39 protein-coding genes (1 of these 39 running past the window's edge) are annotated in these 57,671 nt (G+C 64.0%); 24 read left to right on the top strand and 15 right to left on the bottom strand.

The genetic code is table 11. The annotated features are described in order from the left end of the window. From gyrA to KUW00_RS18890, 7 genes are all read left to right on the top strand, one after another. On the top strand, positions 1–413 hold the end of the coding sequence (gene gyrA / locus KUW00_RS18920) for a DNA gyrase subunit A (protein ID WP_222569874.1). It extends 2,341 nt beyond the left edge of the window; 413 of the gene's 2,754 nt are visible here — the last part of the coding sequence; the start codon falls outside the window, past its left edge; the stop codon is at positions 411–413. Between the two features lie 103 nt (positions 414–516). Further along, positions 517–1,620, top strand: coding sequence for a 3-phosphoserine/phosphohydroxythreonine transaminase (gene serC / locus KUW00_RS18915; protein ID WP_222569873.1), 1,104 nt, complete (start codon positions 517–519; stop codon positions 1,618–1,620). A gap of 102 nt (positions 1,621–1,722) precedes the next feature. After that, positions 1,723–2,817 carry a prephenate dehydratase gene (gene pheA / locus KUW00_RS18910; protein ID WP_045994814.1) on the top strand — a complete coding sequence of 365 codons (1,095 nt, stop codon included), beginning with the start codon at positions 1,723–1,725 and terminating at the stop codon, positions 2,815–2,817. 47 nt (positions 2,818–2,864) lie between these two features. Further along, positions 2,865–5,168, top strand: coding sequence for a bifunctional prephenate dehydrogenase/3-phosphoshikimate 1-carboxyvinyltransferase (locus KUW00_RS18905; protein ID WP_222569880.1), 2,304 nt, complete (start codon positions 2,865–2,867; stop codon positions 5,166–5,168). Continuing rightward, positions 5,165–5,866 (top strand): (d)CMP kinase, encoded by a 702-nt coding sequence (gene cmk, locus KUW00_RS18900; RefSeq protein ID WP_222569872.1) that lies wholly within the window; start codon positions 5,165–5,167, stop codon positions 5,864–5,866. The genes KUW00_RS18905 and cmk overlap by 4 nt, the downstream gene beginning before the upstream one ends. A gap of 176 nt (positions 5,867–6,042) precedes the next feature. After that, positions 6,043–7,719: a 30S ribosomal protein S1 gene (rpsA, locus tag KUW00_RS18895; protein ID WP_045994817.1), complete on the top strand. Its 1,677-nt coding sequence runs from the start codon at positions 6,043–6,045 to the stop codon at positions 7,717–7,719. 343 nt (positions 7,720–8,062) lie between these two features. Continuing rightward, positions 8,063–8,443: a histone-like nucleoid-structuring protein, MvaT/MvaU family gene (locus KUW00_RS18890; protein WP_108133796.1), complete on the top strand. Its 381-nt coding sequence runs from the start codon at positions 8,063–8,065 to the stop codon at positions 8,441–8,443. A gap of 435 nt (positions 8,444–8,878) precedes the next feature. Here the strand turns inward: KUW00_RS18890 and KUW00_RS18885 are convergent, their stop codons facing one another. After that, positions 8,879–9,685 (bottom strand): helix-turn-helix transcriptional regulator, encoded by an 807-nt coding sequence (locus KUW00_RS18885; protein ID WP_045992373.1) that lies wholly within the window; start codon positions 9,683–9,685, stop codon positions 8,879–8,881. Between the two features lie 361 nt (positions 9,686–10,046). On the opposite strand from KUW00_RS18885, the gene KUW00_RS18880 reads away from it, so the two are divergent. Further along, positions 10,047–10,343 (top strand): hypothetical protein, encoded by a 297-nt coding sequence (locus KUW00_RS18880; RefSeq protein WP_045992371.1) that lies wholly within the window; start codon positions 10,047–10,049, stop codon positions 10,341–10,343. A 291-nt stretch (positions 10,344–10,634) separates the two neighbouring features. Here the strand turns inward: KUW00_RS18880 and KUW00_RS18875 are convergent, their stop codons facing one another. From KUW00_RS18875 to KUW00_RS18860, 4 genes are all read right to left on the bottom strand, one after another. Continuing rightward, entirely contained in the window at positions 10,635–11,519 is an 885-nt protein-coding gene (locus KUW00_RS18875) for a DNA replication terminus site-binding protein (RefSeq protein ID WP_222569871.1), read from the bottom strand. Between the two features lie 3 nt (positions 11,520–11,522). Then, positions 11,523–11,759 carry a DNA gyrase inhibitor YacG gene (yacG, locus tag KUW00_RS18870; RefSeq protein WP_045992369.1) on the bottom strand — a complete coding sequence of 79 codons (237 nt, stop codon included), beginning with the start codon at positions 11,757–11,759 and terminating at the stop codon, positions 11,523–11,525. 49 nt (positions 11,760–11,808) lie between these two features. Next, entirely contained in the window at positions 11,809–12,414 is a 606-nt protein-coding gene (gene coaE / locus KUW00_RS18865; protein WP_108447986.1) for a dephospho-CoA kinase, read from the bottom strand. A 180-nt stretch (positions 12,415–12,594) separates the two neighbouring features. Next, positions 12,595–13,452 (bottom strand): prepilin peptidase, encoded by an 858-nt coding sequence (locus tag KUW00_RS18860; protein WP_261392268.1) that lies wholly within the window; start codon positions 13,450–13,452, stop codon positions 12,595–12,597. A 199-nt stretch (positions 13,453–13,651) separates the two neighbouring features. Here KUW00_RS18860 and nagZ point away from each other — a divergent pair, with 199 nt between their 5' ends. Next, positions 13,652–14,665, top strand: coding sequence for a beta-N-acetylhexosaminidase (nagZ, locus tag KUW00_RS18855; RefSeq protein WP_108133799.1), 1,014 nt, complete (start codon positions 13,652–13,654; stop codon positions 14,663–14,665). Between the two features lie 22 nt (positions 14,666–14,687). Then, the gene (locus tag KUW00_RS18850; protein WP_045992365.1) at positions 14,688–15,266 is read left to right on the top strand and encodes a hypoxanthine-guanine phosphoribosyltransferase; all 579 of its coding nucleotides are present in this window, start codon (positions 14,688–14,690) and stop codon (positions 15,264–15,266) included. A 274-nt stretch (positions 15,267–15,540) separates the two neighbouring features. On the opposite strand, the gene KUW00_RS18845 is transcribed toward KUW00_RS18850, so the two are convergent. Together KUW00_RS18845 and KUW00_RS18840 are read right to left on the bottom strand one after the other, a co-directional pair. Beyond that, positions 15,541–17,277, bottom strand: a complete 1,737-nt coding sequence (locus KUW00_RS18845; RefSeq protein ID WP_222569870.1) for an AMP-binding protein — start codon at positions 17,275–17,277, stop codon at positions 15,541–15,543. Positions 17,278–17,404: 127 nt separating this feature from the next. Next, the gene (locus KUW00_RS18840) at positions 17,405–17,860 is read right to left on the bottom strand and encodes a MerR family DNA-binding transcriptional regulator (protein WP_315901201.1); all 456 of its coding nucleotides are present in this window, start codon (positions 17,858–17,860) and stop codon (positions 17,405–17,407) included. Positions 17,861–18,165: 305 nt separating this feature from the next. Here KUW00_RS18840 and KUW00_RS18835 point away from each other — a divergent pair, with 305 nt between their 5' ends. The 5 genes from KUW00_RS18835 (at position 18,166) to KUW00_RS18815 (ending at position 24,097) form a co-directional block, all read left to right on the top strand. Then, positions 18,166–19,332 (top strand): acyl-CoA dehydrogenase family protein, encoded by a 1,167-nt coding sequence (locus KUW00_RS18835; protein ID WP_222569869.1) that lies wholly within the window; start codon positions 18,166–18,168, stop codon positions 19,330–19,332. A gap of 49 nt (positions 19,333–19,381) precedes the next feature. After that, a complete protein-coding gene (locus KUW00_RS18830) occupies positions 19,382–20,509 on the top strand; it encodes an enoyl-CoA hydratase/isomerase family protein (RefSeq protein ID WP_222569868.1) in 1,128 nt (375 codons plus the stop codon). A 59-nt stretch (positions 20,510–20,568) separates the two neighbouring features. After that, positions 20,569–21,477 carry a 3-hydroxyisobutyrate dehydrogenase gene (gene mmsB / locus KUW00_RS18825; protein WP_222517235.1) on the top strand — a complete coding sequence of 303 codons (909 nt, stop codon included), beginning with the start codon at positions 20,569–20,571 and terminating at the stop codon, positions 21,475–21,477. A 137-nt stretch (positions 21,478–21,614) separates the two neighbouring features. Beyond that, on the top strand, positions 21,615–22,796 hold the full coding sequence (locus KUW00_RS18820; protein ID WP_045994918.1) for an acyl-CoA dehydrogenase: 1,182 nt from the start codon (positions 21,615–21,617) through the stop codon (positions 22,794–22,796). Next, positions 22,793–24,097 (top strand): CaiB/BaiF CoA-transferase family protein, encoded by a 1,305-nt coding sequence (locus KUW00_RS18815; protein ID WP_315901200.1) that lies wholly within the window; start codon positions 22,793–22,795, stop codon positions 24,095–24,097. The genes KUW00_RS18820 and KUW00_RS18815 overlap by 4 nt, the downstream gene beginning before the upstream one ends. A gap of 129 nt (positions 24,098–24,226) precedes the next feature. Here KUW00_RS18815 and KUW00_RS18810 read toward each other — a convergent pair whose 3' ends face one another. From KUW00_RS18810 to KUW00_RS18790, 5 genes are all read right to left on the bottom strand, one after another. Beyond that, on the bottom strand, positions 24,227–25,336 hold the full coding sequence (locus tag KUW00_RS18810; RefSeq protein ID WP_315901199.1) for a DUF1513 domain-containing protein: 1,110 nt from the start codon (positions 25,334–25,336) through the stop codon (positions 24,227–24,229). A gap of 4 nt (positions 25,337–25,340) precedes the next feature. After that, a complete protein-coding gene (locus KUW00_RS18805) occupies positions 25,341–26,471 on the bottom strand; it encodes an imelysin family protein (RefSeq protein WP_222569866.1) in 1,131 nt (376 codons plus the stop codon). Continuing rightward, the gene (locus tag KUW00_RS18800; RefSeq protein ID WP_222569865.1) at positions 26,468–27,898 is read right to left on the bottom strand and encodes a di-heme oxidoredictase family protein; all 1,431 of its coding nucleotides are present in this window, start codon (positions 27,896–27,898) and stop codon (positions 26,468–26,470) included. The genes KUW00_RS18805 and KUW00_RS18800 overlap by 4 nt, the downstream gene beginning before the upstream one ends. A 127-nt stretch (positions 27,899–28,025) precedes the next feature. Next, positions 28,026–29,306 (bottom strand): imelysin family protein, encoded by a 1,281-nt coding sequence (locus KUW00_RS18795; protein WP_222569864.1) that lies wholly within the window; start codon positions 29,304–29,306, stop codon positions 28,026–28,028. 372 nt (positions 29,307–29,678) lie between these two features. Continuing rightward, positions 29,679–30,512 (bottom strand): pyruvate, water dikinase regulatory protein, encoded by an 834-nt coding sequence (locus KUW00_RS18790; protein ID WP_045994921.1) that lies wholly within the window; start codon positions 30,510–30,512, stop codon positions 29,679–29,681. Positions 30,513–30,929: 417 nt separating this feature from the next. Here KUW00_RS18790 and ppsA point away from each other — a divergent pair, with 417 nt between their 5' ends. From ppsA to ggt, 3 genes are all read left to right on the top strand, one after another. Further along, the gene (gene ppsA, locus KUW00_RS18785) at positions 30,930–33,302 is read left to right on the top strand and encodes a phosphoenolpyruvate synthase (RefSeq protein ID WP_222569863.1); all 2,373 of its coding nucleotides are present in this window, start codon (positions 30,930–30,932) and stop codon (positions 33,300–33,302) included. 172 nt (positions 33,303–33,474) lie between these two features. Beyond that, positions 33,475–34,026, top strand: a complete 552-nt coding sequence (locus tag KUW00_RS18780) for a hypothetical protein (protein WP_222569862.1) — start codon at positions 33,475–33,477, stop codon at positions 34,024–34,026. A gap of 142 nt (positions 34,027–34,168) precedes the next feature. Next, the gene (ggt, locus tag KUW00_RS18775; protein WP_222569861.1) at positions 34,169–36,007 is read left to right on the top strand and encodes a gamma-glutamyltransferase; all 1,839 of its coding nucleotides are present in this window, start codon (positions 34,169–34,171) and stop codon (positions 36,005–36,007) included. A 71-nt stretch (positions 36,008–36,078) separates the two neighbouring features. Here ggt and KUW00_RS18770 read toward each other — a convergent pair whose 3' ends face one another. Beyond that, positions 36,079–37,953, bottom strand: a complete 1,875-nt coding sequence (locus KUW00_RS18770; RefSeq protein ID WP_222569860.1) for a glycerophosphodiester phosphodiesterase family protein — start codon at positions 37,951–37,953, stop codon at positions 36,079–36,081. A gap of 141 nt (positions 37,954–38,094) precedes the next feature. After that, entirely contained in the window at positions 38,095–38,580 is a 486-nt protein-coding gene (rraA, locus tag KUW00_RS18765; RefSeq protein ID WP_222569859.1) for a ribonuclease E activity regulator RraA, read from the bottom strand. Between the two features lie 708 nt (positions 38,581–39,288). Here rraA and KUW00_RS18760 point away from each other — a divergent pair. Continuing rightward, a complete protein-coding gene (locus KUW00_RS18760) occupies positions 39,289–44,244 on the top strand; it encodes an Ig-like domain-containing protein (protein ID WP_222569858.1) in 4,956 nt (1,651 codons plus the stop codon). Positions 44,245–44,437: 193 nt separating this feature from the next. Here KUW00_RS18760 and acnB read toward each other — a convergent pair whose 3' ends face one another. Beyond that, the gene (gene acnB, locus KUW00_RS18755) at positions 44,438–47,041 is read right to left on the bottom strand and encodes a bifunctional aconitate hydratase 2/2-methylisocitrate dehydratase (RefSeq protein ID WP_108133813.1); all 2,604 of its coding nucleotides are present in this window, start codon (positions 47,039–47,041) and stop codon (positions 44,438–44,440) included. Between the two features lie 251 nt (positions 47,042–47,292). Here acnB and KUW00_RS18750 point away from each other — a divergent pair, with 251 nt between their 5' ends. The 5 genes from KUW00_RS18750 to KUW00_RS18730 all read left to right on the top strand — a co-directional run bounded on the left by KUW00_RS18750 (position 47,293) and on the right by KUW00_RS18730 (position 57,568). Next, on the top strand, positions 47,293–47,766 hold the full coding sequence (locus KUW00_RS18750; protein WP_222569857.1) for a DUF1289 domain-containing protein: 474 nt from the start codon (positions 47,293–47,295) through the stop codon (positions 47,764–47,766). Beyond that, positions 47,763–48,395 carry a tRNA-(ms[2]io[6]A)-hydroxylase gene (locus KUW00_RS18745; protein ID WP_222517223.1) on the top strand — a complete coding sequence of 211 codons (633 nt, stop codon included), beginning with the start codon at positions 47,763–47,765 and terminating at the stop codon, positions 48,393–48,395. The genes KUW00_RS18750 and KUW00_RS18745 overlap by 4 nt, the downstream gene beginning before the upstream one ends. 32 nt (positions 48,396–48,427) lie before the next feature. After that, entirely contained in the window at positions 48,428–52,339 is a 3,912-nt protein-coding gene (locus tag KUW00_RS18740) for an AAA family ATPase (RefSeq protein ID WP_222569856.1), read from the top strand. A gap of 548 nt (positions 52,340–52,887) precedes the next feature. Beyond that, positions 52,888–55,425 carry a retention module-containing protein gene (locus KUW00_RS22590; RefSeq protein ID WP_222569855.1) on the top strand — a complete coding sequence of 846 codons (2,538 nt, stop codon included), beginning with the start codon at positions 52,888–52,890 and terminating at the stop codon, positions 55,423–55,425. Next, the gene (locus KUW00_RS18730; RefSeq protein WP_222569854.1) at positions 55,382–57,568 is read left to right on the top strand and encodes a beta strand repeat-containing protein; all 2,187 of its coding nucleotides are present in this window, start codon (positions 55,382–55,384) and stop codon (positions 57,566–57,568) included. The genes KUW00_RS22590 and KUW00_RS18730 overlap by 44 nt, the downstream gene beginning before the upstream one ends. The last annotated feature ends 103 nt before the right edge of the window (positions 57,569–57,671 follow it).

Genomic DNA, 57,671 nt, shown 5'->3' with positions numbered 1-57,671 from the left:
AGCGTACCCGTCTCGAGGAGTTCCCGCTGCGCGGTCGTGGCGGCCAGGGCGTGATCGCGATGCAGACCAGCGCCCGCAATGGCGCCATGGTGGCGGCGATGCAGGTCTGTTCCAGCGACGAGATGATGCTGATTACCGATCGCGGCACCCTGGTGCGCACCCGAGTCGAGGAAGTCTCGATCAGTTCGCGCAACACCCAGGGCGTCACCCTGATCCGCCTCGGCGAGGCCGAGGCGCTGGTCAAGACCGTGCGTATCCAGGAGCTTGAAGGCGACGACGAGCTCGATGCCGAGGGCGAAGAAGGTAGTGAGGACGCCGTCGAGAACTCGGCAGATGACGCCGCCGAGGGTGGCAGCGCCGAACCGGGCGACGACAGCGCGGCCGACGACAGCAATACCGACAATAACGACTGATCCGGGGTGCCACGGTGTCCGCGATGGACGCCGTGGCCCACCTATATAGTGACTGGCGGGCGTCGCCGGACGCCTGCCCTTGACGATCAATCGCCAGGACACCATGACACGCCACTACAATTTCTGCGCGGGCCCCGCCGCGCTGCCTACCGCAGTACTCGAACGCGCCCAGCGCGAGATGCTGGACTATCAGGGCCGTGGGCTCTCGGTGATGGAGATGAGCCACCGCTCCAGCGAGTACGTGGCCATCGCCGAGCGCGCCGAGGCCGACCTGCGTGAACTGCTCGCCGTGCCCGACAACTATCGGGTGCTGTTCACCCAGGGTGGTGCCACCCAGCAGTTTGCCGCGGTGCCCATGAACCTGCTTGGCCGCGGCGGCCGGGCCAACTTCATCGAGACCGGTATCTGGGGCAACAAGGCGATCAAGGAGGCGCGGCATCTATTCGGCAGCGCCCACATTGCCGCCTCAAGCGCCGAGAATGGCCATGTCGAAGCACCGCAGCAGGCTGATATCGCCCTGTCCGACGACGCCACCTACCTCCACGTGACCCCCAACGAGACCATCGGTGGTCTGGCACTGGACTTTGTGCCCGTGGCGCGGCGGGGCGACGGGGTGGAGGTGCCGCTGGTGGCGGATCTTTCCTCGACCATCCTGTCAGAACCGCTGGACGTCTCGCGCTTCGGTGTGATCTACGCTGGCGCCCAGAAGAACATCGGGCCGGCCGGTCTGGTGCTGGTGATCGTGCGTGATGATCTGCTCGACCAGGCGGTGAGCGAGATGCCGTCCTTGTTCAGCTATCGTCAGTTGGCCGAGGCAGGGTCGATGATCAACACGCCGGCCACCTATAGCTGGTACCTGGCGGGTCTGGTGTTCGACTGGCTCAAGCGCGACGTCGGTGGTCTCGAGGCGATGGCCGAGATCAATGACCGCAAGGCGGCCAAGCTCTACGAAGCCATCGACCGCAGCGACTTCTATTCCAACCCCATCGCGGTGCGTAATCGCTCGAAGATGAACGTGCCCTTCGTGCTGGCCGACAGCGCCCTGGATAACGCCTTCCTCGAAGAGGCGGAAGCGGCGGGGCTTTTGAATCTCAAGGGCCATCGCAGCGTCGGCGGTATGCGCGCAAGCCTCTATAATGCGGTGCCTGAGGCCGCGGTGGACGCCCTGGTGGCGTTCATGGGCGATTTCGAGAAGCGGCGCGGCTGAGGTTCGTGCGAGAGCTGGCTCACCCAGTAAAGAGGTGGCGGGGCCAGGTTTCGCCAGCCATGCGTCAACGCCCGGTCACGGGGCGTTACAAGGAGACAACCCATGAGTGATTCGCAAGAGCCGAACCTCTCGTCGCTGCGTCAGCGCATCGACCATATCGACACCGAGATCCTGCGCCTGATCAGCGAGCGTGCCGAGTGTGCTCGCCAGGTGGCGGAGACCAAGACCGCAAGCGACCCCCAGGCGGTGTTCTATCGCCCCGAGCGCGAGGCCCAGGTGCTGCGCCGGGTGATGGAGCTCAACCAGGGGCCGCTGGACAGCGAAGAAATGGCACGGCTGTTTCGCGAGATCATGTCGGCCTGCCTGGCGCTGGAACAGCCGATCAAGGTGGCCTATCTCGGCCCCGAAGGCACCTTTACCCAGCAGGCTGCGCTCAAGCACTTCGGCGACAGCGCCATCAGCCTGCCCATGGCGGCCATCGACGAGGTCTTCCGTGAGGTCGAGGCCGGCGCAGTGAACTACGGCGTGGTGCCGGTGGAGAACTCCACCGAAGGCGTGATCAACCATACCCTGGATTCCTTCATCGATTCGGGGCTGCGCATCAGCGGTGAGGTGGTGCTGCGCATCCATCATCACCTGCTGGTGGCCGACACTACCCTCAAGGACAAGGTGTCGCGCATCTACTCGCATCCCCAGTCCTTCGCCCAGTGTCGCAAATGGCTCGATGCCCACTTCCCCCACGCCGAGCGGGTACCGGTGTCGTCCAACGCCGAGGCGGCCAGGCTGGTCAAGAGCGAGTGGCACAGTGCGGCCATCGCCGGCGACATGGCGGCCAAGCTCTACGGCCTCAGCCACGTGGCCGAGAAGATCGAGGATCGCCCGGACAATTCCACGCGCTTCCTGATCATCGGCAACCAGGACGTGCCCATGTCCGGGGTCGACAAGACGTCGCTGGTGGTGGCGACCCGCAACCAGCCGGGTGCCTTGCACGACCTGCTCGAGCCGTTCCACCGCCACCAGATCGACCTGACGCGTCTGGAGACGCGACCCTCCCGTACCGGTGCCTGGAACTATGTGTTCTTCATCGACTTCTGTGGCCACGTCGAGGAGCCGCGGGTGTCGGCGCTGCTCGAGGAGGTGCGCCTGCGTGTCTCCGAGGTCAAGGTGCTTGGCTCCTACCCCCAGGGGGTCCTGTAGTAATGCAGGAAGAAGGAATGCAGCAAGAAGGAATGCAGGACGTCGCAATGCAGGAAGTCGCAACGCGTGGCGCAGTACCCGCATCCTTGCCTCGGGCTTCACGCATCGTCATCGTTGGACTCGGTTTGATCGGAGGGTCGCTGGCCGCCGCCTTGCGCAAGGCGGGGGTGGGGCAGGGGGATGACAGTCTCATCCTGGCCTGTGACCCAGACCCGAAGGAGCTCGAGTGCGGGCGTCGCATGGGGTTGATCGACGCGGGGTCGACGCAACTCTCCGAGGTCATCGAGGGTGCTACCCTGGTGGTGCTGGCGGTACCGGTGCTGGCCATGGGCCAGGTCATGGGCGAGCTAGGCGAATTGCGTGGCCGCGCTTCCGGCGATCTGGTGATCACCGATGTCGGCAGTACCAAGGCAGCGATCGAGGCGGCCGCCATCGAGGCCTTCGGTGAGCTTCCCGCGCGCTTTGTGCTTGGGCATCCCATCGCCGGGTCGGAAAAGAGCGGCGTGGCGGCGGCCAATCCGGAGCTGTACCAGGCCCACAAGGTGATCCTGACGCCGACCTGCGCCACCGACCCCGATGCGCTTGAGCGTGTGCGGGCCCTGTGGCAGTTGACCGGTGCCGAGGTGCTGGAGATGGACGTGGCTCGCCACGATCAGGTGCTGGCGCGCACCAGCCATCTGCCGCATTTGCTGGCTTTCTCGCTGGTGGATACCCTGGCGCGCCAGGATGAGCGGCTCGAGATCTTCCGCTACGCCGCCGGCGGCTTTCGCGACTTCACCCGCATCGCCGGTAGTGATCCGGTGATGTGGCGAGACATCTTTCAGGCCAACCGGGGCGCCGTGCTCGAAGCCCTGGATGACTTCGAGTCAGGTCTGGCCCGACTCAGGGACGCGGTGAACCGTGGTGATGGCGATGGTCTGCTGGCCACCTTCGACCGCGCCAGTCATGCGCGCCACTATTTCGATACTCTGTTGAATCAGACCAGCTATCAGGCGGAATATCAGATGCAAGAATCAGCCATGCTGCGCTACCGGGTGGCCCCGGGCGGAAGCGTCACCGGTCGCATCCGGGTCCCCGGCGACAAGTCGATTTCCCATCGTTCGATCATGCTCGGCGCGCTGTCCGAGGGCGTTACCGAGGTGTCCGGATTCCTCGAGGGCGAGGACAGCCTCGCCACACTTCAGGCCTTCCGCGAGATGGGGGTGGCCATCGAGGGCCCGCACCAGGGCCGCGTGACCATCCACGGGGTCGGCATGCACGGCTTGAAGAAGCCGGCAGGTCCGCTCTACGTCGGCAATGCCGGCACCGCCATGCGGCTGTTTGCCGGGCTGCTGGCGGGGCAGGCCTTCGACACCGAATTGACCGGTGATACCTCGCTGACGCGTCGTCCCATGGGGCGGGTGGCCGATCCGCTGCGCCAGATGGGGGCGGTGATCGACACCGCCGAAGGCGGGCGTCCTCCGCTCAGGATCAAGGGCGGCCAGGCGCTGAAGGGCATCCACTACGACATGCCCATGGCCAGCGCCCAGGTGAAGTCCTGTCTGCTGCTGGCGGGGATGTTTGCCGAGGGTGAGACTCGTGTGCGTGAACCCGCACCGACCCGCGATCACACCGAGCGCATGCTCAATGGCTTTGGCTACGCCGTCGAGCGCGAGGGCGATACCTGCTGGCTGCAGGGCGGCGGCAAGCTGGCCGCTGGCCCGATCGATGTACCCTCGGATATCTCCTCGGCGACCTTCTTCCTGGTGGCGGCGGCCATCACCCCGGGGGCGGATCTGGTGCTGGAGCACGTCGGCATCAATCCGACCCGGATCGGGGTGATCAATATCCTGACCGCCATGGGGGCGGATCTGCGCCTCGAGAACGAGCGAGAGGTAGGGGGCGAGCCGGTCGCCGACCTGCATATCCGCTATCGGCCGCTAAAGGGCATCGACATTCCCGAGGACCAGGTGCCGCTGGCCATCGACGAGTTCCCGGCACTGTTCATTGCCGCGGCCAACGCCGAAGGCACCACGCGACTGCGCGGCGCCGAGGAGCTCCGGGTCAAGGAGTCCGATCGCCTGCAGTCCATGGCCGACGGCATGAGCGTGCTGGGTATCGACAACACCCTTTATGACGATGGCATCGACATCGTCGGCAATGGCGGCGATGGCGCCAACTATGACGGCGGGCGCGTGGACAGTCATGAGGACCATCGCATCGCCATGGCCTTCACCATCGCGGCCCTGCGCGCATCAAGCCCGATCGAGGTCAACGACTGCGCCAACGTGGCCACGTCCTTCCCCGGCTTTGTCGAGCTGGCACGAGGTGTCGGCCTTGAACTCGAAGAGGTACGCGAGGAGCAGGCATGAGCGATCATGACGAGCAGTCGGCCCCGGTGCTGACCATCGATGGCCCCGGCGGCGCCGGCAAGGGCACCATCAGCCGGCTGATTGCCGAGCGACTGGGCTGGCATCTGCTGGATAGCGGCAGCCTCTACCGGCTGACCGCGCTGTCGGCTATCGGCAAGGGCATCGCGCTGGACGATGAGCCGGCGCTGGCGGCACTGGCCTCGGCCCTCGATGTGGTGTTTCGCGCCGAGAATGGCGAGGCGGTGGTCGAGCTCGAAGGGCGTGACGTGACTCGCGAGATTCGCACCGAGCAGGTGGGCAACAGTGCCTCTCTGGTGGCGGCGTTGCCGGCGGTGCGCCAGGCGCTGCTCGAGCGCCAGCGGGACTTCCGCCAGGCGCCCGGCCTGGTCGCAGATGGCCGGGACATGGGTACCGTGGTGTTCGTCGATGCGCCCTTGAAGATATTTCTGACCGCCAGCGCCGAGGAAAGGGCGCGCCGGCGTCACCTGCAGTTGCGGGAGGCCGGGGTGGATGCTAGTCTATCGAGTCTTTTGAAGGAGATTCAGGCGCGCGACGACCGCGATACGCAGCGTAGCGTGGCGCCGTTGGTGCCGGCCGATGATGCCATCGAGCTCGACACGACCCGCCTGAGCATACCGGAAGTGGTTGATCGGCTGTCCGAACTGTTGTCCCGAAAGGGGCTCCTGTCCGGCACCTGAACTCCCTTGCGGCGTCCCCGGCCAGATGTCACGACGTGCCCGAGTACAGGAAACGGAAAACTCGGTCAGGTCCAACCAGTGCCAACATCCCCGGGGGTTTTTGAATATGGCCCGCACTTGCTGGTGGTGCGGAGAAGCGGCCCTGCCGCACTCAACGTTGATCACGTAGGAACATCATGAGCGAAAGCTTTGCTGAACTGTTTGAACAGTCTCTCCAGGACATCAACATGGAGCCGGGCGCGATCGTCGCGGCTACTGTCGTCGACATCGAAGGTGACTGGGTCACCGTCAATGCCGGCCTGAAGTCCGAAGGTCAGATCCCTGCCGCGCAATTCCGCGACGACAGCGGCGAACTGACCATTGCCGTCGGTGACGAGGTCCACGTGGCCCTCGAAGCTGTGGAAGACGGCTTCGGCGAAACCCGCCTGTCCCGCGAGAAGGCCAAGCGTGCCGAAGCGTGGAAGGTGCTGGAAGCTGCCTTCGAGAAGGAAGAGATCGTCAAGGGCGTGATCAACGGCAAGGTCAAGGGCGGCTTCACTGTCGACGTCGACTCCATCCGTGCCTTCCTGCCCGGCTCTCTGGTCGACGTTCGTCCGGTGCGCGACACCACGCACCTGGAGAACAAGGAACTCGACTTCAAGGTCATCAAGCTCGATCCGAAGCGCAACAACGTTGTCGTTTCCCGTCGTGCCGTTCTCGAAGCCGAGAACAGCGCCGAGCGTGAAGCGCTGCTCGCCACCCTGCAGGAAGGCCAGCAGATCATCGGTATCGTCAAGAACCTGACCGACTACGGTGCCTTCGTTGATCTGGGCGGCGTTGACGGCCTGCTCCACATCACCGACATGGCCTGGAAGCGCATCAAGCATCCGAGCGAGATCGTGGCCGTCGGCGACGAGATCACCGTCAAGGTGCTGAAGTTCGACCGCGAGCGCAACCGCGTCTCCCTGGGTCTGAAGCAGCTGGGCGAAGATCCGTGGGTCAACATCAAGGATCGTTACCCGGAAGGCACCAAGGTGCACGCCCGTGTCACCAACCTCACCGACTACGGCTGCTTCGCCGAGCTGGAAGAGGGTGTCGAGGGTCTGGTTCACGTCTCCGAAATGGACTGGACCAACAAGAACATCCATCCGTCCAAGGTGGTTCAGGTCGGTGACGATGTTGACGTCATGGTGCTGGATATCGACGAAGAGCGTCGTCGTATCTCCCTGGGTATCAAGCAGTGCACCGCCAACCCGTGGGAAACCTTCAACGCCCAGTTCAACAAGGGCGACCGCGTTGCCGGTACCATCAAGTCCATCACCGACTTCGGTATTTTCATCGGTCTGGACGGCGGCATCGACGGCCTGGTTCACCTGTCCGACATCTCCTGGACCGAGACTGGCGAAGAAGCCGTGCGTTCCTTCAAGAAGGGCGATGAGGCCGAAGCCGTCATCCTGTCCATCGATCCGGAGCGTGAGCGCATCTCCCTGGGTATCAAGCAGCTCGATACCGACCCGGTTGCCGAGTTCCTGTCCGTCAACGACAAGGGCACCATCGTCACCGGTCGTGTCGTCGAGGTTGACGCCAAGGAAGCTCACGTCGAGCTGGCGACTGACGTCGTTGCCGTGCTCAAGGCGTCCGAGATCAGCGCTGACCGTGTCGAAGACGCGCGCAACGTGCTGAACGAAGGCGACAGCGTCGAGGCCCGTATCGTCGGTGTCGATCGCAAGAACCGTCAGATCGCCCTGTCCGTCAAGGCCAAGGACCAGGACGACACCCGTCGCAACATGAGCAAGCTGCGCGACCAGGAAGTCGAGACCGGTGGCCCGACCACCATCGGCGACCTGATCAAGCAGCAGATGGGTCAGGACTAAGCCGGACCCCGACACTGTTCGGGACTGGTAATGGTCAAGAGCGCTTCCTTCGGGGAGCGCTCTTTTTTTATATGTAAGAAATTGTAGAGGGCTGGAATGCCCCTCGTGGCGGCGCTGCCTCAGTATTATTGGTGAGTGGGGCGAGTTTTTACCACATATGCTTGAGGGGACGTGTTTTCGGGTTGATGCCCTTGTTGTAAGCATCTACCGTTTGTTAGACAGGATTTTGACTTTGTTTTTTGGCCAATAACGTTTGAATAACGTCGTTTGGCTGGTTGTCATATACTCATGCAGGAGTGATAATGCCCCTGCATCCGAAAGCAACTACTATAGGCGTACCTTAATGTCTTCACTTTTGAATGACTATATGCAGATGGAGCAGCAGCTCCAGCAACTGCAGGAAAGACTTGGTCAGCTCCAGAACGATGACCGTCTCAAGTCCGAACTCGAGTTCAAGGGAAAGCTCGAAGAGCTGATGAAAGAGTTCGACAAGAGCGCATCTGACGTCATCGCCATCCTGGATCCGAAGGCCGCTGCTTCCCCGGCAAAGGCCGCTGCCCCGGCCGCTGGCGGTCGTCGCAAGCGCAAGCTCAAGATCTACAAGAACCCGAATACCGGCGAAGTCGTCGAAACTCGTGGTGGCAATCAGAAGACGTTGAAGGCCTGGAAGGAAGAGCACGGTAATGACACCGTCGAGTCCTGGCTGGTACGTGTAGAAGACTGATGATTGTTTGAGCCGCAGATGAGGCAGTGCCTTGGACGTTGCATCGGTCCGAGACTGTTTCGATCTTCAGGCTTGCGGTGCCAGAAGCCGTCTTGAACCATCGACATGACAGTGACGTCGTCGTATTGTTCGAGGCGGTTTCTTTTTGCACGGTACTCCTTGATCGGCTGCGTCTCGTTGGAGGCGAAGCCTGAAGCCCGTAGCTTCGACTGCCCCTTGCGATGTTTCTGATTGCGATGTTTCTGGTTTCCGGGGAAGGGACGAAGCGTAGCCTCCCGCTGCAACAGTGTGATGCAGGCGAGGCAGGGCTGTGGCCTTGTCGTTGCCGTTGTCGTTGCCGGTACTCTGCTTGAATTCTGGTATGATGGAACGCAAAAGGTGGCCACCGAAGTGACCACCAAGAGGGAGGCTTGCAGGCTCGGGGAGGCTAAGCGATCAGTCCTCTTCGAGTAGCGGCAGTCGCAGTTCCAGCCCATACTTGCCTTTGACCAGCTGAGGCGCTTCGCCGCTCAGGTAGACGCCGTGTTCAGACAGGCCGCGACAGGCCATGAACAGCATGGCGCTGGTCAGGTGTGAGCTGTCCTCGAGGGTGATGCAGGCGTGTCGCTGGGCCGGCAGCATGACCAGGCGGAACGGCAGTGGCAGCGCCAGGCGGTGTGCGTGTTCTTCGTCGACGTGGACACCCAGGTCGATACGGGGCGCCTCGCTGGCCAGCGGGTGATCGTGAAGAATGGCGATCGGTGCCGCGTTGGTGAGGCGTGCCGGAAGATCGTAGGCGCCTTCGGCGTTACGCTGCCAGTTGTCCAGGTTCTCGATGATTTCGGGCGGCTGATAGAGGCGGGTGACCGCGGCACGCCGCAGCGGCAGGTCGGCCATCTTCACCGAGAAGTGGGGCAGATTGTGGCGCTGGCGATAGAGTTCCAGGCGCTGGTTCTGGCGGTACTCCCGGGGAGCGACACGGTAGCGGCGCTGGAAGGCGCGGGTGAACGCCGAGTGATTGCGATAGCCGCAGCGTTTGGCGATATCATGTACGCCGTGGGGCGTATGGATCAGCAGCCTGGCGGCCTTCTCGAGCCGCAGCATGTCGCGGTAGGCACTTGGCGAAATGCCGAACGACTGGCGGAAGCGCCGACGCACCTGGGATGAGGAGTACCCCATACGCGTGGCAAGATCTTCGATACTCAGCTGACTGTCCAGGGTTTCCTGGAGCCAGATTTCGGCGCGCATCATCTCGTTGAACATGGTCTTGCCTCCCTGAACCATCGGCGCGGACTCGACCCTCCCTGGGTCCTCGGAGAGCGAATCCGAGCGTCCGTATCGCTGGTCGTTGTAGTCGGAACATCCGCCTGTCCCGAGGTATGATGGTGTAGGTTTGTAGCGTTAGGATACATCCTGTTACGTAGTTATGCAGTCTAGCGCGCCTGTCTGGCAAGTGCAATGTGCCGTTTTGATCGTTTGTGCACAAAACGTCAGTGATGGATTGCATATCTAACATGCTGTTGTGAAAGTAAAAAAGGCGTTATTTTCGAGCCTTTCTTGATAAGGTGGTGCCGCAGGATACTGAACCTGTCGCACCTCCATCGACGTTAACGACTGGTAACAAATGAAATCTCAGAGTTCCCAAAAGCCTATGGACGAACGCGAGAAGCTTCGCCGCTTTCGTGAATTGGATGACGCCTTCGCGGAAGCGCTGCGCAGCCTGGACAACCCGAACAAGGCCGCCGAGATCCCCACCGGCCCTCCGGTCCGCTCCATCGACAGCCTGGAAGAAGAAGAGCAGCGTCGTAAGGAAGAGGACTTCGAGCGGCGGCTGCTGGGCTTGATCCAGGAATATGCCCAGACCCCTGAATCGGTGCGGGAATTGGTCGCCACGCTGCAATCGATGGGGCGCATCGCCTGACCGCATGACCTCTGCCTTTGTCAGGGGTCATCGAGATGGAGCTTGCCGGACTTCAACCTGTGCGATTTTGACAGGGATTTTCCGACGGCTCTGTGGGTAAAGGCCGTGGCGTCTTTGCGCAAATACTGCAAAATGATGTCAGCAATTGCTGATGTCAGCGCTTGCCGACAGGCGCGCGCTGCTTATGGCGGTTGCCGGAACGCAGGCGCCTGAGGCGGGGTGCAGGTGCTTTGGCACGTCAGGGGCAAGCCTCGTTGAGCGGGCGCGCTGGCGTGCGCCGCACCGGGCCCTTCAGCGGTAGCGAAAGACTCTCAAGCTTGGCAGGAAGGGGGTGTCCTCGAGGCGTTCGTCGCTTCTCCGGGCGCGTTGGCGTTCGGCTGGCGGTTGTGCCGGCGGAAGGTTGTGATGGGGGAGTTGCGCCTGGGGCACAAGCAGGGGTAGAGCCGCATTCATGGCACGCCTGAGGCGACCGTCCGGCAGAGGGTCCCGGTAAAAGAGGTTGGCTCGCATCAGCGGTGCCTGTCGTTGCACCTGGGCCAGGGGCTCGCTGGAAGGAATGCCGGCGAGGCGCTCGAGTTGAATGCGAATGTGCGGTGACTCGGTGTCGAAGGCCATCAGCTTGCGCTCGACTTCGGCCACGCTCAAGCGGGTGATGGAGCGTCCGCTGGCGTACCAGGCCAGACGAACCCGCTCCACCGGCGCCTCGGCGATGGGCAGGGCGCGCCAGGTCTGTTTCAGATGGAGGCGGGCGAGGCCAGCGCCCCCCAGGTGATCATTGAGTTCCGGGTGGCGTATCGGCAGCCTGGCCTTGATCTCGGGTATCAGTTGGGGCGATTGCTGGCGAATGACACTCAGCCGTTCAGAAAACTCCGCCTTGGCCTGGTTCAGCGCCAGAGCCGCCTCGCAGGTGACAGGGTCTGCGGCCACCAGTCCGATATAGCTGCGGGTGACACGGCCGTCCTGGCCGTCGACATACCACAGATCCAGTAACGCCTGGCGCAGCCAGTCCGCATCGGCTGTCTCGCGATCGAAGGACCAGACAGGAAGGCGTGATGCCTGCCAGCCGTCGACGACCGCTCTGGCGCACGCGATGATCCGATCGAACCCTGCGTCGAGCTCTGCCAATAGCTGGTAGGCGGGCCGTGACGGGGCGCTGGCATTGCCTGGCCGGTCCATCGTTCAGTCCTGGTTGTGCAGGTCGCGTTCGGCTCTGGCGACCCACTCATCGATGCTGGTTTCGTCCATGGCGGGTTCGCCGGCAATGCGATGACTGCCATCGGCCCAGGCCCCCAGATCAATAAGACGACAGCGCTTGCTGCAGAAGGGGCGATAGCTGTTCTCGGGCGTCCAGAGTACTTCCTTGCGACATTGTGGGCAGGCAACCTTCAAGGTGCCCTGACGAGTGCTGTGTGACATGTGGGGCTCCTGATGCAAGACGTAAACGTCGATAGCGGAAGAGGCAGGCTCAGGCCTTGGCGGCGAGCCTGCGATAGGTGGCATCCAGTGCCTTGACGGCCTCGGAGAGCGCCGCTAGATCACCGTCATTGGTGATGACATCGTCGGCCAGTGACACCCGCTCGTCACGCCCCATCTGCGAGGCCACGATAGCCTTGGCCTGGGCCAGGTCGACATCATCGCGCTGGGTAGTGCGTTCGATCTGCAGCGCTTCTGGTACGTCCACCACCAGGGTGCGCTGGACCATGTCCACCTGCCCGGATTCAAACAGCAACGGGGAAACCAGCAGCACATAGGGGGCGTCTTGCTGCCGCAACAGCGACAGTCTCGTGACCAGCCGTTCGCGCACGCGTGGATGGGTGGTCGCTTCAAGCCAGCGGCGTTCCTTTTCGTCGGCGAAGACGAGGGCGCGCAAGGCAGCACGGTCGAGGCGACCTTCTCTGGTCAGTATGGCATCTCCATATCGGTCGACGATGGCCTTGAGGGCCGGCTCGCCCGGGGCGACGACCTCTCGCGCGATATCGTCGGCATCGACCCAGCGAGCGCCGAGATCGCCAAACAGACGGGCTACCGTCGATTTGCCTGAGGCGATGCCACCAGTCAGTCCAATTATCATGCCACCCATACTCCCTTCGTGTGTTCAGCGTAGTGCTTGTGTAGTGCAGTAGCCTGGGCCTTGAGTGCAACGTCGGCAAGCGACGATCAAAGGTTGCAGCGCTGAGAGAACGCAGTTTACGAGGTGCAACTTTCCATTTCGAGACGCCATTCACCCCGTGTCACCGAGCGCAGCGTGTCTTCATGTCAGTCCCGACAGCGCCTGATATCCGGTGAGCAGTTCATTGCCGGTGAGCAGGCCAAGACCGCCAGCCAATACCAGCGAAGGACCGAACGGCAAGGGCTGGCCCTTCAGGTGTCGGGACCTCCACTGTATCAGCAGACCCGAAATTGCACCTAGCAAGGCCGCGATCAATATCACCAGTGGCAACAGTTGCCAGCCGAGCCAGGCGCCGAGTGCGGCAATCAGCTTGACGTCACCAAGCCCCATGCCGTCGCGTCCGGTGAGGACGTGAAAGGCCTTGCCGATGGCCCACAGCACGGCGTAGCCGGCGGTGGCCCCGATCACCGCATCATCCAGACTGGCGGGGCTGAACAGCAGCTGGTAAAGCAGGCCACACCATAACAGGGGAAGGGTAAGGGCGTCGGGAAGCAGTTGGGTGCGCAGATCGATCACCGCCAGGGCCAGCAGCGTCAGGCTGGCGCCGTAAAGCCACAGGGCAGGCCAGGTGGGTCCGTGGAGGATGCAGAAGCAGACCGCGAGCAGGGCGCTGGCCAGTTCCACCAGCGGATACTGGATGCTGATGCGTCCCTGGCAACTGGCGCAGCGTCCGCGACGCTTGAGCCATCCCAGCAACGGCAGGTTGTCGTGCCAGGCGATGGGTGTGAGACAGCGCGGACAGCGAGAGCGGGGGCGGGCCAGTGACAGTGGCTCCTCGATATCGTCCGACAATTCGAGAGCCGCGCGGGCCTCGGTGCGCCACTGTTGCATCAACATGACCGGAAGGCGAGTGATGACGACATTGAGAAAGCTGCCGAGGCATAACCCCAGCAGAGCAACAAGAGCAAGAGAAGCGAAAGTGACATCCGAAAAAAGCAAAAGGAGCTCCGTGGTTCGGGGGCGGTCAAAGGAGGCTATTCTACCGTTGGCAAGAAGCAATTGTCTGGTGATACGACAAGGCAGCGGGTGATGTCAGGGGCCTGGACGTCCCTTGCCGGGCTTCCTGCGTCGCCCTTGGGGTGTCACCTGCTCAGCCATTAGTCTAAAATTGTTCCCTTTTTCCGATCAGGTAAGCGACATGACCCAGACGTTCGGACCCGTGATGCTGGATCTCGATGGCCATGAGCTATCGGCAGAGGAGCGATCGCTGCTCGAGCATCCCGCCACCGGTGGTGTCATCCTGTTTGGACGCAACACTCGAGATGCGCACCAGGTGCGCGAACTGTGCCGGTCGATTCGAGAGGTGCGTCCTGATCTTCTGCTGGGCATCGACCAGGAAGGAGGGCGTGTCCAGCGCCTGAAAGACGGAGTCACCCGGCTGCCGCCGATGTCCCGCCTGGGGCAGGAGTACCTGGACTCACCCGAGACGGCCGTACGGCTGTGCCAGGACGCCGGCTGGCTACTGGGTATGGAAATGGCCGCCTGTGGCCTCGATCTGAGCTTCGCGCCGGTGCTGGATGTCGACGTCGGGCTGTCATCGGTGATCGGTGATCGCAGCTTTGCCGGTGATCCCGAGACCGTGGCGCTGCTGGCGGGTGCCTTTGTCGAGGGGCTGCACGACGCGGGGATGGCGGCGGTCGGCAAGCACTTTCCGGGGCATGGCGGGGTGAAGGCCGATACCCACCATGAAGTCGCGCGTGACGAACGTAGCCTCGATGAACTCCGACAGCACGACCTGGTGCCGTTTCAGTCTCTGGCACCCAAGCTCGATGGCATGATGCCGGCTCATGTGGTGTATCCCGCCTTCGACCCAAGGCCTGCAGGATTCTCGCGCCCCTGGCTTGGCATGCTGCGTGAGAGCCTGGGTTTCAAGGGCCTGATCTTTTCCGATGACCTGACCATGGCCGGCGCTCAGGTCGCCGGTGGGCCGGTGGAGCGCGCCCAGGCGGCCCTCGACGCCGGCTGTGACATGGTGCTGGTGTGCAATGACCGAGCCGCTGCCAAGGCGGTGCTCGATGCCTGCGCCGAGCGTACCGTTCGCCGGGCTTCACGCTTGCGCTATGGCCGCGCTCGTCCTGACCTGGACGCCTTGCCGGCCCTGTCTCGCTGGCGCCGGGTACACGCTCGCCTCGAGGCGATGACTTCCGATTGATGTTTGAAACGAGTTGACTGTTATGCCGAAACTGGACCCTGCCCATAGCGCTTCACGTGACGATATGCGTGAGGTGATGGACACCGCGGATTGCCTGATCAGCCATGATGAAGTCGAGCGTGCGCTCGATCGCATGGCCGAGGAGATTACCCGGGATCTCGGCGATGAACTGCCGGTGTTCTACTGCGTAATGAACGGTGGCTTGATCACGACCGGTCACCTGCTGCCGCGTCTGGGCTTTCCGCTGGAGGTGGACTACCTGCACGCCACTCGCTATCGCGGCAAGACCCGAGGGGGCGAGCTGTTCTGGCGTGTCTCGCCGGAGATTCCCATGGCCGGACGTCATGTGGTGATCGTCGACGATATCCTCGACGAAGGTGCCACCCTGGCGGCCATCCTCGACTATTGCCGCGAGGCCGGCGCCAAGAGCATCTCCACCGCGGTACTGGTGGACAAGAATCACGACCGCAAGGCAGTGCCTGGCCTCAAGGCCGATTACTGCAGCCTGGAGGTCGCCGACCGCTATGTCTTTGGTTTCGGGATGGACATTAAAGGTTACTGGCGCAACGCCCCGGGGATCTTTGCCCCCAAGGGGATGTGAAAAGGTAAGGCCGACCACTACGTCTTTGGTTTCGGTATGCTGATATAAGGTCGGTAAAGGTTACTGGCGAAACGCCCCCGGCATCTTCGCGCCGAAGGGGATGTAAAAAGGTTAGGGCAAGACCGACCGCCAGTGTCCGGCGTCAGCAATACAAGAAGCGCCCCGGGGATAGCCTCCGGGGCGCTTCTGTTTTGGGGTGCCAGGTAAGCCAGGAGCTTGGCTTTCAGGTCCTTGGCTTTCAGGCCCTTGGCTTTCAGGTCCTGCTATTCAGGACTCAGGCCAGTCCAAGTTCGTGGGTGGCTTCCTCGCGCATCTTGAACTTCTGCACCTTGCCGGTGACGGTCATCGGGAACTCGTCGACGAACTTGACGTAGCGCGGCACCTTGTAGTGCGCGATCTTGCCCTTGCAGAAGGCCTTGAGTCCTTCCTCGTCGAGCTGTTCGCCTTCGCTGAGCTTGACCCAGGCCATGACCTCCTCGCCGTACTTCTGGTCGGGTACACCGATGACCTGGACGTCGGAGATGGCGGGATGGGTGTAGAGGAAGTCCTCGATCTCGCGGGGGTAGATGTTCTCGCCGCCGCGAATGATCATGTCCTTGATACGCCCGACGATGGCCACATAGCCTTCATCGTCCATGGTCGCTAGATCGCCGGTATGCATCCAGCCGGCGTTGTCGATGGCCTTGGCGGTGGCTTCCTCGTTGTTCCAGTAGCCGAGCATCACGCTGTAGCCACGGGTGCACAGCTCGCCGGTCTCGCCCTTCGGAACCACCGCGCCGCTTTCCGGATGCACCAGCTTGACCTCCAGATGCGGGTGGATGGTGCCCACCGTGGTGACGCGCTTGTCCAGCGGGGCATCGGTGGTGGTCTGGAAGCTGACCGGGCTGGTTTCGGTCATGCCGTAGCAGATGGTCACGTCCTGCATGTTCATCTGGTCGATGACCCGGCGCATCACCTCGATCGGGCAGATGGAGCCTGCCATGATCCCGGTACGCAGCGACGACAGATCGTAGCGTTCGAAGTCCGGATGCTCGAGCTCTGCGATGAACATGGTGGGGACACCGTACAGCGTGGTGGCCTTTTCTTCCGCCACCGCTGCCAGGGTGGTCTCGGGGTCGAAGCCGTCGGCGGGGTAGATCATGGTGGCGCCATGGGTCACACAGCCCAGGTTACCCATCACCATGCCGAAGCAATGGTAAAGCGGTACCGGAATCACCATGCGGTCCTGATCGGTCAGGTTCATCGCCCTGGCCACGAACATGCCGTTGTTGAGGATGTTGTGGTGGGACAGGGTGGCGCCCTTGGGCGCACCGGTGGTGCCGGAGGTGTACTGGATGTTGATCGGCTCGTCGAACTGCAGACCTGACTGCACCTCGGCCAGTTCCTCGGCGCTGACTTCGTCGCTGCGCTCGAAGATGCGCTCCCAGGCCAGCATGCCTGGCAGGGTCCTGGCCGAGTCGAGGCAGATGACACGCTTGAGCTCGGGCAGTCCGGCCAGTTTGAGCGGGCCAGCCCCCTGGACGTCGTTGAGCTCCGGGGCAAGCTCCGCCAGGGTGGCCACGTAGTCCGATGTCTTGAAGCTGCCCTGGAGGATCAGCGTCGAGGTGCCCGACTGCTTGAGCGCGTAGTCGAGCTCATGGGTGCGGTAACTCGGATTGATGTTGACCAGGATGGCGCCGATCTTGGCGGTGGCGAACTGGGTGATCGTCCATTCAGCGCAGTTGGGTGACCAGATGCCCACCCGGTCGCCTTTCTTGACGCCCATGGCCAGCAGCGCGCGGGCCGCCTGGTTCACCTCGTCCTGGAGCTCGCGCCAACGATAGCGTAGCCCCTGGTGGCGGCTGATCAAGGCGTCCTGGTCGGGGAAGCGGGATACCGTTTCGTCGAAGCAGTCACCGATGGTCTGGCCCTTCAGGGGCAGGTCACTGATGCCGCTGACGTAGCTCACGCTCGAGGGTGAGGGCGCGGTCGAGGGAGCGAGATCGGGAGAGGAAGCAGACTGGCGTGTCATCGTGGCTCTCGTCTTGTCGTCTGGTGATTGCCGTGGGGCAGGGTGTTGTCATTGTTCGGGGCAGAGCATTGGCAGTCAGGGTGTCGCAGCAGGCGAGGGACCAGCAGCCAGTCGTGGAGGACGGGAGCTAGCCCTTCTCGCCGAGCTGACCCAGGGCGTCCCGGGCTCGCCGGTCGACATCGTCCATCTCGAGGCGCATCAGGCGGATATCCTCGAGCTGACGGTCGAGCTCGGCACGCTTCTCGGCGATGATCTCGAGTAGACGCTTGAGCTGGCGGGCGTTTCCGTCCGGCATGGCGTCGTACATCATCACCACCTCGCGTATCTCGGCCAGCGAGAACCCGAGCCGCTTGCCTCTGAGCGTCAGTTTCAGGCGCACCCGATCCTTCTCGCGATAGATGCGCTTCTGACCCTGGCGTAGGGGCGCCAACAGCCCTTCCTGCTCATAGAAGCGGATAGTCCGAGGCGTCACCTCGAACATCTTGGCCAGCTCTCCGATACTGTAGGTGCGGGAGATCGCGGTGGGCTGGCGAGCTTCGCTGGAGGAGCCTGAGGCGCGGTTGGCGCTGGCGGTTTTGCTCATGATGCTCTGTCCTGTTGGGAGGACCCGACGCGGCGGGGTCCTTGGAAAAGACACTAGTCAAAGTTTACGTTAACGTAAAGTGGATGTAGTGAAATTGACCCTCGCCCGGGCAAGGCGCCCCGGTATTCAGGGCCGCAGCGACGTGTACGACTATGGGTTGATAGGTCGAAAACCGAGCAAGTGCTAGGTTGGGTCCCATTGCATGGCGGGGAAGCCGCCCGGCCGGCTGAATGGCCAGCCGAACGGTTCGCTGTCCGACTCGCTGTCTGGCTCGCCATCGACGTCTTGAACATGAGGATGCCACCATGGACTTTTCCCTTACCGACGATCAGAAGGCCCTGGTCGACGCCGCCGCCGACTTTGCCCGAGTCGAACTCAAGGATCACGCCGCCGAGTGGGACGCCACGTCGCACTTTCCGCTGGACGTCATCCGGCGTGCCGGCGAAGCGGGCTTTCTGGGGATCTATACCCCGGAAGAACACGGCGGTCTGGGGCTCTCGCGCCTGGATGCGTCGCTGATCTTCGAGCAGCTGTCGCAGGGCTGTATCGCCACCACCGCCTACCTGACCATCCACAACATGGTCACCTGGATGATTGCCAACTGGGCCACCTACGGCGTCCGTGATCGCTACGTCGAGTCCATGGTCAGTGGTGAGTGGCTCGGTTCCTATTGCCTGACCGAACCCGGTGCCGGTTCCGATGCCGCCAATCTGCGTACCAAGGCCGTGCGAGACGGTGATGATTATGTCATCGATGGGGCCAAGATGTTCATCTCCGGTGCCGGTTCCACCGAGGTGCTGGTGGTGATGGCGCGCACCGGTGAGCCGGACAGCGGCGCTCGTGGCGTCTCGGCCTTTGTGGTACCGGCGGACGCCGAGGGTGTCAGCTATGGCAAGAACGAGGACAAGATGGGCTGGAAGAGCCAGCCGACTCGACTGGTCAGCTTCGATGGTGTGCGGGTGGCCGCCGACCATCGTCTGGGTGAAGAGGGCGAGGGTTTCCGGTTTGCCATGAAGGGGCTGGACGGTGGCCGTCTCAATATTGCCAGCTGTTCGCTGGGGGCGGCCCAGCATGCGCTGACCCTGGCGCGCGACTACCTCGGCGAGCGCAAGCAGTTCGGTCGCGAGCTGTCGTCCTTTCAGGCGCTGCAGTTCCGTCTCGCCGACATGGCCACGGAATTGATGGCGGCCCGTCTGATGGTACGCCAGGCCGCCTGGCGACTGGATCAGGGCGATCCCGAGGCGACCGCCCACTGCGCCATGGCCAAGCGCTTTGCCACGGACATCGGCTTCAAGGTCTGCAACGAGGCACTGCAACTCCACGGGGGCTACGGTTACATTCGTGAGTACCCGCTGGAGCGCCTGGTCCGCGATACCCGGGTGCACCAGATTCTCGAGGGGACCAACGAGATCATGCGCCTGATCGTCGGTCGTCGCCTGCTCGCCGACGGCGTGGTCGAATCGCTGCAGTGACGTTGGGTTGAACAGACAGCGCATGGAAAAGAGTGCAAGGAGCCAAACAATGAGTCACGACCTGGTCAGATTCGAACGCCGCCCGGCGGCTGGCGGCGGTTGCATCGGTATCGCCACCCTGAATGCGCCCAAGGCCTTGAACGCCTTGTCGCTCGAGATGATCGAGCTGCTCGACGAAAAACTCGAGGAGTGGGCCCAGGACCCCGATGTTCACGCGGTATGGCTTGACGGTGAGGGGGAAAAGGCCTTCTGCGCCGGTGGCGATGTGGTGGCGCTGGTGCGAGAGCTCAAGCGCGAGCAGGAGGCCGGGCGCGGTGTCGGCAGCTATGCCAGCCACTACTTTTCTGCCGAGTATCGCCTCGACTATCGGCTGCATACCTATCCCAAGCCGTTGCTGGTGTGGGCGGACGGCATCGTCATGGGCGGTGGGCTCGGTCTGACCGCTGGTGGCCGGCATCGTCTGGTGACCGAGACCACTCGGATCGCCATGCCGGAGATCACCATCGGTCTGTATCCGGATATCGGGGCCAGCTGGTTTCTCAACAAGATGCCGCCGGGGGTCGGGCTCTACCTGGGCCTGACCGGTGCCAGCATCAATGCCAGGGACGCCCTCGACCTGGGCATGGCGGATCGTTTCGTTCCGCGCGAGCGGCGCGACGAGCTGCTCGCGCGGCTCTGCGACTGCCACTTCGCCCCCGGCCACGTGGATGACGCCGAGGCGCTGGTGTGCGACGTACTCGGTGAATTCGAGGCGCCGGAGAAGGCCCCCGAGGCGCAGGTCTGGCCGCATCTGGATCACATCACCTCGCTGACCCTCAAGGGCCGCGTGGAGGACGCCGTGGCTGCCATCCTGGGCGATGATCGCGACGATGACTGGCTTTCGGCTAATCGCGCACGACTCGAGAAAGGCTGTCCACTGACCGCGCACCTGGCCTGGCGGATGCTCGAGCGACATCGCCACTCCTCGCTGGCCGACGCCTTCCGCGACGAGCTGGTGGTGTCGATCCAGTGCAACGTGCTGGGCGACTTCGCCGAGGGAGTGCGCGCGCTGTTGATCGACAAGGACAAGTCACCGCAGTGGCGTCATCGAGACGTCGCAAGCGTAGGCAGCGCCGATCTGGCGGCGATGTACGGTGCCCCCTGGGGCAACGGTCCCGGACCACTGGACGACCTTTGATCGCCGCGAAACGCGCCAGTACAACAATCACAATTCGTTAGATAGCCAGGAGACATCTTATGCAAATCGCCTTTATCGGCCTTGGCAACATGGGCGCGCCGATGGCCGCCAATCTGGTCGGCGCGGGCCACCAGGTGCGGGTCTTCGACCTGGTCGAATCGGCCATGGCGACGCTTGAAGAGCAGGGCGCGAGTCGGGCGAGTTCCGCCCTGGAGGCCGCCGAAGGCGCCGAGGTGGTGGTCTCGATGCTGCCGGCGGGGGCGCACGTCAAGGCGCTGTACCTCGGCCGTGACGGTGCCGAGGGACTGCTTGACCAGCTCTCGTCGCGGCCCTTGCTGCTCGATGCCTCCACCATTTCGCCGGACGATGCCCGGCTGGTGGCGGGCGAGGCCGCCAATCGCGGCCTGGCCTATCTCGATGCGCCGGTGTCTGGCGGCATCGGGGGCGCCAAGGCCGGCACCCTGACCTTCATCGTCGGTGGCGACGCCGACGCCTACGAGCAGGCCCGTCCGGTACTCGAGGCCATGGGCAAGAACCTGTTCCACGCAGGCCCCAGTGGCAGCGGCCAGGTGGCCAAGATCTGCAACAACATGCTACTTGGCATCCTGATGAGCGGTACCGCCGAGGCGCTGTCTCTCGGGGTCAAGAACGGCATGGATCCGGCTGTGCTGTCGGAGATCATGAAGCAGAGCAGCGGCGGCAACTGGGCATTGAACGTCTACAACCCCTGGCCCGGGGTGATGGAGGGTTCCGCCGCCTCACGTGACTATCAGGGTGGCTTCTTGACCGACCTGATGGCCAAGGACCTGGGGCTTGCCTGGGAGCTGGCGCTTGAGTCCCGCGCCAGCGTGCCGATGGGTTCCCAGGCGCGCAACCTGTTCGCGCTGCACAGCGCCCAGGGCAACGGCGGTCTGGATTTTTCCAGCATCCAGTCGCTGTACCGGGCCGGCGAGTCGTCCGGTCAATAGCCGGGCTGACGACGTTCGGGCCTCGTCGTTCGACGTCGAGGCCCGTGATTCGTCATCGCTCGACCAAGGTGGGGGTTGGCAAGACCGACCATTAGGTCTACATTTGGTGAAAATGTAGAAATTCTGGAGCCCCCGCCATGACCAGCATCACCCCCGTTACCTGGGAAGATCCCTTCCGCCTCGTCGATCAACTCGACGAGGAAGAGCGTATGGTCCAGCAGACCGCCCACGACTACTGCCAGGAAAAGCTGCTTCCCCGGGTGCTTGAGGCCAACCGTCACGAGCGCTTCGATCGCGAGATCATGAACGAGATGGGGGAGCTTGGGCTGCTCGGCGCCACCATCGATGGCTACGGCTGTGCCGGCATGAACTACGTCAGCTACGGTCTGATCGCCCGTGAGGTCGAGCGGGTCGATTCCGGCTATCGCAGCGCCATGAGCGTGCAGTCGAGCCTGGTCATGTACCCGATCCATGCCTTCGGCAGCGACGCCCAGCGCGATCGCTACCTGCCGAAGCTTGCCAGCGGTGAGTGGGTGGGCTGCTTCGGCCTGACCGAGCCGGACCATGGCTCCGATCCCGGCAGCATGTCGACCCGGGCCTATCGCACCGACTCCGGCTGGCGCCTGAACGGCACCAAGACCTGGATCACCAACTCACCGATCGCCGACGTCTTCGTGGTCTGGGCGCGGGACGAGGAGGGGGTGGTCCGCGGCTTCGTGCTCGAGAAGGGCATGCCTGGTCTCAGCGCGCCCAAGATCGAGGGCAAGTTCAGCCTGCGCGCCTCCATCACCGGCCAGATCGCGATCCAGGACGTCGAGGTTTCCGACGACCAGCGCCTGCCTGGCGTGCAGGGCCTGAAGGGGCCTTTCTCCTGTCTCAACCGCGCCCGCTATGGCATCAGCTGGGGTGCCATGGGCGCCGCCGAGGCCTGCTGGCACGCCGCACGTGACTACACCATGGAGCGCAAGCAGTTCGGCCGTCCGCTGGCCGCCAATCAGCTGATCCAGAAGAAGCTCGCCGACATGCAGACCGAGATCGCCCTGGGCCTGCAGGCGTCGCTGCGGGTGGGGCGGATGATCGACGACGGCCAACTGGTGCCCGAGGCGATTTCGCTGATCAAGCGCAATAACTGTGGCAAGGCGCTGGATATCGCCCGGGTCGCCCGGGACATGCACGGCGGCAACGGCATCAGCGACGAGTACCACGTCATCCGTCACGTCATGAACCTCGAGGCGGTCAACACCTACGAAGGCACCCACGATGTCCATGCCCTGATCCTCGGGCGTGCCCAGACCGGCCTGCAGGCCTTCACCGGGTGAGTGACACCGCCATGCACCAGGCAGACAGCTCAGCGGAGGCCGGCGCCGGCAATACGGCAGGCGGTAGCGGTCCAGGCAAGAGCGCGCAAGCTGCCAGCGCCGCCAGGCCGCTCGAGGGGGTTACCGTGCTGGACATGTCGCGGGTGCTGGCCGGCCCCTGGTGCGGCCAGCTGCTCGGCGACCTCGGCGCTCGGGTGATCAAGATCGAGCACCCCGGTCGTGGCGATGACACCCGCGGCTGGGGGCCGCCCTGGCATCAGGGCGAGCCGATCGACGGTGATGCGGTCGAACGCCAGGCCGCCTATTACCTCTGCGCCAATCGTGCCAAGCAGTCGCTGGCGGTGGACATCGCAAGCGCGGATGGCCAGCGCCTGATCAAGGCGTTGGCCAAGGGCGCCGACATCGTGCTCGAGAATTTCAAGGTCGGTGGGCTCGCTCGCTATGGCCTCGACGCTGCCTCGCTGCGAGAGATCAATCCGTCGCTGGTGGTGTGTTCCATCACCGGTTTTGGCCAGACCGGACCCTACGCCCACCGGGCAGGCTACGACTTCATGATTCAGGCCATGGGCGGCTTGATGAGTCTGACCGGCGACGCCGACGGCATGCCGATGAAGACCGGAGTGGCGATCACCGACGTGATGACCGGGCTTTACGCCACCGTGGGGGTGCTGGCGGCATTGCATCGCCGGCGCGAGACCGGTGAGGGCAGCCACGTGGACCTGGCGCTGCTCGACGTTCAGGTGGCGACCCTGGCCAACCAGGCGCTCAACACCCTGGTCAGCGGTGTGGCACCGCAGCGCTTCGGCAATGCTCATCCGAATATCGTGCCCTACCAGGCGTTCGCCTGCCGCGATGGTCATCTGGTGCTGACCGTGGGCAATGACGCCCAGTTCGCTCGCCTGGCTGAGTTGCTCGGGCACCCCGAATGGGCCGAAGGCGACTACGCCACCAACGAAGGACGGGTCGCCCATCGCCAGGATCTGGTGGCCTTGATCCAGGGCATTCTGAGTGGCGGCGAGCGCGATCACTGGCTCGCCGAATGCGAGGCCCGGGGGATACCGGCAGGGCCCATCCATACCTTGCCGGAAGTGTTCGCCGATCCTCAGGTGCGTCACCGTGGCATGGCCCGGGAGATCGACGGCGTACCCCAGGTCGCCAACCCGCTGCGCTTCGATGGGGCCAGTGCCACCGCCGATTCCGCGCCACCACGCCTTGGAGAGCACAGCGACAGGGTGCTGACCGAGATGGGGCTGTCTTCAGCGGACATCGAGCGGCTGCGCAGGGAAGGCATCATCCGCTAAGCCCCCCAGCAGTACTTGAGTTCACACGGCCAGGCCCGAAGGGGCCTGGCCGTGTTGTTGGCGCGGTCGTCGATGCCAGGGTCGATGCCCTGGTCGACGGCCCGATGGCCGATAACCCGCCGGTGGTGATCAGGTCAGATGGTTGTCCCAGCGTAGCGGCAAGGCGGCCAGTTGGTGATGGCGGCCGCCATCGTCGATGCGGTGGACCTCGCCACCGCCGGTGGTGACCAGATAGCCTCCGGCGCCGTCGCAGCGAACGCCTGCCGCGTCCTCGATATCGAACTGTGCCAGCAGCTCGTCGCTGGTCCTGCCCAGCACCAGCACCTTGTTGCCTCGTGGGGCGGAAATCGCCGCACTCGGGCGCACCTGGCTGGCCGCCACGCTGGCGGTGTACTGGGCCAGACGCCCTTGCAGGGGCGAAGGCAGCACCTGCTCGCTGAAGCTGCCGTCCGGTGCGCGCCTGGCGATCAGCGGGTGTTCGGTTTCCCACTCTGGGCCCTGGAACTGGTAGCCGGCGACGACGGTGCCGTCGGGGGCGATGTCCAGATGGCGACAGCTCAGCTGGTGGTGGGATGGCCGATGGCGTTCGAGGATCTCGCCGCTATGGCGATCGAGCAGCAACAGGGCGGGGTCCATGTCCGAGAGGTTGAGCTTGGCCCGCCCGCTGTCGGGATGGGTGCGGATACCGCCCAGCGCCACCACCAGGGTCTCGCCATCGGGCATCAGGCCGACCTCGTGGGGACCGATGCCGTCGAGAAGGTGGTCGCCCACATGCCGGTAGCCTTGCTCGGCGTCGTGCACCTGAATCAGCCCCATGGCGTCGTCGATGCGATTGGCGGTGACGTAGAGCCAGCGACCGCTCGGGTCGAACACGCCGTGGCCGTAGAAGTGCCGGCCCTGGCTTGCGCTGATCTCGAGTGTCGATGCCTGGCGCCTGGCGTCGAGCACATGGAAGCGTTGGCCTGGCCGTCGAGCGAACAGTACCACCTCGTCGCGGCCTGGTCTGAGGCAGCCGCCGTGGCAGCGCTCCGGGCTCGGCAGCAGAAAGTGACCCGCGCCGTCGCGGCGCAGCCCTGCCAGGTGGTGTCCACCGTCGCTGTCGTCCACCGCGCTGAAGTACCACTGCCGGCGGCCATCATCGTCCAGCGCCCACAGACTGGCCGGCAGGCCGGTGGCGGCCAGTCCCAGCAGCGACGCCTTGAGCAGGCGCCGCCGGGACAGAGAAGGAAGTGACGCCACCGGGTCAGTCTCCGTCGCTGGAATTGAAGCCCTTGACCACCCCCAGGGCGGGGGCGATCTGATCATCGAGCAGCGCCCGCAACTGGGCCACCTCCAGGTAGAGGGTCGCCAGTTCTTGTTGTGCAGCCGGGGAGCTGACATCGCCTTCGGAATGTTCGTCCAGCACGTCGACGATACCGGTATCGATCGCCTCGGCCTGATCGAGCGTGTCCTCCAGCTGGCGAGCAAAGGCGTCGCCCAGCTCGGCATGGCCGGCCTGATCCAGCCAGGTCGCAAGGCCCGGCTGGAAGTACTGCTGCAGGCCCGCCAGGCTGGCGGCCGCCAGGGCCACCGACTGGCCACTGCGCCAGGCTTCTGCGCGATAGGCGTTGGGTGCGGCGCCCATCAAGCCGAGCGGCTCGCCGAGGCGCTTGTCCTCCAGAATCTCGAGAGACTGCATCGCACCGTGCAGGGTCGCCTCGTTGTAGCTGTCGGTGGCCAGGTAGTGCGGCGCAAAGGCCTGCCAGTCGGCAACCACGGCGTCGCTGACGGCGACCAGGTGGCTGCCGATGGCCCCAGCCAGGGCGCAGGGCAGGGGGTCGCCCAGCGAGCGGCTGGCCATGACGTCGTCGTAGAGCAGCACTTCCAGCGCCGGGAAGCCCTGCTCGGCAACACCGGCCTCGGCGATGTCATCGGCGCTGACGGGGGCGTCCTGGCGTAGCCTGGCGCCGACGCGGGTGCCCACAAGATTCTTGGCGTCGGGCCAGAACTGGAGTTGCCAGGCACGGCTGTCCACCTCGATCGGCCCGAAGTCGACAAAGCGTACCGCTTGCCAGGCCTGGTAGGCCGCAAGCCACTCACTGCGCAGCGCCGGGTGGTCGACCCCGGCCTCGCCGCAGCTGGCCTTCAGGCGTTCGGCCAGTGCCTGAGTTCGGCTCGCCAGTTGCCGATAGCCAAGCCCGATATCGTGATGCCAGACGCTGCGCGGGGTGCTTTCGTTCTCTGCATCGTGCGCAGTGTCAGCGCTGGTGTCAGCGTTGGCGTCAGAGGCCCCCTGGGCCAGGGCCGTCCCGGGCCCGCCCAGCGTCAAGCCGGCGGTCGCCAGCAGCAGTGCGGCTGCCAGGGCGCTGCTCGATTGTCGTGGAGAAGTCGTCATAGGGAGTTCAGGAAGTCCAGTAGTCGTTGGCGCTCGCGGGCCTCGAGCGCCTTGTAGGCATCTTGTGAAGCTTCGGCTTCACCGGCGTGCCACAGGATCGCCTCTTCCAGGGTGCGAGCCCGTCCGTCGTGCAGGAAGCCAGCCTGGGGATTGACGCTCTGGGCCAGGCCAAGCCCCCACAGCGGCGGGGTGCGCCACTCATTGCCGTCGGCCTGGTACTCGGGGCGACCGTCGGCGAGGCCCTCGCCCATGTCATGCAGCAGCATGTCGGTGTAGGCCCACAGGGTCTGTCCGGCCAATTCGGCGCGCTCGGTGTCTTCCGGCGTGGTCAGCGACGGGCGATGACAGCTGGCGCAACCCAGGGTGTTGAAGTGACGGGCGCCGGCCTGGACGTCTGGCGAATCCATGTCGCGCCGCTCGGGTACGGCCAGGCTCGAGGCGTAGAAGGTGATGAAGTCGGCGACCTCATCACTGACTTCGGGATCGCCGCCATCGGGGAAGTCATCGCAGCCCTGGCCCGGCATGCAGTCTGTGCTCGCGGCCAGGCGCGAGGTCAGGCCCATGTCGCCGGCAAAGGCGTGCAGGCTCTGCTGCTCCACCGTGGGCTCACCGGCCTTCCAGCCGAAACGCCCCAGCACGGTGGCCTGCTGGCGCACGTCCCACACCCGGTTGGGCCGGCCCGAGATGCCATCGCCGTCGGCGTCCTGCTCATCCGCCCAGGCCAGGATCTGCGCCTCATCGACCACCTCGAGCAGGCCCAGGCCGATCATCGGCGGGGCGACCCGGGGGGACGTCAGCAGATTCTCGGGCAGCTCCCCGTAGGCGGGGTTCTCGATGGAATAGACGGGCGCCGTGAGCACCACGCGGTGTCCGTCGTCGAAGCTGATCTCGCGATCCTCGAGGGTGCGTACCATGTCGGCTTCCGGCGTGGCGCCGGGAATCGCTGCGGTCTGAAGCTGGCGCCCGTAGTGGGGCACCGGAACGGCGCCGGTGCGCCTTACGATGTCATGATCCTCGTCGCTTTCGGCGGGCAGCGACAGGCGCAGGAACAGGGACACCGGCGCCTCGTCAGGGGCCGGAGGGTGACCGCGGCCGTCCTTGATATGGCAGCCCTGGCAGCTGTTGGTGTTGATCAGCGGTCCGAGGCCGTCACGGGCATCGGTGCTGGCCGGTGCCACCACCCAGGGGTTGCGGAAAAAGCTGTTGCCGACGCTGAAGTCAAGGTGCTTGGTCATGCTCATGTTGCCAAGGGGCAGCGAGTAGGCGTTGTGGTCGAACTGGCTGACCGAGCCTTCGCCACCCGAGCGTGGGTCGTTCTGGATGGGCGGCTCGCCGGCTGGCTCGTCGTTTGCGCTGACCGGCGCGCCGATGACGAGGGCCGCCAGCAACGCTGACAGAGCAGGGGGGAGCGACGGAAATTGACGCATCAGGCGTTTCCTTGAAACAGGTGAGCCGCACGCGGGCCGTGCGGCTTCTTGGGGCGAATGACTCTCATTGCATCATCCGCCAAGGCGTTATCACCTGATCTGGATCAAGCGGGGGCCAGTGACGGGGTCAGAAAGTATGACCGGCGTCGTCGGGCTGCAGCGAGGTGACACCCAGTTCGCCTGCGGCCTGCTCGATGGAGCCGGTCTGGGTGACCAGCGCCAGGATGGCATCGTTGACGATGGCGGCGCCTTGATCATTGCTCGGTGCGATCATCATGTCGAAGGTCATCGGCGAGTCGCTGCGCTCGGCGGTCTCCTTGAGGGTGCCGAGCGCGTCCATGGAGGCCTCGATCTGCTGCTCCAGGGTCTGGGCCAGCTCGCTGTCGCGCTGGGCCAGCAGGGCTTCCACGCCCGGGCCTTCCAGGGTGGTGCCGTCGATGCGCTGGTAACTGCCGGTGTAGACGTTCTGGATGCCCTGACCGTTGTAGTAGTGCGAGTTATGAGTGTTGTCGCTGAAGCAGTCGTGCTCGTCCTCGTAGGAGTTGGCCTCCAGCGCGACCTTCATGCGCTCACCGGCGAGCTCCCCCAGTGACAGAGAGCCCATGCCGAAGAGGATGCGGCGCAGGCCCTCTTCAGCCGGTTGCGAGGTCAGTTCGCTGCGGTAGTTGTCGCCATCCACCGGCGCCCACTGCGCGACCATCCATTCCAGGTCGTTGATCAACAGCTGACTGGCTGCCTTCAGATAGGCCCGACGGCGGTCGCAGTGGCCGTTGCTGCAGTCTTCGCCCTGGGCGAAGTCGCTGGCGGGGCGCTCGCCGGCGCCGGCCTCGTAGCCGTGCTGATCCTGGCCCCACAGCAGAAACTCGATGGCGTGGTAGCCGGTGGCCACGTTGGCCTCGGAGCCGCCGATCTCGTTGAGCTCGGCCAGCAGCTCCGGGCTCAGTGTACTGACGTCGATCTCTTCGCCGCCGACGTTGATGCGCTCGGAGGCAATGATATTGGCGGTAGCGCCGGCGTTGCCCAGCTCGTGCTGGTAGCCGTCCTGAGCGACGTAGTCGATCATGCCTTCGTCCAGCGGCCAGGCGTTGAGCTGGCCTTCCCAGTCGTCGACGATGGCATTGCCGAAGCGGAAGACTTCACTCTGCTGATAGGGCACCCGCGCCTCTCGCCAGGCCTTCTTGGCCGCTGCCAGGGTCTCGGGGGTCGGCGCGGCCAGCAGGCTGTCGATGGCCTCGTCCAGCGCCTTGGCCGTCTTCAGCGCGTCGCTGTAGGTGGTGTGGGCGAGATCGGTGTAGTGGCTCACCACCGCCTCGGCGGTAACGTCTTCGGCGGCGACGTGGCTAGACACGACAAGGGCACTGGCGGCAATGGCAAGCGCCAGGGGACGGCGGACGAGACGGGAGATCATGGGGCGTTACCTTTTCTCAGGGCGGTTATTCTTGCGCGGCGACGACAGGTAAGGGATGGCTGCGCCGGGGAGTCCACTACGGACAGAAATAGTAACGAGATTGACTATCATTGCAAGTCGCTGGGTGCGCTGGAACAGACGTGAGCCCGGTGACGAGTCCAGCGGCAAGCGGGGTATCGTCTGAAGGAAACCTCGACGGGAACGAAGCCTCGGCCCTGTTTCAAGGCCCTGTTCGCAAGCCCTGTGACTCAGCCCTATGCCCAAGCCCACGGACACTGCGCCGTGGTGCAGCCGAGCAGGGGCAGCGGCCCGACAGGGAGATGGCGGAAAGGAGGCACCTTCCCGCCATGGACCGGCGGACGCAGGCGGGCGTCAGCGCGGTGAGAAGCGGCGGTTGATGCCGGTCTCGGCGATCATGCGGGTGGAGATTTCCTCCACCGAGAAGCGGGTGGCATCGATAAAGGGGATATGCAGCTGGCGGAACATGGATTCGGCCTGGGCGACCTCCTGCATGCACTGGTCCATGCTGCTGTAGCGGCTGTTGGGGCGACGTTCGTGGCGGATGGCGGCAAGCCGGCGCGGGTCGATGGTCAGGCCGAACAGCTTGTGGCGCTGCTTGGCCAGTACCGGCGGCAGCTTCAGGGTGCCGCTGTCGTCCTGGTCGTCTTCGGTCAGCGGATAGTTGGCCGCGCGCACCCCGAACTGCAGCGCCAGGTACAGCGAGGTCGGCGTCTTGCCGCAGCGTGACACCCCGACCAGGATGACATCCGCCTGGTCGTACTGGTGGGTACGGGCGCCGTCGTCGTTGTCGAGGGCGAAGTGTACCGAGTGGATGCGGTCCATATAGACATCGTCGCTGGAGATGGCGTGGGTACGCCCGACGCTGTAGGAGGAGTGGGTGTCCAGCTCGCGCTCCAGCGGCTCGAGGAAGGTCGAGAAGATGTCGACCTTGAAGCCCGGTGCCTGGCGAATCACCGCGCGGATCTTCTCGTCGACGATGGTGTCGATGATGATCGGCTGCACGCCGTCGCGCACGGCGGTGGCCTCGATGATGCTGACCAGCGAGCGCGCCTTCTCGATGGTGTCGATGTAGGGCTTGGTCAGCTTGCGGATGTCGACGTTCTCGAACTGGGCCAGCAGGCTGCGGCCCAGGCTCTCGGCGGTGATGCCGGTGCCGTCGGAAATGAAGAAGGCGGTTCGGGTCATGACGATTCCCTTGAAGACAGTGATGGCATTGTCCGTTTACCGCTGCGGTGAGACAAGTTGTCGCTGTTCCAAAGTAAACCTAAGGCGGCACAGGCGTCCCCGACTACAAGATAGGCTGGCTTTCGATCAGCCTCTGAAACGGGGCCTGGCGGTGGGGCCGAACCAAGCATTCGCGCGCCTTTCAGGTACTTTGACGCCAGCATCCGACGTCATGATTTGCACGCCCTGGCGGAGACCTCGATAGCGGCGTCAGGGCGCTGACTACAGGAATCGTCGATTTCCCCCGGGTGTTGTAAAAATCCTCCAGTGACTTCGCTCTTAGACCAATGGCGAATATGGCGAGGCGCTGATAGAGTCGCCAGCATCCAGTCATGACGGCGCGTCACGGACGAGGTCGTCGACATCCAAGGGGGTCACGTGGACAAGTACATTCTGTGGTTTGATCAGCTGGGCATGAACGACGTCGAGCGAGTCGGGGGCAAGAATGCTTCCCTGGGCGAGATGATTTCCAACCTGTCCGGCGCCGGCGTCACGGTGCCTGGCGGTTTCGCCACCACCGCCGAGGCCTATCGCGAGTTCCTCTCCCACGAGGGGCTCAACGATCGAATCAACCAGGAGCTTGCGCGTCTCGACGTCGATGACGTCAATGCCCTTGCCGAGGCCGGCAGCAAGATTCGCCAGTGGGTCATCGATACCCCGCTGCCGCCGGCCTTCGAGGCCGCCCTGCGTGAAGCCTACGAGCTGATGCTCGGCAAGCATCCCAACCTCAAGGTGGCGGTGCGCAGCTCCGCTACCGCCGAGGATCTTCCCGACGCGTCCTTCGCCGGCCAGCAGGAAACCTTCCTCAATATCGAAGGCTACGACAACATCAAGCGGGCGGTGCACGAGGTGTTCGCCTCCTTGTTCAACGACCGCGCGATTTCCTACCGGGTGCACCGTGGCTATGCCCACGAGAACGTGGCGCTGTCCGCCGGCGTGCAGAAGATGGTGCGCTCCGAGACCGGGGCCAGCGGCGTGATGTTCACCCTGGACACCGAGTCCGGCTTCCGTGATGCGGTATTCGTGACCTCGTCATGGGGGCTCGGCGAGACCGTGGTGCAGGGCGCGGTGAACCCTGACGAGTTCTACGTCCACAAGACCACCCTGGCGGCAGACCGCCCGGCGGTGCTGCGGCGTAACCTCGGCTCCAAGCTGATCAAGATGGTCTACACCGGTGATGCCAGCGCCGGCAAGTCGGTGGAGACCGTGGATGTGCCGCTGGCCGATCGTGGTCGCTTCAGCATCAACGACGAACAGGTGATGGCGCTGGCGCGTCAGGCGATGACCATCGAAGAGCACTACGGCCGTCCCATGGACATCGAGTGGGCGCTGGACGGTGACGATCAACAGCTCTACATCGTTCAGGCGCGTCCCGAGACCGTGGTGTCCCAGCAGGAGGGCGGCTCGCTGGAGCGCTTCCAGCTCAAGGAGAAGGGGCGCACCCTGGTCACCGGTCGCGCCATCGGTCAGCGCATCGGTCGCGGTGCGGTCAAGGTCATCCTCAGCCCGGACGAGATGGACAAGGTCAACGCCGGGGACGTGCTGGTCACCGACATGACCGACCCGGACTGGGAACCGATCATGAAGCGCGCTTCTGCCATCGTCACCAACCGTGGCGGGCGCACCTGTCACGCGGCGATCATCGCCCGCGAACTGGGTATCCCGGCGGTGGTGGGCTGTGGTGACGCCACCGACGTGCTGCGCGATGGCCGTGAAGTCACCGTGTCCTGCGCCGAGGGCGATGCCGGCCACGTCTACGATGGTCTGCTGGAGTTCGACCGCAACGTCACCAGCGTCGATGCCATGCCGGACATCCCGTTCAAGATCATGATGAACGTGGGCAACCCGGATCGCGCCTTCAGCTTCTCCACCCTGCCCAACGCCGGTGTCGGCCTGGCGCGTCTGGAGTTCATCATCAACCGCATGATCGGCGTTCACCCCAAGGCGCTGCTGGAATACGACACCCTGCCCAGCGAACTGCAGCAGACCATCGATCTGCGTATCGCCGGCTACGATGATCCGGTCAGCTTCTACGTCGACAAGCTGGTGGAGGGTATCTCGACCCTGGCGGCGGCCTTCTATCCGGAGCGGGTCATCGTGCGAATGTCGGACTTCAAGTCCAACGAGTACGAGAACCTGATCGGCGGCAAGCTCTACGAGCCCGGTGAAGAGAACCCGATGCTCGGTTTCCGCGGCGCCTCGCGCTACATCTCCGAGAACTTCCGGCCGTGCTTCGAGCTTGAGTGTCGGGCGATGAAGCGGGTGCGCGACGAGATGGGCCTCGACAACGTCGAGCTGATGATTCCCTTCGTGCGTACCACCGAAGAAGCCAGTGAAGTGGTCGACCTGCTGGCGGCCAATGGCCTCAAGCGCGGCGATAACGGGCTCAAGGTCATCATGATGTGCGAGCTGCCGGCCAACGCCCTGCTGGCCGATGAGTTCCTCGAGTACTTCGACGGCTTCTCCATTGGCTCCAACGATCTGACCCAGTTGACCCTCGGTCTCGATCGCGATTCCGGTATCGTCGCGCACCTGTTCGATGAGCGGAACCCGGCGGTCAAGAAGCTGCTGGCCATGGCGATCCAGGCCTGCAAGGCTAAGGGCAAGTACGTCGGGATCTGCGGCCAGGGGCCGTCTGATCATCCGGAACTGGCCAAGTGGCTGATGGAGCAGGGCATCGATTCGGTGTCACTGAACCCTGACGCGGTGCTGGAGACCTGGTTCATGCTGGCCGGCGAGACCATCGGCTGAGCATCACCATGCTGTGAGACGGCGACGCGATCGCCCGCCTGTCGACGCCGCGGACCTTCCGCGGCGTCGTTGCGTTCAGCGGGTGTGCGAAACTCGCTCAATCGCCTCGAGGGGCTCCCCAAGTGCCCGCTAACTTGGCACCATGGGAAGCTTTTCTTTTCAGGATCTTGTGATGGCGTATCTGTTGGTCATGGGCAGCGTGCTGCTGTCCATCGGGGTGTGCCTGGGCTGGGCCTGCTGGTCGCTGGGGCGCTGGACTCTCGGGCGGCTGCTGCCAGGGGGGCGTCAGTCATCGGGCACGGCAACACCAAAGGCGAAGCCAGGACCCAGGGCCCGCAGTCGCAGCGATTCCCCGACCAAGGCCTCGAGCAAGGCCGCGAACAAGGCCCAGGCCAAGTCAGAACCCAGGCAGGAACCCAGGGCCTCACGGGGCAAGGCTGCTTCGTCAAAGGCGGTCAAGAACAAGGAGCCTACGCCTCCCTGGGCATTGACTCGGGGCCTGTCACGCTTTGGCTCGGCGCTGCCGCTGGGCCTGCTGATGGCGTTGATATACGGTGTGGTACGCCTGGCCGAGAAGGGCATGGCGGCCAGAGCCGAAAGCACCCCTGAGGGCTATCACCAGTTGGTGTCGGTGCTCGGTGTGACCGCCGTGGCGCTGCTGGCGCTGGCACTGGTCTCGCGGTTCTGCCGCTGGCGGCTGGATCGCTACGAGCGCCGGCAATGAGTCAGCGCTGCTCGTCGGCGGTAAAGGATGCCGGTGAAACGCGCACATCACAGCGAGCCTGCGTGCCGTCTCGACGCTCAAGACCTATGCTGAATCAAGCAATCAAGACTCTCCCGTATTACTCATCACAAAAGGAGCGGTGATGACATCGCGTACTTCGCCACGGTTGGCGCGTCTGGCGTCTTCCATCGTTTGCGGCAATCTGCTGCTGGCCGGCCTGCTGACGACACCGGCCTTTGCCCAGGAGGGGTTTGAATACGCTCGTCCGGACATCTCGCCGGAATCGAGTTCCGGCTACCAGGAGAAGCCCGGCTGGTCGACCTCGTCCTTTGCGGTGGCGGCGGCGAACCCTCTGGCCACCGACGCCGGCTATCAGGTGATCAAGGCCGGAGGCTCGGCCATCGATGCCGCCATCGCGGTGCAGATGGTGCTGACGCTGGTGGAACCCCAGTCCAGCGGCATCGGCGGTGGTTCCTTTCTGATGCTGTTCGACGGGGAAGAGGTTCACGCCTTCGATGGCCGTGAAAAGGCCCCATTGGGCGCCGACGAGTCCCTGTTTCTGAATGCCGACGGCGATCCGATCGACTTCATGACCGCGGTCGAGAGCGGGCGTTCGGTGGGGGTGCCCGGTACCTTGAGGATGCTGGAGCTGGCGCACGACGAATACGGCGAGCTGCCGTGGAAGTCACTGTTTGCGCCGGCCATCACCCTGGCCACGGAAGGTTTCGAGATCAGCCCGCGTCTGCATCAGAGCCTGGTGTCGACGCCAAGCCTTGCCGAGGACGAGATCGCCGGGGCCTACTTCTTCGATGACCAGGGCGAGCCGCTTGAGGTGGGAGCGACCCTGCGCAATCCCGCCCTGGCGGCGATTCTGACCAAGGTGGCCGAGGAGGGCAGCTCTGCATTGCACACCGGCGAGTTCGCCGAGGATCTGGTGTCCCGGGTGCGGAATCACCCGGAGCTGCCCGGTACCCTGAGTCTCGAGGACATGGCGGGTTACGCAGCACTCGAGCGTGAGCCGCTGTGCACCCCCTGGCGTGACTGGGAGGTCTGCGGTTTCCCGCCACCCTCATCGGGACACCTGACCGTGATGCAGATACTCGGCATGATGGAGGCCTTGCCGGAGATCGAGACCGCCATCCACGAGGGCGTGCCCACGGTGGATTGGCTGCATCCGTTTCTCGAGGCCTCGCGCCTGGCCTTTGCTGATCGCGGCCGCTACATCGGTGACAGCGATTTCGTCGACCCCCCCGGCGGTGACTGGAACACGCTGCTGGCACCGGACTATCTGGCCAAGCGCGCCGAGCTGATCAAGCAGCAGAGCATGGGTAGCGGCGAGGCGCGCCCCGGCAACCCCGGTTCGCTGGAGACCGCCTACGCCTCTCAGCCCCAGCAGCCCGAGCACGGCACCAGCCATATCAGCATCGTCGACCCCCGGGGTCAGGCGGTCGCCATGACCTCGAGCATCGAGCAGGCGTTTGGTTCGCGCATCATGGCCAACGGTGGCGGCGAGCTTGATGGCGGCTATCTGCTCAACAATGAGCTGACCGACTTTTCCTTTACCCCGACAGATGAGCAGGGCACACCGATCGCCAACCGGGTGCAGCCCGGCAAGCGGCCGCGTTCGAGCATGAGTCCGACGCTGGTGTTCGAGCGTGAGAGCGGCGAGCTGGTGGCGAGCCTCGGGTCTCCCGGAGGCGCCGCGATCATTCATTACACCGCCCAGACGCTGGATGCCATGCTTACGCGTGGTGTGGACGCCCAGCAGGCGCTCGATCTGCCCCATGCGATCACCACCGGTGGCACTGTCTATCTGGAGCAGGACCGCTTCCCCGAGGCCACGCTGAGCGATCTGCGGGGGCTTGGCCACGAGGTCGAGACCCGCGAGTTGACCAGCGGTCTGCAGGCGCTGAAGGTCACCGAAGATGGCTTCTATGGGGGGGCCGACCCCCGCCGTGAAGGCGTCGTGATGGGCGACTGAGGCGCGCCATTTCCTCCACGTACTGATGTTTGCCCCCGCTTCCGGCTATCGCCGGGGCGGGGGTTCTTCGTTCAGTCGTCGGCCAGCCAGTGGCGCAGCTTGGTCAGCAGTAGCTCGGCGTCGCTCATCCTGCGTCGTTCGCGCAGCAGCGCTGTGAGTCTTTCGGGGCGGTCGGTGATGATGCCGTCCACGCCCATGTCGATAAGTCTGGCCATGCGGCCAGGATCGTTGACCGTCCAGGCGTAGAGCGGCGTCTGGTTGAGGTGGGCGCGTCGCAGTTGATCATCGTCGATCTGGCTGTTGCGCAGGCCGAGCCCGTCGAAGCGACGCTGCGGCAGACTGCCGGGCAGGGCCCACTCTGCCAGCAGCAGTGTCCTGGCGCGAGGCTCCTGGGCGACGATCAGGTGGATCTGACGGTACGACAAGGACGCAAGCCAAGTGGTCTCGAATAGCCTGGGATCGCCACAGATCATGCGTGCCAGGCGGTCTTCTGCCTGGTCTCGGCAGTGCAGGCGCCAGCGGCGTTCGGCGTCGAGCTCTGCCACGACCGCCTCGATCAGCGCCTGTTCCTGGCCGCGGCTCGGCTTGAGCTCGATGATCAGGTCGGCGCGGCCACGCACTGCAGCCAGGGCCTGGTCGAGCCTGGCCAGGCGTTCGCCGGCGAAGGCATGGCTGAAGCCTGATCCCACATCCAGCGTTGCCAACTCCTGCCAGTTCAGGTCGGTGACCCGCCGCGGATCTCCCGCAAGACGCTGCAGCGTGGCATCGTGGCTCAGCACCACGCTGCCGTCGGCACTCAGGCGCACATCGATCTCGATCTGATCGGCGCCGTCTTCCAGGGCCTGGCGGATGGCCGACAGGCTGTTTTCCGGCGCTACCTCCGAACTACCCCGGTGGGCGATCACCTCGACCTCGTCATTGAGCTCCTGTCGCTCCACCATCAGCCACGCCTGGGAGACGGCGAATACCAGGATGCCGACCTCCACCGCCCAGGCCAGCCGCCCCGGATGGGCGTCTGCCGGTGGGGGATCGGGGCGCGGCAGTCGATGGGCGCGGCGCAGGTACAGGCAGGTCGCCAGCAGGGCGTTGAGCACGATCACCGCGAAGGCGACACTGAGCGTCAGCAGGGTCGCGGCGGTGACCACCAGCAACATGGTCGTGATGACCACCGCGCCGATCTCGGGCAGTGTCGACAAGAGGGGGGCGACCCAGGCGCTGAAGGCGATCGACACCGCCGACGGCAGCACCAGCAGTACCGCCAGCATCGAAAAGATGACCCGCGCAAGTCCCCCCTGGCGGTGCCGGGTCAACTGGTAGCTGCGGCGCATCGCTGCGACAGGCGAGAGACCCTCCAGTACCACGCAGGGCAGCGCCAGCCACCATCGGATGTAGAGTCGCGCCGCCAGCGCGGCCCAGAGTCCGACCAGCGGAAGCAGGGTCGAGGTGTAGAGCCAGAAGGCCGGTGGGCGCACCCGCCGCACATAGTAGGGATCCAGGTGACCGAGCAGGGAATCGTGGACCAGGCTGGCACAGGCGGCGACGAGGGTCAGGGCCAGCAGGTGAATCGACACCTGCAGGCTGGCGAGGCCCAACAGCCTGGGAAGACGATGCAGGCTCTGCCACAGGGCGATCAAGGCCTGGCGCGCGTGGGAGCCCTGGCGCTCCACCGCCACCAGCATCATCCCGGCCTGCTGCAGGTAAAGCAGCGTCAGCAGGATGACGGCAAAGGCGAGGATCCAGCTGAAGCCGAGCGGCGACAGCAGCAGTTCGACCGCATCCACCGTGGTGACCAGGGGGCGGCCAACCCGCGATAGCCAGCCGGCCAGCAGCCAGCCCATGGCCGGCAGCAGTGCAGCCGAGGCGAACAGCGTGAACAGTAGATGGTAGGCCAGCAGAGGACGCAGGTGGTCATGCAGGCTGGTGTAGACATCCCTGGCAAGCGTCATGAGTCTAAAGTGTGCCGTTGGACGTGGGTAGCAGGGGCAGGGGGCGCTGCGCGCCGAGGACCCACCGAGTGGGCGATGGCGTCAGTGGTGGGGGTCACAGGACCCCCGACGGTCGGTGGACCAAGGAAGAGCGATGGCCCGTCAATCGAGTTCGAGGCGGGACTCGGCGACCAGAATGCCGTTGTTGTCGGCGTAGACCCATTGGCCCGGTGCGAAGTCGACACCGGCGAAGGCGACGGGGACATCACGCTGGCCTTCGCCGCGCTTCTCGCTCTTGCGTGGGTGGGCGCCGAGGGCCTGGATGCCCAGATCGGTCTCCGCCAGGATGTCCACGTCGCGCACGCAGCCATACATGATCACCCCGGCCCAGCCATTGCCGGCCGCCTGTTCCGCGAGCATGTCGCCGAGCATGGCGCAGCGGGTTGACCCGCCTGCGTCCACCACCAGCACTGCGCCGTCTCCTGGTTCGGCGACCGCCTGCTTGACCAGCGAGTTGTCTTCGAAGCACTTGACCGTTTTCACCGGGCCGAAGAAGGCCTCCTTGCCCCCGTAGTTGACGAAGATCGGGTCGCACACCGCCACCTCTGGGTAGGCGTCGCAGATATCGGGCGTGACAATCTGGGTCATTGGAGCGTCTCCGTGGCTAGTCCTGGCATGATGCCACAGGTGTCGATGTTATCCAGCCCCCGGGGGATGACGGGCTGAGGAGGTCGAGCGTGGGAATGGATTTCGGTGATCTCTGATAAATTGTGCGCGAGTCGTCAAATCGGTCGTTGAAAAGTGGCGTCGTTTCACCGGCTTGTCCACGTTCAGCCCAGAGATGTGATCGATGCCTTGGCGAAACGCCCTGGCAATCCGCCTGATCTTTTTCCACTGAAGGTACGATGATTTGCCTGGCACCCGAGTGCGAGTGCATGTCGTTGGCCTCCGTTCGCTGTTGGTGAGTTCCTCTCATGATTCCGGCATCAGACCGGCGCTGATCTTTCGTGGTGCTGGCGAATCGATAGCGGGCCGGGCCGAGGGTCGGTCGTGCAAGGCCGGTACTATGCAGCGCTGCAAGCCACGGGGGAAGCCGGAGACGCCAGCGCGATAGCGGTGTCGCCAGGCTCGCCCCTCGAATCCAAAGATCCGTTGCGGATAAGGGGATCTTGAGGTCATTGCCGATTTCCGCATAAGCCATCGGCGATGACCAAGTTCGGCCGTCGCAATGCCAGCCGTCCGCATATCTTTGGCCAGGTGAAAGGCGTCACTCGGCCAAGCTCCAGTCGTGCGTTGATCGTGCACGCCGCGGACCCGGCGTCTTTCCTTCTTGGCATCGACACAGGGGATGGCGTCATGGCGAACCAGAGCAGTGATTTCAGGGTGGATGAGGCGGGGCTGGATGACGGCACCCGGGCGGGATCCGTTGCGACCTCGGTAGGGGGCGTCTATGAGCGGCCGCCCGGAGGACAGATCGAGGGCTTTGTCGTCAACGGTGTCGACCTGACCGGTGGCGGCAGCCTCAGCGGTGACTTTGGCACCCTGACGGTGGCGGTGGACGCCCAGGGCAACTATCGCTGGGACTACCAGTTGACCGACAACTCTGACGATCACCGTTCCCAGGGGCGCGGCGACGAGGGCATCAACGATCCGTTCAAGGTGGAAGTGAACGGCGGAAGCCAAGGGACGCAGACCGACAATCTGCGGATTTTCGTCAAGGATGACGTGCCCGATGCCACCGCCACGGCACCGAGCTCGGTGGCCGAAGGGGAGGTGGCGCGCGGTACCTGGTCGGTCAATGCTGGCGCCGATGGTCTGCGTGAAATGCGCGTCTACGTGTCGGAGGAGATCGGCTTCTACCGTCTGGACACACCCATCGAGTTGTCGGTGGGCACCCTGATCGTGAACTCCGACGGTAGCTGGGAGTTCGAGGCCAGGGACGGGCTCGACCAGACCACCCATCCGGAGCTCGAGTTCACCCTCAGGCCCATCGATAACGATGGGGACCGCGGACGGGCGAAGGTCACAGTAGAGATCACCGACGCCAATGTCCCCACGACGCCAACGAGCGATGATGACCCCTACACCCGGTCTCCCTCGGTGGTGGTCGACGAGGACGGCCTGGCTGGGGGCAACCCCGGAGGCCCTGAGGACGTGGCCGGTGAGGCCACCAGCGCCAGCGCGCGGCTTGGCTATGACTTTGGTGCCGATGGACCTGCCGCCAGCGGGGCCTTCTACTGGACCACGGACGGCCTGCCGACCAATCTGCAGAGCCAGGGCAGCGCCGTCGTCTACGAGGTGTCGGCCGACGGCCTCAGCCTGACCGGCCGTGACGAGGTGAGCGGCGAAGCCGTGTTCACGGTGGTGCGCGCAGATGACTCGGATCTGGTAACGGTGTCCCTGCTGCGCCCGCTGGATCACTTCGCCACCGGCACCGAGGACGACATCGATCTGTCTTTCGGCTACGTGGTGAAGGATGCCGATGGCAGCGAGGCCAAGGGCTATCTGGCGGTCACCGTCGACGACGACACCCCCGTGGTCGTCGACGACTACTCCAGCGCCGGGTCCGGCGAGTCGGTGAACGCGGATGTGCTGGCCAATGACAGCCCGGGCGCCGACCTGGGGCACCTGGTCAGTGCCGAAGTGGTATCGGGCCAGGGGCAGGTGGTGATCAATGACGACCAGACGCTGACCTTCACCCCCGCTGATGATTTCAGCGGCACCGCCCGCATCAAGTACAAGGTGCTGGACTGCGACGGAGACCCGATGGTCGGCCACTGGACCGTCAAGGTCGAGGACACCGATGGCAAGCCGGTGACCAGTGATGTGCATCGCATCGTGCTCGATGAGGATGGATTGCCAGGGGGTAATGCCGGCGGCAATGGCGACGTGGTCGGTGAGCCGATCAGCGCCGTGAGGGACCTCCAGATTGACTTTGGTGCCGATGGACCGGCGGCGGGAGGCGGCTTCGCCTGGAGTGCGGAAATCGCGCTGACCGCAGGCCCCCAGAGCCCTACCGACGACAATCCTCGCAGTGATCTCGATGGCCTCACCTCCCAGGGTAGCGAGGTGAGCTTTGAGGTGGTCGATGGGGGGCGCGGCCTGATCGGCCGCAACGAGGCAGGCGAGAGTGTCATTACGGTGAGTCTGGAAGACGGCTCGGACGTGGCTCGCGCCATTCTGCATCGACCCATCGATCATCTGCGGCCGTTCAGCGAGGACAATATCTTCCTTGGTCTGTCCTACACGGTCACCGACGCCGACGGTGACACCGCTCAGGGGCAGCTCGAGCTGCTCATCGATGACGACACCGCAGAGACAGAGGATGACAGCTCGGTATCCGACAATGGTGCTGCGGTGACCCTGGACGTGCTGGCCAATGATGCCGTCGGCGCCGATGGTGGCCGCGTGACAGCCGCCAATGTGGTGGGAGACAGCGAGGTTACCGGCTCGGTAGTGCTCAACCAGGACGGCACCCTGACCTTTACCCCCGACCCCGGCCAGAGTGGTGTGGCCACCGTGCGTTACACCCTGACCGACGGCGATGGCGACCCTCGCTTTGCCGAGTGGACAATCATCGTGGACGCCGACGGTACCCCGACGACGCCGAGTGGTGATGACGTGCCCGTGGCAGTGGTCGATGAGGATGGCCTGGCGGGAGGTATCGCGGGGGGTATCGACGATGTCGCGGGTGAAGCGACTCAGGTGGCCGGAGTGCTTGGCTACGATGCCGGCACGGATGGCGCCGGCGACTTCCGCTGGTTGGCCCCGAGTCCGAGTGGGCTGACCTCCGGGGGCATGCCGGTCATGTTCTCGCTCAGTGGCGATGGTCGCCAGTTGGTGGGCAGCGCAGGCGGCAGCGTCGTCTTGACGGCGGTACTGACCAATCTGCTCACGGGTGCCTATCAGGTCACCCTGGCCGGTCCGCTGGACCACAGCGACCCTGGCTCCGAGGATGACATTGATCTGACCCTGAACTACGTCGTCAGCGATAGTGACGGCGACGAAGCCCAGGGCAGCTTGAATGTCGTGGTCGACGACGATTCGCCGCTGGCGGCGGACGACGCGGCAAGCGCGAGCGGCGGCGCGCCGGTGGTCATCGAGGTGCTCGACAACGATCAAGTGGGTGCCGATGGGGCAAGCGTGACGGCGGCTGCGGTGCGTGGAGGAGACAGCGTCGGTACGGTAAGTGTGAACACCGACGGATCGCTGACCTTCGTCCCCAACCCGACCTTTGGCGGGCAGGCGGTGATCGATTACACCCTGACCGACAACGATGGGGATAGCGCCGAGGCCGAAGCGACGGTCAGCGTCGAAGGTCCTGCGGACGAACTGGTGGTGGGGGACAACGACGACGATAACGAAGCGACAGGGGCCGGCGGCGACGTGCTGATCGGTGATCGAGGTGGCCTGGAGGCGGTGCTGACGCCGGCCACCAACTACAATATTTCGCTGATTGTCGATACCACCGGCAGCATGGTGGTGCCGTCGGGGACGCCAGGCCTGAGTCGACTCGAGCTGGTTCAGGCGGCGCTCAAGAACCTGTTGACCGACCTGGTGGCCCATGACGGCCAGATCAATCTGCAGATCGTCGATTTCGGCACCAATGCCGTCGATCATATCGTCATCGACCTCAGCAGCGCTGACGATATCGCCAATGTGGTGAGCTTCATCGACGGTTTCAGGGCGGAGGGCGGCACCAATCTGGAAGCCGGCATTCGCACTGCATCTGGGTGGCTGGCGGCGCAGGACGCCGATCCCCAATTCGCCGATTTCGAGGACCTGAGCTTCATCCTGACCGATGGTGGGCCCACACACTACACGGATGATGCCGGACGCACGGTGAGCGCCACAGCGATCGACGCCACCGCCATCAAGGAGGCCGCCGACGCCTATACCGAGCTGGCCGCGCTCAGTAGCGTACGAGCGGTCGGCATCGGTGATGCGACCAGGGAAGATGTTCTCGAGTTTTTCGACAATACGGATGTGTCTGGCACCGGGGCGCTGTCTTACCAGGGCACCGTGGTCGATGGTGTCAGGCTTGCCAATTTCACGCGCGGTTCGACGGACGCGCTGAGGGTGGAGACCTGGACCAAGGTCTCCGACGCCAACACGGTGGCGGCCCAGTTCGGGGGCAAGTTGCGGATCAGGGACAACGCCAATGACGACCAGGCGGCGGAAGTGGTCAGTACCTCTTTCTTCGTCGATGACGATCCCGATGACCAGCTGTACACCTCGCTGCTGTTTCGCTACAGCACCAGTGTGTTCAGTCAGTCGAACGATTCGATGGGTTATGTGGTCGAGGTGCGGGAAGGTGGCCAATGGCAGGAGTACGCCAGCAGTTCACTGACCTACGCCCCGAACTGGACGACGGTCGATACCGGCTTTCTCGAGACGGGGGAGTATCGTCTCCGGTTCCTGGTCGACAGCGGCAACCGCACCAACGACAGTCTCGATATCGATCAGATCCGACTGGAGCAGCGCCTGCTCGACGATGGAGACATTCTCGAGACCGGGCAGGTGGAGGTGGTCAATACCGCCGAAGAACTGGAAGCGGCCCTGTTTGGCGGAGGCAGCCAGGCCGAGTTGGCCGCGCTGGGCGATGATGTCCTGGCAGGCAACGAGGGAGACGATGTCCTGTTCGGCGATACCGTCAACAGCGATGGACTGTCCTGGGTGGATGGCGACAGTGGCGAGAGTTTCCAGGCGGGAGAACACGATGGCTTGGGTTATCTCGGCCTTGTCGAGTTCCTGAGGTGGGGCGTGAATGGTGGGGCGGAGCCGACGGATCAGCAGATCATCGACTACGTCAGGGACAACGTCGAGACCCTGGCTATCGCGGATCGGTCTGACGGTGGCAACGACAGCCTGTCCGGCGGTGCCGGTGATGACACCCTGATCGGTGGCGGCGGCGACGACCTGCTGGTCGGCGGTGCCGATGATGATCTGTTGGTCGGTGGTGCCGGGGCCGATGTCTTCGCCTGGGAGTTTGGTGACGCGGGCAGCACAACGGCACCGGCGCAGGATACCGTGGCCGACTTCACCGTCGGTGAGTATGGCGTTGAGGCCGAGGCCGACCGGCTCGATCTTGCTGATCTTCTTCAGGGCGCCGACGAGGACAATCTGGCGGACTACCTTCAGGCCAGTCAGGACGGGGACGATACCCTGTTGTCCATCAGCAGCGAAGGCAACCTGGCGGCTGGAGGTGCCAACGCCGATCAGGTCGTTGTGCTTCAGGGCGTGCAGATGGGCGCAGACGGTGACGCCTTCCTGCAGAACCTGCTCGACGATGGTCAGTTGAGGGTCGAGTAAAGCAGGCGAGGAAGGCAGGCCAGGGAAGGTGGGGTGGGCGGTCAGCCGCCCACCCAGTGACACGGCCTTTGCTGGCAAGGCATGAAAAAGCGCCCCGGGGAGTTGAACGCAACTCGCTCCCCGGGGCGCTTCCTTGTGATTCAAGGCTCGAGTCGGTCTGGCGACAGGCTCGAGCCGTTGACCGTCAGATGCTTCAGGCTTCCTGAGCCACCGGAATCACGTTCGAGGCGGCCTTCTGGTACTCCTCGATTTCGTGGAAGTTCATGTAGCGATAGATCTCGCCGGCCATGGCGTCGAACTCGCCCATGTAGCGACGGTACTCATCGACGCTCGGCAGGCGACCTTCCACGGCGGCCACGGCGGCCAGTTCGGCGGAGGCCAGGAAGACGTCGGCGCCATCACCCAGACGGTTGGGGAAGTTGCGGGTGGAGGTGGATACCACCGTGCTCTTGGCGGCGACGCGGGCCTGGTTACCCATGCACAGCGAGCAACCCGGCATTTCCATGCGTGCGCCGGCGCGGCCGTAGATGCCGTAGTAGCCTTCCTCGGTCAGCTGGTGCTGGTCCATCTTGGTCGGCGGGGCGAGCCACAGCTTGGTCTTCAGGCTGCCGGCGGGCTGCTTCTCGAGCAGCTTGCCGGCGGCGCGGAAGTGGCCGATGTTGGTCATGCACGAACCGATGAACACCTCGTCGATGCTCTGACCTGCCACCTCGGACAGCAGACGGGCGTCGTCCGGGTCGTTGGGGGCACACAGTACCGGCTCCTTGAGCTGCTCCAGGTCGATCTCGATGACCTCGGCATACTCGGCGTCGGCGTCTGCGCGCATCAGGCTCGGGTCGGCCAGCCACTCTTCCATGGCCAGGATGCGACGCTCGATGGTGCGCTTGTCACCGTAGCCATTGGCGATCATCCACTTGAGCAGGGTGATGTTCGACTTCAGGTACTCGGAGACAGAGTCTTCGGACAGGGTGATGGTGCAGCCCGCCGCGGAGCGCTCGGCACTGGCATCGGACAGCTCGAAGGCCTGCTCGACGGTAAGATCCTCGAGGCCCTCGATCTCCAGCACGCGACCAGAGAAGGCGTTCTTCTTGCCGGACTTCTCGACGGTCAGAAGCCCCTTCTGGATGGCGTAGTACGGAATGGCATGGACCAGGTCACGCAGGGTGACACCAGGCTGACGCTTGCCCTTGAAGCGCACCAGGATGGACTCCGGCATGTCCAGCGGCATCACACCGGTGGCAGCGGCGAAGGCCACCAGACCAGAGCCCGCCGGGAAGGAGATGCCCATCGGGAAACGCGTGTGGGAGTCACCGCCGGTGCCGACGGTGTCAGGCAGCAGCATGCGGTTCAGCCAGGAGTGGATGATGCCGTCGCCCGGGCGCAGCGATACGCCGCCGCGGTTCATGATGAAGTCCGGCAGGGTGTGGTGGGTTTCCACGTCCACCGGCTTCGGGTAGGCACTGGTGTGGCAGAACGACTGCATGACCAGATCCGCCTGGAAGCCCAGGCAGGCCAGGTCCTTGAGCTCGTCACGGGTCATCGGACCGGTGGTGTCCTGAGAGCCGACGGTGGTCATCTTCGGCTCGCAGTACATGCCGGGCCGCACGCCTTCCAGGCCGCAGGCCTTGCCGACCATCTTCTGGGCCAGGGTGAAGCCCTTGCCGGTGTCCTTGGGCTGCTCGGGCAGACGGAAGACGTCGGACTGCTCCAGACCCAGCGCCTTGCGGGCGTTGTCGGTGAGACCGCGACCGATGATCAGCGGGATACGGCCGCCTGCGCGGACCTCGTCGAGGATGACCTGAGTCTTCAGCTCGAAGGTGGAGATCACTTCGTCGGTGTCGTGACGGCAGACCTTGCCTTCATAAGGGTAGACGTCGATGACGTCGCCCATTTCCATCTTCGACACATCCATCTCGACCGGCAGGGCGCCGGCGTCTTCCATGGTGTTGAAGAAGATCGGGGCGATCTTGCCGCCGAAGCAGAAGCCACCGGCGCGCTTGTTGGGCACGTTGGGGATGTCGTCGCCGAAGAACCACAGCACCGAGTTGGTGGCGGACTTGCGCGAGGAACCGGTACCCACCACATCGCCGACGTAGGCCACCGGGAAGCCCTTGGCCTTGACCGCTTCGATTTGCGCCATGGGGCCCTTGGTACCGGGGACTTCGGGCTCGATGCCGTCACGCTCGTTCTTGAGCATGGCGTTGGCATGCAGCGGAATATCCGGACGTGACCAGGCGTCGGGGGCCGGGGACAGGTCGTCGGTGTTGGTCTCGCCGGGCACCTTGAACACGGTCAGGGTGATCTTGTCGGCCAGTGCCGGCTTGGACAGGAACCATTCGGCGTCGGCCCAGGACTGCATCACGTCCTTGGCCACCTCGTTGCCGGCCTTGGCGCGGTCGGCGACGTCGTGGAAGGCGTCGAACATCAGCAGGGTGTGCTTGAGCTGCTCGCCGGCTTCCTTGGCAAGCTCGGCATCATCGAGCAGTTCGACCAGGGTCGCGATGTTGTAACCACCCTGCATGGTGCCCAGCAGCTTGACGGCATGCACCTTGTCGATGAGCGGAGATTCGGCTTCGCCCTTGGCCAGGGCGGTCAGGAAACCGGCCTTGACGTAGGCGGCCTCGTCCACCCCGGGCGGAACGCGGTTGGTCAGCAGGTCGAGGACAGTCTCTTCTTCTCCGGCGGGCGGCGCCTTGAGCAGTTCGACCAGTTCGGCGACCTGTTCGGCGTTCAGCGGCTTGGGGGGAATGCCTTCCTGGGCACGCTCTTCGACATGTTGGCGATAGGCTTCAAGCACGTGGGGGCCCTCATTGGTTTGTGGTGGTCACGCTCGAACGCGTCTCGCTCGAACGTGAGGGACACGCTGTCAACGGTGGCCGGGATTCTAGAATAAACTGTCGACAATGTTAAGAGAGCCCGTCATGACGGGCTCTGAACTTTGGTCGCCGAGGCCGGTTCGTGCCTATTCGACTGGGGTAGGGGTGTGTCCGCTCGAGGCAGGCGTTACCATGTGCCGATTCAATTTTTAGCACGATGAGGTGTCCGACGATGACCCAAGTTGTGGTGTCGCCCTGCGTCGGGCTGTGTTCGACCACGGTGGGCGACAACGTCTGCCGCGGCTGTCAGCGCCATGATCAGGAAATTCTGCGCTGGTTCTCGCTGGATGGCGATGAGCGCGAGAGGCGGATCGGGGAACTGGACGCCCTGCGTATCGAGGTAGCCGCGAATTTCGTCGAGGTGATCGACGAAGACCTGCTGGAGCGCCAGATGCGACGCCATCGCGTGCGTTTTCGTTCGTCTCAGCCGGCGGCGTCGCGTGTGATAGAGCTTCTGAGGGTGGGGCGTGATCGTATCGGCGACCTGGCAGCCTACGGTATCGTGCTGCGCCGAGGTGTGCCGGACCAGCCTCAGCAGTTGTACGCCGCCATCAGCCAGGCCCTTCAGCAGGCCGGCGAAGAACGTCGGACACTTCATCTCGAGTCCGGGCCCGATGGGGCCCAGCAATGGAAACCGCTTTCATGAATGTCACCATCAGCCCCGACCATGACACCTCGCTGCCTGAGGAGCTTCTCGATTTCCTGCCGTGTGCGACGCCGAATGCATGGGTCGAGTGGGCGCTGGAGAATGAAACCCTGTTGTTGATCGATCACGCCCAGTGCGAGAAGAAAGCGGCGTCCACGGCCATGAGCCTGATGTATCGCTACGTGGATCACGTCGACCTGCTGACCAAGATGTCGCAGTTGGCCCGTGAAGAGCTTCTGCACTTCGAGCAGGTCGTGAAAATCATGCGCGCCAGGGGGATTGAGTACCGCCATCTCAGCGCATCGCGCTATGCTGAAGGACTGAGGGAACTGGTCAGGCGCGATGAGCCGGAGCGTCTGGTGGATGTGCTGATCGTCGGTGCCTTGATCGAGGCGCGCAGTTGTGAACGCTTTGCGCGACTTATTCCACATCTCGACGACGAACTTGCCAAGTTCTACCGAGGTCTGGTTAAGTCGGAAGGACGCCACTTCGAGGACTACATCACACTGGCGAGCCAGCTTTCAGACGCGCCGATAGAAGCGCGCATTGCGGTCTTCAAGGCCCGCGAAGAGCAACTTGTGACGACCCCGGACGTCGCCTTTCGATTTCACAGCGGTGTGCCGGCCTGAGGCCGATAGCACCGCCACGCAGGGACACCATCATGCGGGACGCCCAACACGATGCTTCCCAGATAACGGACCAGGACCACCTGGCACTCTTTGGGCACTTTTCCCTCAACCTGGGAGACGATGTCCTCGTTCAATTCAGCTACGACAAGGTCAAGGCGCTGCTGGTCTACCTGCTGCTGCATCAGCAGCCGGTCAACCGCGCGACCCTGGCCGAACTGCTGTGGCCTGACCAGGGGTTGTCCTCCGGTCGCACCAACTTGAGACATGCCCTTCACTGTCTGCGCCAGTCGCTGGGGGATGAGGCCGACAAGGTGTTGACGGTGTCGCGCCAGACCATCGCCTTTCAACTGCCGGCACAATGGGGGTTCGATGTTCATGACCTGCAGCGGCTGCTGGAGGGCAGTCGTGACATCGACACCCTGGAAGAATTGCTGGGGTTGTATCGAGGCGACCTGGTGGAGGAGCTGCAGCTGCCGGCCTGTCCCGACTTCCAGCGTTGGCTGATTCAGGTGCGCAACGAGTGGCGCCAGCGAGTCATTCGCTTCGCTGAAGACGTGCTCGACCAGGAAGGCAGCATCCCCGATGCGCTGTTGCAGGAGCTGGTCAGCCGATTTTCCGGCTACGCTCCCTTTCATGAAAAGCTGGTGCGCCAACTGGCCGAGCAAGGCCAGATGGCGGCGGCGCATGAGCAGTACAACGCCTTCCTGCAGTTGCTGGCGCTGTCCGGGCAACAGCCAGACCCCAGTTTCCTGCAGTTGGCTTGCTATTGGTCCGACGGGCAGCCCGAAAACCCGTCGTTGTCGCCCAAGGGCGCCTTCTCGCGGACCCTGGCGATAGACAGTCCGCCGCTCGGCGAAGAGGAGGTCGAGCACCGGCAGCTGTCGGTCATGGCGATTCGCCTGACACTGGACGGCGACATGGGCAGCCGGGCCGAGACACGGGCCTGTCTGGCATTGCAGATTGAACTGATGCGCTGGCTTGAGAAGCAGTGCCACCATCTGGGTGGCTTCTGGTTGCCCGGGGCCACGGGCGGGCTGGGGCTTGCCTGTTTCGGTACCCATGGGCCGGCGCATCAGCTGGCCGAACTGGTGGCACTGTACGAACACTGTCGACGTCTGTTGGCGGAAGAGTCGCAGCGACACTGGACCGGTGAAGGGAGCCTGCCCCGCATGACCCTGGCGGCGGGCCTGAACAGCGGCCAGGTGGTCTATCTGCCGTCGCGCCACCTGGTGGACCCGCTGGGTCAGGTGACCCAGCGGGCACTCGACTTGATGAGCGCCGCCGAGGGCAGCGAACTCGTCATTTCTCAGGAGGCCAGCCAGCACATGCCGCCGGCGCTGGACCTGCAACCGAGGTTGTTTTCCCGGTTGGTGGCAAGCGACGGCCGAGTCCGCCTGCGTGCCCTGGTGCTGGGCACCAATGAGGGCGGCCGTGACGCGACGCCGCCGAGCCTGGTGGGGCGCGAAAACGCGCTGCGCATGCTGCGCGATGCCCTGGCGCGGGCCGGTATCGGTCTGCGTCAGAGCGTGCTGGTGAAGGGGCCTTCCGGGCTTGGCAAGTCGGCTCTGCTGGTGGGGTTTCGTCACCTTGAGCAGAGTCGCGACGCCACCATCTGCTGGCAGCCCAACACCCGCATGTCGGTGCAGGAATCCTATGGTGTGGCGCGCCACCTGGTGCGCTGGCATCTGGGGGGCGAGATCGACAGCGAGGGCCTGGCCGCGTTGGTCGAGCGCCTGGGGCTAAGCGAGCTGGATGACGACGATATTCGTTGGCTCGAAGAGGCCATGGGTATTCGCGAACCTCACGAAGTCTCGCTGCTGGCGCAGAGCAGCGAGGCGGTGGAAGCGGTGGTGGCGCTTCTGCATGGGCTGATTCATGAGCTGTCACAGGAACGTCCGCTGGTACTGATGATCGACGACCTGCAGTGGGTCGACGAGCCATCGTTCAAGGTGCTGGCCGGCCTCCAGGCGCGGCTGCCGATCAACTGTCCGCTGTTGTTGATCGCCAGCCATCATGGTCGTGAATCCTTGCCCACCCGACTGCACTGGGATCAGCAGATTGCGCTTGGCAGGCTCGACGCCATGCAGTCGTCGCGGCTGTTGACCCAGCTGGCTCGTCGCTATCGGCTGCATCTGTCGCCGCGCCTGCGAGGTCAGATCATCGAGCGCTGCGATGGCGTCCCGCTCTACCTGCAGGAGATCTGTCGTCGTCTCGACATGGACCGGCGGGAAGGGCGTAGCGTCCAGCTCGACGAACTGCCCCACGGCCTGCTTGGCCTGTTGACCAGTCGCATCGATCAACTGGATGGCGATCGCGAAGTGGCGCACATCGCGGCGGTGCTGGGTCGCCACTTCCGCTTCGACTTTCTGGCCGAGTGCAGTGGTTGGGAGCCGGAACGGCTGAGCCGGGCGCTGGAAGAAATGCGTCGACTCGAGATCATCGAGCCGTCCGATGGTGACGTGGGGGCGCGAGAATTTCAGTTCACCCACCAGCTGCTGCATGAGGCAGCCTATCTTTCCTGTCCGCGTGACGTGCGGGTCGACATGCATCGCCGCGTGGTTCAGTTGATTGAAGAGCGTTTCCCGGTGTGGATCAGTCGTCATCCCGGTGACTTCGCCATGCACCTGCGGCGCAGCGGTCACTACGCTCGAGGCGCGCGCTACTTCGAGCTTGCCGCCCGGGAGGCGCTCAAGGTCAGTGCCAATCGCACGGCGCTGAAGATGGCCGACGCTGGCCTCGCCAGTCTGCGCCAGGTCGAGCCCCAGGCAGAGCGTGAAATCAGCCTGCTGACGGTGCGTGGTCAGGCCGCTTTCGCCCTGGAGGGGCATGGTTCGCCTACCGCCCACGAGAGCTTCGTCAAGGCACGCGAGCTGCTGGCAGAGTGCACCACCGACCTCGAGGATGAGGACGATCTCGAGCAGGCGTTCCTGGTCAAGTGGGGACTATGGGTTGGCTGCAGTCAGCGCAACGCCCACGCCGACGCCTTTCTGCTGGCCTCGCGGCTGAACGATCTCGCCTTGCGCCTTGAGGACCCGCGCTACCAGCGCCTGGCCGACTACGCCGGGGCAAGCTGTGAGTACTGGGCTGGCAGAATTCGCCAGGCCTATGACCATCTGGAAGAGCTAGATCCGCTGAACAAGCCGATGATGATCGAGTGGTTGCCGTTCTCTGACCACCCGCAGGTGGCGGCTGCCTGCTTCCAGGGATGGGCGCTGTGCCTGCGTGGCGACTACCAGCGGGCGGAACGTCATGTGGAATCGGCCATCCGCCTGGCGGAAGAGATCCATCATCCCGGCAGTCTGGCGATGGCGCTGATGTACGCCTCCGCGTTGTACCGCCAGCTTGGGCATGTCCACGAGGCGGCCAATCGGGCCCAGCGAGCGTATGAGCTCACCGGCAGCTCCGATCTGCACCTATGGCAGGTCGCCTCCCGTGCGGTACTGGGATGGCAGCAGGCGTTGGCGGGGAGTCGTGAAGGCCTGCAGCAGCTTCAGGCGGCCCACGAGGAACTGGCGGAAGTGACCGGCCGGGACCCGAGTCAGCGTCCGAACCTGTGGTACGTGGACGCCTGTCTTGCCATGGGGGAGCTGGAGCAGGCCGAAGACTATCTGGATCAGTGTCTGCTGATGGCCCGAGAGCGCACGACGCTGTTTGTCCCGGAGCTTGCCACCCAGTTGGCGCTGGTACGCCACCGCCTGGGTCGCGACGCCGAAGCGGTACGGACCCTCGCCGAGCAGGCGCGTACCCAGGCGGAGCGGGACGGCAACCTTCATCAATTGCTCGGGGCCCTGGAAGTCTGGCTGACGTGTGTCGATCCTGACGACGATGCGGTTCGAAGCGAGTTTCGCCGCCTGCTGTCCCAGGTCAGCCTGAGTGATGCGCCGGTGTTGATGCGCTGGCGAAGCCTGCTCGATCGCCGGGTATCGCAGACGACCGACGCTTGATGCGCTAGCTGCCCCTTCACTGACGTCTCACCGACAAGACGACGCCCGACTGGCTTGGCCAGTCGGGCGTTTCTGTTGCTTTCTCCCAGGCGCCTTGCGCTGTCAGCTCTAGGGCTTGTCTGAAAAGTGCCTGCGCTCGGTAATACGGCGTTAAAAATCGGATCAAAATGCTCATTTACACCCCGTAAACTGCGCTTTCTCACCGATTTTTGCCTTGTCTAACCTTCGCTCGTCGACTTTTCGGACAGCGCCTAGGCGTCCCCAGTCTGCGTGTTCTCGCCGCCAGCGCTCCTGGCAAGGGCCAATTTCGCACCACGCTGTTCCGAAAACAGCATGAAACAGACGATAAAACGTACAAAAGTGGCAGCAAAAAGCATGGTTTTCTATGGTGACTAGGAGGAAAGCAGTATCTCGGAAGGTGCATTACTTGATCGTAGCGACTATTGGCCATTGGTACAGTGTGTAACGACGTGTAACGTAAGTAGTATTATTCGTACCAGTTTACTAGCCATTGTCTTACGCTCCGTTACGAAAAGTTCGAGGACCCCGTGCCTGTTACCATCGCTACTGTCAGCTCATTTCAAGGAAACGCCTGGGTCAAACGGCCGAATGGCGACGTCATCGCTCTGGAAGAAGGGGATCGTCTGGACGTCGGCGATATCGTCATCACGGCGGACGGCGCCCTCGTGACGCTGCAGTTTGCGGACGGCAGGCCCGGTGTCACGCTGGTCGATGCGCAGCAGGTTTCGTTGCCCGAGGATATGGGGCAGGGCGACGCTTCCTCGGTCGAGATTCTGGACCAGCAGCAAGTAACGGAGCTGTTGCGTCTGCTCGAGTCGGAGGTACCCGATCTGCTCGAGGCGATAGAGGCACCTGGCCTGGGGGAAAGTGGCGGTGGCGCGGAAGAAGGCTTCGATTTCGTGCGCCTGTTGCGTATCTCCGAGTCTGTTGATCCCCAGAGTTACTCCTTTGGTGGGGTGGGGGCAGTGGAGTTGCTGGAGCCGGTAGAGAGCGGTGGAACTCCCGTCGCCGACGACGAAGAGGTTTTCCTGGCGGAAGGTGAGCCCGATCTACCGCCGGTCGAAGAGGGAGAAGGCTCCGTTTCGGCCGGAGACAACAGCGTCGTTGAAGGAAGTGGCCAATCTGTCACCGGCAGCGTGGCAGTGACGGCTCCTGCCGGTGTGGCGCGTGTTGCTGTCTCGGGCGTCGATGTATCGGGCGCTTCGGCGGCATCGCCGGTCCTGATCGATGGACAGCACGGTACCCTTGCGATCACCGGCTTCGATCCTGATACCGGGACGATCGACTACGTCTATACCGAAGACGGCCAGCCAGCCGACCACTCTGCCGGAGACGACAGCGTATTTGACCGCTTCGAGGTGGTGGTGACCGACAACCGGGGGGCGCAAGCCAGCGACAGCCTCGACATCAATATCCTCGATACCGTGCCGTTGGCTGAAGATGACGCTGCCCGGGTCGGCGAAGATAGCAGTGCGCCGATTTCCGGTGACCTGCTGGATAACGACCTCGCCAGGTCCGATGGACTGAGTTTCGTAGGTTTCGACGACACTTCAGCAAGATATGGCACCTTCACCGATCACGGTGACGGCACCTGGAGCTACTCCGTCAATACGGTGAATGCGGCGGTGCAGGCCCTTGATGATGGCGAGCATCTGATGGAGACCTTCAGCTACACCGTCAAGGACGCCGATGGCGATATCAGTACTGCGACCTTGACCGTGCTGATCGACGGCAGCACGGATGGTGATCCCAATGTGGTGATCCAGGACAGCGATGGTGACGTCACGGCCGGCGACAACAGCGTAGTGGAGGGCAGTGGCGAGACGGTCTCAGGCGAGATGCTGCTGACAGCCAGCGCAGGAATCGGCACTGCGACCATCGCCGGGTCGGATATTACAAAGGCTACCGCCGACAATCCGGTGGTGATCGACACCGATCAGGGCAAGCTTGAGATCGTCGGCTTTGACAACGGTGCTGTTGATTATCGCTATACCGAGAACTCGCAAGGTGCGGATCACAGCGCCGGCGATGACAGTGTTGTCGATCGCTTCGAGGTAGTGGTCACAGACACTGTCGGTGAAAGCCGTTCTGACAGTCTGGACATCAACATCCTCGATACCGAGCCCGAGGCCGTGGCCGACACCACCAGCACCGCCGAGGACACGGCGGTCAGCTACAACGTGCTGAATAATGACGACGGCACCAGCGACACCCAGGGTGCCGATGGTGCCTCCCTGACCACCGCCACTCTGCGCAATCCGAGCCAGGGCAGCGTGAGCTTTACCAGCGATGGCAGCGTCACCTTTACCCCGGCGGCGGGCTTTGAAGGCCAGGCGGTGATCGACTACACCCTCACCGACGGCGACGGTGATACCGCGTCCTCGACCCTGACCGTGACGGTGGCGGCCGACTCCACGCCGACCATCGACCCGAGCGGCCCGGACGGTGATCCGGCGACCGCCGATGGCGCCTACAGCGTGCTGGAAGCAGGGCTGGACGGCGGAACGAATCAGCCTGCCGGCAGTAACGCCGCCAGCAACAGCGAGAGCACCAGCGGCCAGTTCCAGAGCAGCACCGGCAACGATGACCTGGCGCGCTACGAGGTGCAGAACAGCGACGGCGACTGGGTCGAGATCAACGCCAATGGCACCACGGTCGCCGGCGACTACGGCACCCTGACGGTGAACACCGACGGTAGCTGGTTGTACACCTTGACCGACAACGTCACCCACAGCGGCACCAACCAGACCGGCCTGGACGATAGCCTGGCCGAGACCTTCGGCGTGCGGGTGGTGGACAGCGATGGCGATACCTCCGCCCCGGCCGATCTCACTATCGCCATCGGTGACGATGGCCCGAGTGCGGTGGCTGACACCACCAGCACCGCCGAGGACACGGCGGTCAGCTACAACGTGCTCAACAACAGTGATGACACCAGCGACACCCAGGGTGCCGATGGTGCCACCCTGACCACCGCCGCTCTGCGCAATCCGAGCCAGGGCAGCGTGAGCTTCACCAGCGATGGCAGCGTCACCTTTTCCCCCGGCGGCGGGCTTCGAAGGTAAGGCGGTGATCGACTACACCCTCACCGATGGCGACGGTGATACCGCGTCCTCGACCCTGACCGTGACGGTGGCGGCGGACTCCACACCGACCATCGACCCGAGCGGCCCGGACGGCGATCCGACGACCGCCGATGGCGCCTATAGCGTGCAGGAAGCAGGGCTGGATGGTGGTGCAGATCAGTCCCCGGGCAGTAACGCCGCCAGCAACAGCGAGACCAACAGCGGTCAGTTCAAGAGCAGCACCGGCAACGATGACCTGGCGCGCTACGAGGTGAAGGACAATGACGGCGACTGGGTCCCGGTCAATGCGAATGGCACCACGGTCACCGGTGACTACGGCACCCTGACGGTGAACACCGACGGCAACTGGTCGTACACCCTGACAAGCAGCGCGAGTCAGGACGACAAGGACAGAACGGGTCTGGATGACAGCGTGCCCGAGACCTTCGGTGTGCGGGTGGTGGACAGCGATGGCGATACCTCCGCTGATGGCACCCTGAGCATCGCCATCGGTGACGATGGCCCGAGTGCGGTGGCTGACACCACCAGCACCGCCGAGGACACGGCGGTCAGCTACAACGTGCTCAACAACAGTGATGACACCAGCGACACCCAGGGTGCCGATGGTGCCACCCTGACCACCGCCGCTCTGCGCAATCCGAGCCAGGGCAGCGTGAGCTTCACCAGCGATGGCAACGTCACCTTTACCCCGGCGGCGGGCTTCGAAGGCCAGGCGGTGATCGACTACACCCTCACCGACGGCGACGGTGATACCGCGTTATCGACCCTGACCGTGACGGTGGCGGCGGACTCCACTCCGACCATCGACCCGAGCGGCCCGGACGGCGATCCGACGACCGCCGATGGCGCCTATAGCGTGCAGGAAGCAGGGCTGGATGGCGGTGCAGATCAGTCCCCGGGCAGTAACGCCACCAGCAACAGCGAGACCACCAGCGGCCAGTTCAAGAGCAGCACCGGCAACGATGACCTTGCGCGCTACGAGGTCCAGAACAGCGATGGCGACTGGGTCGAGATCACCGCCGATGGCACCACGGTCACCGGTGATTACGGTAGTCTGACGGTGAACACCGACGGCAACTGGTCGTACACCCTGACAAGCAGCGCGAGTCAGGACGACAAGGACAAAACGGGTCTGGATGACAGCGTGCCCGAGACCTTCGGTGTGCGGGTAGTGGACAGCGATGGCGATACCTCCGCTGATGGCACCCTGAGCATCGCCATCGGTGACGATGGCCCGAGTGCGGTAGCCGACACCACCAGCACCGATAAAGGTACGTCGAAATCCTACAACGTGCTGAAGAATGATGACGGCACCAGCGACACCCCGGGCGCCGATGGCGCGATCCTGACCGAGGCCAGGGTGCAGGGCGGCGATAGCGTCGGTCGCGTAACCTTCACCAGCGACGGTAACGTCACCTTTACCCCGGCGGCGGGCTTCGAAGGCAAGGCGGTCATCGACTACACTCTCACCGACGGCGACGGTGACACCGCGTCCTCGACCCTGACCGTGACGGTGGAGCCCGACGCCACGCCAACCACACCGTCGACCGACACCGATCCGACCACCCAGAGCCCCGTGGCGATCGTCGATGAGGATGGTTTGTCCGGTGGCAACAAGGGCGGTACTGGCGATGTGGACGGACAGTTCACTGTCGCCACTGGAGATCTGGGTTACCGCTTTGGCGACGATGGTGCGGCTAGCACCAAGGCTTTCCAATGGAATCTGACGGATCTGCCCGAGCTCTATACAGCAGACGGGCGCAAGGTCGCGTTCTCACTTGTCGACGGTGGACATACCGTGGCCGGCAGCGTAGCCGGCGCCAGCGGCGCCGAGTCAGTCATCACCATAAAGCTGACAGATGAGGCCGCCGGCGATTACCAGGTGACGCTGCATCAGGCGCTCGAGCACGCCGAGCGCGAAGACGAGAATGATGTGTCATTTGACGTCGGCTATACCATCACCGATGGCGATGGTAGCAAGGCGATAGGCAAGTTGACGGTAGTGATCGATGACGATACGCCGGTGGCCTTCGATACCGTCGATGGCGTGTTGTCTTCAGGCACCGTTGGCGATATCAACTTCGCAGATGGAGCGGGAGCCGACGGCAGGGAAAACGCATGAAAAACCGCGCTACGACGGGCTTCGTAGCGCTTTACCAGTAGGAGCTTATGTGGTCATCTAGCAGCTTTTGCTCATGGATGATCCGATGCTGACACCGTCTCTT

It is taken from the genome of Halomonas sp. DP5N14-9 (genome assembly GCF_019802175.1).
Classification (GTDB): domain Bacteria; phylum Pseudomonadota; class Gammaproteobacteria; order Pseudomonadales; family Halomonadaceae; genus Halomonas; species Halomonas litopenaei.
Note: the sequence above shows the minus strand (reverse complement) of the source record. Positions and strands in the feature narration are given on the sequence as shown.

What these genes read in the sequence shown, in the direction of transcription:
- KUW00_RS18875 (WP_222569871.1), bottom strand. Translation starts at nt 11,519, where the DNA reads ATGGACCGGCCAGGCAATGCCAGCGCCCCGTCACGGCCCGCCTACCAG.
- KUW00_RS18820 (WP_045994918.1), top strand. Translation starts at nt 21,615, where the DNA reads ATGACCAGCATCACCCCCGTTACCTGGGAAGATCCCTTCCGCCTCGTC.
- KUW00_RS18770 (WP_222569860.1), bottom strand. Translation starts at nt 37,953, where the DNA reads ATGACGCTTGCCAGGGATGTCTACACCAGCCTGCATGACCACCTGCGT.
- KUW00_RS18830 (WP_222569868.1), top strand. Translation starts at nt 19,382, where the DNA reads ATGAGTCACGACCTGGTCAGATTCGAACGCCGCCCGGCGGCTGGCGGC.
- mmsB (WP_222517235.1), top strand. Translation starts at nt 20,569, where the DNA reads ATGCAAATCGCCTTTATCGGCCTTGGCAACATGGGCGCGCCGATGGCC.
- KUW00_RS18885 (WP_045992373.1), bottom strand. Translation starts at nt 9,685, where the DNA reads ATGTTCAACGAGATGATGCGCGCCGAAATCTGGCTCCAGGAAACCCTG.
- KUW00_RS18760 (WP_222569858.1), top strand. Translation starts at nt 39,289, where the DNA reads ATGGCGAACCAGAGCAGTGATTTCAGGGTGGATGAGGCGGGGCTGGAT.
- KUW00_RS18835 (WP_222569869.1), top strand. Translation starts at nt 18,166, where the DNA reads ATGGACTTTTCCCTTACCGACGATCAGAAGGCCCTGGTCGACGCCGCC.
- KUW00_RS18730 (WP_222569854.1), top strand. Translation starts at nt 55,382, where the DNA reads ATGGCAGCGTCACCTTTTCCCCCGGCGGCGGGCTTCGAAGGTAAGGCG.
- coaE (WP_108447986.1), bottom strand. Translation starts at nt 12,414, where the DNA reads ATGATAATTGGACTGACTGGTGGCATCGCCTCAGGCAAATCGACGGTA.
- rraA (WP_222569859.1), bottom strand. Translation starts at nt 38,580, where the DNA reads ATGACCCAGATTGTCACGCCCGATATCTGCGACGCCTACCCAGAGGTG.
- KUW00_RS18780 (WP_222569862.1), top strand. Translation starts at nt 33,475, where the DNA reads ATGGCGTATCTGTTGGTCATGGGCAGCGTGCTGCTGTCCATCGGGGTG.
- KUW00_RS18740 (WP_222569856.1), top strand. Translation starts at nt 48,428, where the DNA reads ATGCGGGACGCCCAACACGATGCTTCCCAGATAACGGACCAGGACCAC.
- yacG (WP_045992369.1), bottom strand. Translation starts at nt 11,759, where the DNA reads ATGTCACACAGCACTCGTCAGGGCACCTTGAAGGTTGCCTGCCCACAA.
- rpsA (WP_045994817.1), top strand. Translation starts at nt 6,043, where the DNA reads ATGAGCGAAAGCTTTGCTGAACTGTTTGAACAGTCTCTCCAGGACATC.
- KUW00_RS18850 (WP_045992365.1), top strand. Translation starts at nt 14,688, where the DNA reads ATGCCGAAACTGGACCCTGCCCATAGCGCTTCACGTGACGATATGCGT.
- KUW00_RS18790 (WP_045994921.1), bottom strand. Translation starts at nt 30,512, where the DNA reads ATGACCCGAACCGCCTTCTTCATTTCCGACGGCACCGGCATCACCGCC.
- KUW00_RS18845 (WP_222569870.1), bottom strand. Translation starts at nt 17,277, where the DNA reads ATGACACGCCAGTCTGCTTCCTCTCCCGATCTCGCTCCCTCGACCGCG.
- KUW00_RS18840 (WP_315901201.1), bottom strand. Translation starts at nt 17,860, where the DNA reads ATGAGCAAAACCGCCAGCGCCAACCGCGCCTCAGGCTCCTCCAGCGAA.
- KUW00_RS18750 (WP_222569857.1), top strand. Translation starts at nt 47,293, where the DNA reads ATGACCCAAGTTGTGGTGTCGCCCTGCGTCGGGCTGTGTTCGACCACG.
- pheA (WP_045994814.1), top strand. Translation starts at nt 1,723, where the DNA reads ATGAGTGATTCGCAAGAGCCGAACCTCTCGTCGCTGCGTCAGCGCATC.
- serC (WP_222569873.1), top strand. Translation starts at nt 517, where the DNA reads ATGACACGCCACTACAATTTCTGCGCGGGCCCCGCCGCGCTGCCTACC.
- cmk (WP_222569872.1), top strand. Translation starts at nt 5,165, where the DNA reads ATGAGCGATCATGACGAGCAGTCGGCCCCGGTGCTGACCATCGATGGC.
- KUW00_RS18805 (WP_222569866.1), bottom strand. Translation starts at nt 26,471, where the DNA reads ATGACGACTTCTCCACGACAATCGAGCAGCGCCCTGGCAGCCGCACTG.
- KUW00_RS18905 (WP_222569880.1), top strand. Translation starts at nt 2,865, where the DNA reads ATGCAGGAAGTCGCAACGCGTGGCGCAGTACCCGCATCCTTGCCTCGG.
- KUW00_RS18795 (WP_222569864.1), bottom strand. Translation starts at nt 29,306, where the DNA reads ATGATCTCCCGTCTCGTCCGCCGTCCCCTGGCGCTTGCCATTGCCGCC.
- ggt (WP_222569861.1), top strand. Translation starts at nt 34,169, where the DNA reads ATGACATCGCGTACTTCGCCACGGTTGGCGCGTCTGGCGTCTTCCATC.
- KUW00_RS18890 (WP_108133796.1), top strand. Translation starts at nt 8,063, where the DNA reads ATGTCTTCACTTTTGAATGACTATATGCAGATGGAGCAGCAGCTCCAG.
- KUW00_RS18800 (WP_222569865.1), bottom strand. Translation starts at nt 27,898, where the DNA reads ATGCGTCAATTTCCGTCGCTCCCCCCTGCTCTGTCAGCGTTGCTGGCG.
- nagZ (WP_108133799.1), top strand. Translation starts at nt 13,652, where the DNA reads ATGACCCAGACGTTCGGACCCGTGATGCTGGATCTCGATGGCCATGAG.
- KUW00_RS18880 (WP_045992371.1), top strand. Translation starts at nt 10,047, where the DNA reads ATGAAATCTCAGAGTTCCCAAAAGCCTATGGACGAACGCGAGAAGCTT.
- KUW00_RS18745 (WP_222517223.1), top strand. Translation starts at nt 47,763, where the DNA reads ATGAATGTCACCATCAGCCCCGACCATGACACCTCGCTGCCTGAGGAG.